The following is a 57671-nucleotide window of genomic DNA, read 5'->3' as shown; positions in this document are numbered from 1 at the left end:
CAGGGCTGACCGCCCACGCCGGAAGCGACCTGACACGCCTTACTGGATGTTGGCGGACGCCTTGCGAACCTGCTCGACTACCGAAGGCGGCAGCGGGATGTAGCCCATGGAGTCAGCGATTTTCTGACCTTCGGTCAGGCTGTACTCAACCATTTCACGCATGGCCTTGGCCTTGGCCGGGTTGCCGTTGTCCTTGCGGAAAATCATCCAGGTGTAGGACGTGATCGGGTAGGACTTGGCGCCGTCCGGGTCCGGCAGCCAGGCCACCAGGCTTTCCGGCATCTTCACCGCGGCCAGTGCTTCTGCACCGCTTTCGGCATTGGGCACAACATACTGGCCGGCCTTGTTCTGCAACTGGGCGAAGTCAACCTTGGCCAGTTTGGCGAAACCGTATTCGATGTAGCCAATCGCGCCTGGCGTCTGGCGTACGGTGGCGGTCACACCGTCGTTCTTGGGCGACTTGATGAACTTGTCGGTGGCCGGCCAGTTGACGGTGTTGCCTTCACCCAATGCCTCTTTGAAGCCAGGGTTGATCGCCGCCAGGTGCTTGGTGAATACCGCGGTGGTGCCACTGGAGTCGGCACGCACCACGACGGTGATAGGCGTAGCCGGCAGCTTCAGGTCCGGGTTGGCGGCAACGATCTTCGGATCGTTCCACTGGGTGATCTTGCCCAGGAAGATATCGGAGTACACGTCGCGCGGCAGCTTCAGACCCTTCGGGTTGCCCGGCAGGTTGTAGGCCAGCACGATTTCGCCGGCGGTCATCGGCAGCAGTTGTACACCTTCGGCAACCTTGGCGATGTCTTCGTCTTTCATCGCGGAGTCACTGGCGGCGAAGTCGACGGTTTTGTTCAGGAAGTCCTGTACCCCCGCCCCGCTGCCCTTGGACTGGTAGTCAACCGTGACGCCCGCACTTTTCTTGCTGAAATCCTTGAACCAGGTGAGGTAGATCGGGGCCGGGAAACTGGCCCCGGAACCGGTCAGGCGGATGCTTTCGGCAGCAAACACCGAAGTGGCGCTCAGAGAAACCGCGACGGCGAGTGCAGCAGACTTCATCAAGCTTTTCATTCAGGAACTCCGTGGTGTAATTTCGGGCTCCCGGGACTGTGCAGCAGCTTTGTTACGATTTTATGAAAAATCCATGGCAGACGTGTTTTTGCCCCCTTTTGCCGGTGCAAACTGGCATTTTGCCGTGATTGATTCGTAACAAATTGCGACTAACAGGCGTATTCGTCCCTTTCGGGCGCGAAACGAGACGAAGACGCCCGCCGGCTTACTTGCCGCCCGTCACGTCAAGGAATGTGCCGGTCACAAACGACGCTTCGGCGCCGGCCAGCCAGAGAATGGCCTGCGCCACTTCCTCCGGTTGGCCGCCGCGCCCCATGGGAATCGAGTCTTTGACGCGATCCACGCGGCCCGGCTCGCCGCCGCTGGCGTGCATCTCGGTGTAGATGTGCCCGGGGCGAACACAGTTGACGCGTATGCCCTCGCGCGCCACTTCCTTGGCAAACCCGATGGTAAATGTCTCCAGGGCGCCCTTTGACGCCGCATAGTCGATGTATTCGTTGGGGCTGCCCAGGCGTGCCGCGCCGGAAGACACATTGATCACCACCCCGCCCGGCCCGTTGTGCCGGTAAGCCATGCGCTTGACCGCCTGCTGGGCACAGAGCATCGGGCCGATGGCATTGACCGCGAAGATACGTTGCATGCGTTCAAAGCCAAGATCCTCCAGGCGCGACTGGGTCTGCAGCACCCCGGCGTTATTGACCAGTACATCAATGCGCCCGAACGTGCGGTCGATGGCCGCGAACAACTGCGCAACCTGTTCGGGGTCTGCGCTGTCGGCCCGCACGGCCAGGGCCCTGCGCCCCACTGCCTGCACATCCGCCACCACCGCCAACGCCGCCGCTTCACTGGCCACGTAGCTGATAGCGACGTCATAACCCTTGGCGGCGGCCAGCCGAGCGGTGGCTGCCCCCACGCCGCGACTGCCTCCGGTGATCAGGATCAAGGGTGCCTGTGTGACCTTTTCCATTTCAATGACCTCCTGTGTTATTGGCTGTATCAGCCGATGATAAGCGTGCCGGCTACGATCACGACACACGCCAGGATCCGGCGCACGGTGAGCGTCTCGCCGAGAAACAGGTAGCCGATCAACAGCGCAAACAGCACGCTGGTTTCGCGCAATGCCGATACCGCGCCCAGGGGCGCTTCGTTCATGGCGTAGATAACGATTGCGTAGGCCAGCAAGGAGACCAGCCCGCCGAGCACAGCGGTCAACAGGCCGGGCCGCACGCAGAACAGGCTGCGGGCATCGCGCAGGCCGATGTACACCACCGGCATCAGCACGCCCCACAAGGCGCACATCCATGCAGTGTAAGCCAGCGGCGCGCCGGAGAGCCTGGCACCGATACCGTCGACGACGCTGTAGGCCGCGATGAAGCAGCCGGTGCCCAGCGCATAGGGCAGGCTGGGAACCGACAGGCTGCGCCCCTTGAACGCCAGCGAAATGATCCCGCCAGAGACCAGCGTGATACCCAGCAACTGGCCGGGCGCGATGCGCTCGCCGGCAAACACGGCGGCACCCAGGGTGATCAGGGCCGGCGACGACCCACGCGAAATCGGATAGATCTGCCCCAGGTCACCGACCCGATAGCTACGCACCAGAAACAGGTTGTAGCCCACATGCAGTAACGCTGAGAGCAGCGCATACCCCCAGCTCTCAGTCGCGGGTATTGGCATGAACGCTGCGGCGACGCTGCAGGTGATGGCGATGGCAATACACATCACCGTCATCGACCACAGCCGGTCGGCACCGCCACGCAGCAGCGCATTCCAGCTGGCGTGCAGGAGCGCGGCGAAAAGAACCAGGCAAACAAGATGGATAGGCATGCGCCATCTTAGGCAGCCCGGCACCGGAACGACAGCGAAGTTTGCTCATTGCGCCATGAACGAATACTCATACCCTAGTGAGCGGCCTGTTGCACTTTCAGCGCCTCGGCCATCAACCACTGTCGCAAGTCGAGGATGTGCGGCTGTGCCTCGACGCCCTTGGGGCAGACGAAATAGTAGGCCAGCGGCGATGGGAACGGCACATCGAACAGCCGTACCAGACGGCCATCGCTGATTTCGTTTTCCACGTGGCCGCTGCGCACCAAGGCTACGCCCTGGCCGAGCAAGGCGGCCTCGACCGTCATATTGCTGTCACCGAACCTGACACTTTCCCTGAGCGGTGAAAACCCCAGCCCCACGGCTTGAAACCAGGCCTCCCATTTCGGCACCAGTTCGGCGCCATCGCGGGTCAGCAGCGGCAAACGCAACAACTCGGCCGGATCGCGCGGTGTTCCGAGGCGCTGCAGCAAGTCGGGGCTGGCCACCGGAAACACCTGCTCGCCGAACAGGAACTGCGAATACAGGCCGGGATAACTGCCCTTGCCCAGCCGAATCGCGACATCGGCCTGGCCCCCCGAGAAGTGGATGATCTTGTCGGTGGTGTCCAGCGACACCAGCAGCTCGGGGTGCTGACGGGCCAGGCTCGGCAAGCGCGGCAGCAGCCATTTGAGTGCGAACGAATAGGTGGTGCTGACGCTGAGTCGAACCCGGCCTTTTTGCTCGCGCAGATCGCCCAGGGTCGCCTCCAGGCTGATGAAGAATTCGCGCACGATGGGCGCCAGCGTAGCCCCCGCTGCCGTGAGGCGTAGCGGTTGACCGCGTTCAAACAGCTGCAGCCCCCACAGCGTTTCCAGATGCTTGAGCTGGTGGCTGACCGCGCTCTGGCTCACATGCAGTTCCTGGGCGGCGGCTGTAAAGGTCGGATGCCGCGTGGCGGCTTCAAACGCGCGCAAGGTGGCGGTCGGCGGCAGGTCTCTCATCGGCAGGGTCTCGGCGAATGGGCAGGAACAGGTTGGGCATGAGCTCAGGCTCATGTTACCCCGGTCGCCGGGTAATTGATTCAAACAGGGATGGGCGACCGACCGATGCGCGCTCCAGGCCGCTGGCTTTACGCGGGAGCCGGCGCAGTACCCGACTGCGCTAATGAATGGGTGGTAGGGTTACGCCAATGCCCACCGATAGAACCGTGCCTGAATATGGAACTGTACATCCGCCCCGCCACACTCGACGACGTGCATGCACTCCTCGCACTGGACGCCTACGCCACGGCCCACGCCAGTCGCCGTGTATTTATCCATGACGCCGTGGTGCGCCAGCAATGCCTGGTCGCCGAGGCAGGCGGCCAGTGCGCTGGCTACCTGCTGCTGACCAATGATTTCTTCCATCACGACTTTGTGGCGCTGGTGGTCGTGGCGCCGATGCACCAACGCCAGGGGGTGGCGCTGGCGCTGCTGGCGGGCGCCGAAAAGCTGTGCAAAACGCCCAAGCTGTTTGCCTCGACCAACCTCTCCAACACCGCTTCCCAGGCGATGCTGGCCAAGGCCGGGTTCATACCGAGCGGTCGAATCGAGAACCTTGATGAAGGCGACCCGGAACAGGTGTACGTCAAATTCGTTCGCTGAACCGGGCCGGTCAGAGCCTACACCGGAAACTGTGCCCTGATCAGCGTGCCACCCTCGTCCAGGTTGCTGGCGGTCATGGCGCCGCCATGGGCCTGGCAGATCGCCCGGGCGATGGACAAGCCTAGCCCGCTGCCGCCCGAGTAACGCGCCCTGGAGCGTTCCGCCCGCCAGAAGCGATCAAATACGCTGTCCAGATGCTGTGCTTCGATGCCCGGGCCACGGTCACCGATTTCAATCACTACCTGGTCTTGAACCTGACACGCCACAATATTCAACTCACCGCCGCCTGCCGCATAACGCAGCAGGTTATCAACCAGAATGTTGATGACCTGGCCCAGGCGATCGCGATCGGCATGCACCCGCAGCCCATCGGTCATACTGACCTGTGTTCGAACGCCGGCCTGATCCAATTGCGGCTCAAACCAGGCCAGCCGTTCGGCCACCAGCGCCATCAGGGGGAAATCGCTGCGCTCGAGCACCAACCGGCCAGCCCTGGCCATCGACAACAGGTGCAAATCATCCACCAGTTTGCTCAGCTGATCGAGCTGACGCTTGACCATGCCCAACTGCGCCGCATCGCTGGGAAACACCTCGTCGAGCATACCCTGCACGCGCCCCATGGCGGCATTCAACGGCGTGCGCAGCTCGTGGGCAATGACCGCGCTGGACTCTCGCACGTCACGCTCATAGCGCTCCAGTTGGGTGCTCATGCTGTTGAAGTCGCTGACCAAGCGTTGCAGCTCGTCGGGTGCAGCGCGGTGGACCGGCAGGCGCGTCAGGAAATCCCCGCCGGCGACGCGCCTGGCGCCCTGGGCAATCGTCGAAAACTGGCTGGACAAGGGCCGCGAAAACCACAGGCCGCAAGCAATGATGATGGGGATGGCGGCCAGCACCAGGCCAACCAGTACCAGCCAGTCGTGATTGGCGATGGCCGGCTGGAAATAGTCCAGGGGGTAGTACTGGGCAACCAATTGACGCAAGCGTGGCTCGTTGAGCCCTGGATCGGCGCGCAGTTGCTGCAACTCTTCGCGCAGCCCCGGCGGCAGATGCTGCACAAAACTCCAATCCGCCAGCGTGATGTTGATCCACATGCACACCGAGATCACCACCACCGCGCCGATCGCCAGCAGGCTCATGCGCATGCCGATCCAGCGCCACAGTGGTTTGTCGTTGATCTGCGATTTATCCGCAGGGGGTTTATCCAACATGGGGCTCACCTGAACCGATAGCCAATGGAGCGCACCGTCACCAGTACCCCGGCGATGCCATGGGTTTCCAGCTTGCGGCGCAGGTTGTGCACATGGGTATCGACGACACGGGCCAGGGCTTCGCTTTCCGGCAGGCAGATTTCCAGCAGCTCGTCACGGGTGAAGGCCTTGGACGGGGTCTGGAGCAACGTCACCAGCAGCTTGAATTCCGTCGGCGTCAGGTCCAGCCATTGCGGTGGTGCATCGCCCTGCTCGATGGCTGCAGTAAAAGCATCGAGATCCACCCGCAGGTTCTCATGGCGCAACAGGTGTGCCACCGGCTGGTTGCCGGTGGTGCGTCGCAGCACCGCCTGCACCCTCGCCACCACTTCGCGCGGGCTGTAGGGCTTGACCACATAGTCGTCCGCGCCGTAGCGCAAGGCGCCAAGCTTTTCCGGTTCGTCGCCCATGGCCGTGACCATGATCACCGGCGTGTCACTGCTGCGGCGCACGGCGGACAACACCTCGGTGCCACTCAAGCGCGGCAGCATCACGTCGAGCAATATCAGGTCGGGCTGCCAGCTCTTGTGCAGGTCGAGACCGCGCTGACCGTCTTCGGCCAAGGCCACCTCATAGCCATCGCGGCGCAGATAGGCTTCGAGAATGCTGGCGCTGTCGGCGTCGTCTTCGACAATGAGGATACGTTTTCCTGACACAAAGAAGCCTCTTGATGAAACCTTGATAATTTGCGAACGGTTTATTGAAAGTCCGCTGCCAGGATTGCCCTGTGCCCGACTTTCGCGAACCGATCCTATGCCTACCACCGCACTGCTGTCCAAGCCTATCAACTCGCCTGAACGGCTCCCTGCAAGCGCCAGCTGTTTCATCCCCGGGGCCGAGCGTGGCCCTGTCCGTATGGCTGTCTACGCCGCATGAGGTTGGGCACACGATGATTTCTTTCAAGCACCTCTGCACAATGGCCATGCTGCTCGGCGCGCTGTCGATAAGCATCGACAGTCAAGCCTCCTCCACCCGGCCCGCCGATGCATTCGTCCATCCGGGCCTGCTCCAGACCCAGGCGGACTTCACGCGAATACGCGAAAAACTGGCCAACCAGAACCCGCCATGGCTGGGCGGCTGGCAAAAGCTGATCGCCAACCCACATGCATCATTGGCCTGGCAGTCCAATCCGGTGCCCGTGGTGTATCGCACTTCAGATGGTTTGAATAACGACAGCACGCTGTTCAACGACGCCGCCGCAGCCTATGCACTGGCCCTGCGCTGGCAGATCTCGCAAGACCCCGCCTATGCCGACAAGGCTGTGGGCATTTTGAACCAGTGGTCTTCCACGCTTACCGCGATCAAGGGCGAACGCGGCAAGTCCCTGGTGGCAGGCTTGACCGGTTATCAACTGGCCAACGCGGCCGAACTGCTGCGCAGCTACCCGCAGTGGAAGGCGGCGGACGTTCATCGATTCCAGGGCATGCTGCTCAGCGTGTTCTATCCCATCAGTCATGATTTCCTGATGCGTCACGACGGGAGCCCGCCTGATCGTCATGGGGCCCACTGGGACCTGGCCAGCATGAACTCAATACTGGCCATCGGCGTACTGACGGACCGCCGCGACCTCTACAACGAGGCCGTCGACTACTTCAAGCACGGCACCGGTAACGGCGCCATCGAACACGCGGTCTGGAAGCTCCACGGCAATGGCCTGGGGCAAGTCCAGGAAAGCGGGCGGGATCAGGCATACGCCATGCTCGACATCGCCTTGCTCGGCAGTTTCTGCCAGATGGCCTGGAGCCAGGGCGACGACCTGTTCGGCTACCAGAACAATCGCGTACTGCAGGGCGCCGAGTATGTGGCCCAGTACAACCTGGGCCACGACGTTCCCTTTACCCCTTTGCTCAACCGCAGGTTCAACCAGAGGGTCATCTCGGCCAACCATCGGGGCGAAATCCGTCCGATATGGGAGCTGCTGTACAACCATTACGTCGTGCGCAAAAGCCTCAGCGCGCCGAATGTGAAAGCCATGGCCAATAACGTCCAGGTGGAAGGAGGCGGCGGCGATTATGGCCGCGACAGCGGTGGCTACGACCAATTGGGGTATGGAACATTGCTGTATTCGTTGGGCGAATATGGTGTGTCAGACGCTGAACTGGTGCCGTAAGAGACGCCAGCACCTGCAAGTCGGCGGCACCGGCACCACTGAATCACTGGGCAAGGCCATCGCCGCTGGGGTCTGAAACCGGGAAAAGCGTTTGGAGGAGTCAAGGCGTCGGGGGAAAGAAAGCGGCCCCCGCCAACAGTCAGCGACGCGGGTGCATGGATTGAAGAATCGCCGCCGAAATTTGCTCGAGCGGCAACTCGCGCTCCACCGCGCCGAGCTTGAACGCCTCCCTGGGCATGCCGTACACCACGCACGACTCTTCATTCTGGCCGAGAGTACGCGCACCGCTGTCGTGCATTTCCTTCAGCCCACGGGCGCCATCGTCGCCCATGCCCGTCATGATGATGCCCAGCGCGTTACCGCCGGCACTGCGGGCAACGGAGCGGAACAGCACATCAACAGAGGGCCGGTGCCGGCTCACGGGCGGGCCGTCGACGATTTCCACCTGGTATTGGGCACCGTTACGCTTGAGCACCATGTGCCGCCCGCCCGGGGCGATCAACGCGCAGCCGGGGATGACCCTGTCGCCGTTTTTCGCTTCCCTGACCTCGATGTCACACAACCGATTGAGTCGCTCGGCAAACGCCGCGGTGAAGTGCTCAGGCATATGCTGCACGATCACGATGCCCGGGCATACCCTGGGCAACCCGGTCAACACCAACTCCAGGGCTTGAGTGCCACCGGTGGAGGTGCCGATGGCAACAATGTTTTCGGTGGTGCGCGCCATCGCCTGAGTGCCCGCGGGCAGAATGACATCAGCGTTCAACCTTGGGGCTGAACGTTCGCCGCACGGCACCATCCGTTTCATGTTGGCCCTGGCCGCCGCCTTGACGGCGCCCGCCAACTCATCGGTACTGTCGGTCAGGAACTGGCGCAAGTTCAACTGCGGCTTGGTGACGATACTGACGGCACCGGCGGCCAACGCTTGCATGGTGGTGGCCGCGCCCTTCTCGGTCAAGGTCGAGCAGATGACCACCGGCGTTGGATGTTCAGCCATGAGTTTCTTGAGGAACGTAATGCCGTCCATCCGCGGCATCTCGACGTCCAGCACAATCACATCCGGCCATTGCTTGTTCATTTTATCCATGGCGAATACCGGATCTGCCGCCGCGCCGATCACCTCGATGGCGGGGTCTTGCCCCAGCGTCGCCGTCAATACCTGACGAACCACGGCAGAGTCGTCAATGATCAGTACTTTGATAAGACTCATAGCGCACGCTCTCGTTGAGAACTGCTGAGGGGGCGCTGCAGCGCCAGGTAATTAAGTTGGATATTGCCATTGGCCAGGTCGAATACCACGGTGCGGTACCCCACGCCTTCCACGTGCCAGTTCAAACACCGCAAGTGATGCCCATCGAGCAGGCGCCGGGCTTGCTCGACATTGCGTTGCCCGACGTAATGGTTGTCCGGACGCGCCAGCCCGGGAAACATATTCCCGCCGCCATATACATTGATTCTGAACTCCGTCGCCGGCACCTTGCTCGCGCGCATGGCATCGAGCAGCAGTTGCAGCGCTTCATTACCATAGCGACCGTCCAGGGGCTTCGCGCTCGTCGCAGCACGCTGGGGCAGCAGGTAGTGACACATACCGCCCAACAAGCGCTGCGGATGCCAGAACACCAGGGCCACGCAGGAGCCCAGCACCGTGCGCAGCCGGATCGCGCCGGTGCCGAAAAACCAGTCGCCAGGATTGAGGAACACTTCGCGGCAAGCTTGAGTGTCAGGCATGTGGCCTCCGATAGATCGAAGGCTTGACCAGCTTCAGCTCATCGGTCACGCCGTTGAGGCTTTCCGAGTGGCTGACCAGAAAATAGCCGCCAGGCTTGAGATGGCTGACCAGACGCTTGACCACTTGCACCTTGGTGTCATTGTCGAAATAGATCATCACGTTGCGCAGGAAGATCACGTCGAACAGGCCGACTTTCGGCAGCGGATTGTTCAGATTGATCGCCTGGAAATCGATTTTCGCCGCGAGCGCCGGTTCGACCATGAAGCAACCGTGATTGGCACCGACGCCCTTGAGGCAATATTTGTGCAGCAGCGCTTCTGGGATGCCGCGTATTCCTTCAAGGGGGTAGCGCCCTTGGCGGGCTTTATCCAACACGCGGCTGCTGATATCCGACGCCATGATTTCCCAAGGCCGACCGACCAGGTTGTCGGCCAGGACCATTGCCAGGGTGTAGGGCTCCTCACCGGTGGAGCAGGCGCCACTCCAGACCCGTAACGTGCCGCTGCCGCGCAGTTCCGGCAGGGCCACCTCGCGCAGGAAGTCAAAATGCTTGGGTTCGCGAAAAAAATAGGTTTCGTTGGTGGTCAGCATGTCTACCGCCACCTGCAATTCCGTCGAGTCCTTCATCAATACCTTGTAGTAAGCGCCGTAGGTCGTGAGCTCGAACGCCTGCAGCCGCTTGGCAAGCCGTGTGCTGACCAACTGTTTTTTGGCGTCGGACAGGCTGATGCCGGCGATTTGATGGATAAGGCTGCGAAATTGCTGAAACTCGGTGTCGGAGAGAATCACGTTCATGAGGGCACCCCAAAAAGTTGGATCAAGCGGTGGCAGGCAGCAAGGATTCAAGGTCTGCCGGCACATCGAACGGTTCCAGGGACCACACGCGACCGATATCCAGTAACAGCACAAAACCGCTGTCCAATTTGCCGATGCCCAACAGAAAATCGGCCCTGACCTCGGTGCCGAAACTCAGGGAAGGTTCGATATCGCGCTCGTCGATTTCAAGTACCTCGCTGACCGCATCCACAATGATGCCCACCGGCTTGCGCACGCTACCGGCCTGCACCTCCAAGATCACAAAGCAGGTTCTTGATGTCTGCAGCGTCCGTTCGCCGCGAAAGCGAACGCCGAGGTCGAGTATCGGAACCGCGGCGCCTCGCAGATTGATCACGCCGCGCAGGCTGGCGGGCAGCAATGGCACGTGGGTGATCGGCCCATATTCGATGATCTCGCGCACGTTAAGCGTACCGACGGCGAACATCTCATCCCCCAACTCGAAGGTGAGGTATTGGCCCGGGCTCGAGCTCGCGGCATTGCCTGGACTGTCAATGGATAACGCCATGATTCACCTCGGATCAGTTGCTTTTCGCCCGCACCTGCAAGCACGGTCGTACACCTCAAGCCCGCAACAAGCCGGCTATCTCATCGACGCACAACACCTGCTCGACTTCCAGCAGGGTGACAAACGCACCTCGCACCTTGGTCATCCCCCTGATGAAGTCGGTACGGATAGGGTTGCCGAAGGCCGGCGCGGGCTTGATATCGACATCGGATATCTCGATCACCTCACTGACCGAGTCCACCACCACCCCCAGCACCTGGGACTCGCCTTCCTTGGCGGCCTCAAGAATGACGATGCACGTGCGACTGCCGAGGTCCGTCACGCCCTTGCCGAACCGCGCCTTGAGGTCCACCACCGGCACCACCGAACCCCGAAGATTGATCACCCCTCGCAGGAACTCCGGCATCATCGGCACGCTGGTGACCTGGCTGTATTCGATGATTTCTCGAACGCTCAGTGTGTTGACCGCATACATCTCCTGGGCAGCCGAGAAGGTCAGGTACTGCAAGGGCTCATCGACGTGCAGCGAAGAGGCTGATGTACCCGGCACAACGGCTGAGGCACTCATGGGTCAACTCCCGAAGCGGACGAAACCGCTCTCCACTGCGCGACTTTCATGATCCGCCGTGGACGCCATACGACTGAATCCAGGCACGGCGGCGGCCCGTCCGGTACGCTTGCCTTGCACGGTGAAGAAGCCCATCAACTCCTGCAACTGCTCAGCCTGACCACTCATTTCCTCGGCAGTCGCGGCCAACTCTTCAGAAGCCGATGCGTTTTGCTGAGTCAGTTGGCTCATCTGCGACATCGCGGTATTGATTTGCTCGGAGCCGATGGATTGTTCTTCCGAAGCGGCCGCGATTTCCTGCACAAGGTCAGAGGTCTTGGCAATCGAAGGCACAATCTCATCCAGCAGGTTGCCCGCGCGTTCAGCCAGGGCCACGCTGTTCTTGGCCACTTCACTGATTTCCTGGGCCGCTATCTGGCTGCGCTCGGCCAGTTTGCGCACTTCCGCCGCCACCACCGCAAAGCCTTTACCGTGCTCGCCGGCCCGCGCCGCTTCGATCGCCGCGTTGAGCGCCAACAGGTTGGTCTGGTACGCGATGGAATCGACGATGCCGATTTTTTCAGCGATGGTTTTCATCGCGGCCACCGTATCCTTCACGGCGCGACCGCCTTCGCAGGCTTCTTTGTTGGCCTTGCCCGCCATGCCATCGGTGACCTTCGCGTTTTCAGTGTTTTGGGCGATGGACGCTGACATTTCTTCCATCGAAGCGGAGGTCTGCTCCACCGACGCCGCCTGTTCGGACGCCGATTGCGCCATGCTCTGGGCGGTGGCGGAGATTTCCTCGGAGGCACTGGACAGCGAATCGGCCGACCCGCGCACTTCGCCGATGATCTCCGAGAGTTTTTCCACAGTGCCGTTGACCGAGTTTTTCAGCTCCAGGAACTTGCCTTGATAGTCGCCGACGATGGTTCGAGTCAGATCGCCATTGGAGATCGACGCCAGCACGTCCATGGCTTCGGTGATCGGTACGATGATCGCATCCAGCGAGCCGTTGATCCCAAGGATAATGCGGCGGAAATCCCCTTGATGACGCGAGGCGTCAGGCCGGGTGTCGAGCTTGCCGATCATGGCGCTGTCGCTGATCTGGCGGGTGTCTTCGACCAGGGCCAGGATGTTGGCGCGCAATTGCTCGATATTCTCGTTGATAAAGGCTTTTTTGCCCGGGAACTGCTCCAGGGGCGCGGCCAGATCGCCTTCGCCGAACGCGCGAATGCAGGCCATGGCCTTTTTCTTGACACTGATATGGCCGCTGACCATGTCATTGATGCCCTGACCGATTTCACGGTACGAACCGCTGAAGCGCTCGACATCGATCATCACGTCTATGTCACCTTTCTCGTGCTCGCTGGACATGTGCTGCATTTGATTGATCAGCGCCAGGATATTGCTACGCAGCAGCTCGATATTTTCATTGATAAAGGCTTTTTTACCGGGGAACTGTTCCAGCTGCGCCGATAGATCACCTTCACCAAAGGCACGGATACACGCCATGGCTTTTTTCTTCACCGCGATATGGCCGTTGACCATGTCGTTGATGCCTTGGGCCATCGAACGGTAGCTTCCGTGAAAGCGACCGGCATCAATCTGTGCGTCGATCTCTCCCCTGTCATGCTCGCTGGACATCGTGTTTGTCTGCGTGATCAGCGCCTGCAGGTTCGCGCCCAGCTGCTGCATGCCAGCCATCAAGCTTGTGGTGTCCCCCGCCTTGAGCGTGGCTTTTGCTTCCAGCTCCCCGGCTGACAAGCGCGCGGCAAACGCACGAACGCTCGCAGGTTCACCGCCCAGCTGACGCATGAGGTTGCGTGCCAGCAGCACGCCCATCAACCCAGTGGCCAGCAGTGTGAGCGCGCCGATCAGCAGGATGATGTAGCGGGCATTCTGCTCAGTGGTGGTAGCCAGCAGTTGTGCCTTGCGCTCCTGCTCCAGGTTGTATTGGCGCACTTCGGCGATTGCCGTCTGGATCGTCGTTTGCAGAGGCTGGCTCACTTCGAGCAACGCGCGGGCAGCGGCGATATCGCCTGTTTCAACCAGCGTGTCGAATCGCCCCTGCAAGGTTGAAAACTCGTCAAACCGGGTGCGCAACTGGCTCAACAACGCCGCATCATGCGCGTCGGTAACCAGTTGGGTCCGGTAGTGCTCCAAGGTGGTGTCGATAACGCTCAAATGCTGCGCGACCACTGCGGAGTAAGGTGCAAGCGTGCTCTTGCCCGGTTCACTCAGGTGTTCCCATTGCAAGGCGTGGAGGCTGGCGAAGGCCTCGGCGGCTCGATCGATCTCAAGCAAGCTGGGTACCGTGTTGACGCTGGCAAAGCTGGCGCTGGAATTGACTTCACGGGTCAGATAGACACTGGTGCCACCCAACACGAAGACGCCCAGCATTGCTGTGAGAACCAACAGCGCAATATTTTTGATAACGGTCATGGCGAGGAACTCCTGATGACGCTTTATTGAGTCGATAAAGGACGTGGGATCGAACGGTGGGTGGCTTCCTTGGCGACGAGTCCCAACAAATTGGGAATATCCAGGATCAGGGCCACGGCCCCGCTCCCGAGGATAGTGAAGCCGCCCAATCCATGGGCCTCTCCAAAGACTTTGCCCAAGGGCTTGATCACGGTTTGAAACTCCCCCTGCAAGCGATCGACCACCAGGCCGGCACGCAGGCCGGCGTAGTGCACGACAACGACGTTTTCTCGGTTACCACCCGGTTCTTGCACGGCAAACATGTCCCGCAGCCGCAGGATCGGCAGCACATCGCCGCGCAGGTCCAGGAAGCCGGATTCGGCGCCCTGTCCAGGCGCCAGCTCGATACACTCCTCCACCATGTTCAGCGGGATGACATAAGAGGCCTTGCCGACGCCGATCAGAAAACCGTCGATAATGGCCAGGGTCAGCGGCAAACGAATACGGACCGTGGTGCCCTGCCCCTCTTCGCTCTCAAGGCTCACGCTGCCGCGCAATGCGGTGATATTGCGCTTGACCACGTCCATGCCGACGCCGCGCCCGGACAGGTTGCTGACCTGGTCGGCGGTGGAGAAACCGGGTTCGAAGATCAGGTTCAGGATGTCTTTGTCGGCCGGTACCTGGCCCTCCGCGACCAGGCCACGCTCGCGGGCCTTGGCGAGGATTTTGTGCTTGGCCAGGCCACCGCCGTCGTCCGACACCTCGATCACGATGCTGCCGGATTCATGGTAGGCATTCAGGCGTACCGTGCCCTGGGCCGGTTTACCGCGTTGCAGGCGCGTCGACACCGCCTCGATGCCGTGGTCCATGGCGTTGCGCACCAAGTGCGTCAACGGGTCGCCAATGCGCTCGACGACTGTTTTGTCCAGTTCGGTTTCACCACCGCCGATGCGCAGCACGATGTCCTTGCCCAACTCTTTGGACACATCCCGGACCACCCGCTGGAAGCGCGTGAAGGTCGCGCCGATCTGCACCATGCGCAAGGTCAGCGCCGAATCACGCACCTCCTCCACCAGCCGCGACAACAGGCTGGTAGCCTCGATCATCTCGCCAATCCCGCTGCGCACCGCCACCAGATTGGCGCCGGCACCGGCGATGATCAGCTCACCGACCAGATTGATCAGTTGATCCAACTTGGCGGCATCTACGCGGATCAGGTTGCCTTCGTTGTTCGCCGCGACTTTACCGGCCTTGGGCGCCGAGGCCTGCGAGTCCTGCACGACTTCAAGCGCGCCGGCGGGTGTTGGCGCTCCCTCTTGAATAACGCGTGCGACCTGCGCCTCAGTCAAGCTGGCGCAGCGTACCAACAGCTCCAGCAGCACCGCATTGTCTTCCGGTAGCGCGTCGATGTGCGCGCGATACGCCTGGACATCGGCCTGCGGCGCCAGGATCAGCACCAAGGCGTCATCCCGGACAAAATCAAAAGCGCCGTCGATGACTTCCCGGGAGGCATCGCTGACCAGCGCAACTTCAAAGCCCAGGTAGTTGGTTTCCGGGTCCATCGACAGCAAAGACGGTAATGCGTCGAACACAGTGACGATATGCGCCAACTGGCCAAGGGTGCCCAGGTAACGCAGGAACGCGAGGGGGTCCATGCCATTGCGCAACACGTCCGGACCAAAGCGCAATGAAAGGTGCCAGTGACCCGTCCCCACGCCTCCGGCAGCCGCCGACGGCGCGTCTTGAGGCACGGTTGCAGGCGTGGCGAGAGGTGCCTCGAGATACATCGAGAGACGCTCGGCCAAGCGCTCGCCCTGAATCCGCAACGGTTCACCCAGGCGCTCAAGGTGGCCATCCTCGGCCAGCAGATCGATCAGTTGGCCGATGTGGTCGCGGGCGTCGAGAAACAGCGCGCTCAAGGCCTCGTCGACCCTCACCTCCAGACTGCGTACGCGATCCAGGACGCTCTCGGCGACGTGGGTGAACTCAACGATCGGCATCAGGCCGAACAGGCCGGCCGAACCTTTGATGGTGTGGGCCACACGGAACAGGCCGTTGATGGTGTCCAGGTCGTGCGGCGACTGCTCGATCTGCAACAGCGCATCTTCCATTTGCAGCAGAAGCTCGCGACTCTCGGCAATGAACGTCTGCAGCACGTCATCCATATTCATGGGCTGAGCCATAGGGTCATGCTCCAGCCGATACAGGGAAACAGGGATTGGCGAAGTAATCGTCAAGGCCGCTCAGGCGCAGGGCCTCGATCACCGCCGCGCTGGGGTTGCTCAGCACCAGCTGCGAGCCGTCCTTGAACGATTCGCGCTTGATCAGGATCAACAACTGCAGGCCGGCGCTGTCCAGTTCGTCGACATTGGACAGGTCCAACTCGACCTCATGGGCCAGGGGAAACAACGACAACAACACGTCTTTTTGCTCGCTGGCCGTGTAGATCGTCAGGGGGCCTTCCATGACCTGGATTCGGCGCAGCATCGGCACGCTACTTTTCATGCAAACCTCCTGGCCAGCGCTCGCTGGTCATCGCTATGGCAGGATCAACTTGGAGACGGCGGTGAGCATTTGTGCAGGCTGAAAAGGCTTGACCATCCACGCCTTGGCCCCGCTGGCCTGGCCTTGCTGCTTCATCGCATCACTGGCTTCAGTGGTGAGCATGATGACCGGGGTGAATTTGTAGGCCGGCAACAGCTTGGCGGCCTTGACGAAGCTCAAGCCGTCCATGTTGGGCATGTTCACATCACTGACAATCAGGTGGATCTTGCGGCCGTCCAGCTTGCTCAGCGCATCACGTCCATCGCAGCCTTCGATCACGTCGTAACCCGCGCCCTTGAGGGTGATGCTCACTACTTGCCGGATGGAGGCCGAGTCGTCGACGATCAGAATGGTTTTGCTCATTGGAAAAGCTCCACTAGAAAAAAGTGATTTCGCTGGCTTGCGCCTTGTCGTGCGATTTACCGCCATGAATGGCGTGCTGCTCCGGCATGGTGTAGGCGGTTGAAAGCTCGTGCAGCCAGCGATCACTGAGCATCGGTGCGAGGGCAAGACCGCTGAGGCTGGCCTCATGGCGCTCGCTCAGCTGTTGCTGCAATTTTTGCAGGTCGCCGGTAATCAGCGTCAGCATCTGGCTGACGCGATCCTGGAATTGCAGGGCGACCAGCACCTGGGCAATTTCGCCGACGACATTGGCGTTCTGTTGCTGCAAGTCATGGCTGTTGCCCACGATGCTCTGGGCGGTACTGCGAAAATGTTCGATGACCTGCGACACCACACGCTCCGAATCCGCGAGGGTCAGGGTGTCTTGTTCGGCGTGGTGACGGGACATTTGCACCGTACGGGCAATGGCCGCGTTGACGGTGCTGACGGTTTCACTGATCTTGCGCCCGGTCTCGCCGGACATACTTGAGAGTTTGCGCACTTCATCGGCCACCACCGCGAACCCTCGCCCGGCCTCGCCTGCACGTGCCGCTTCGATGGCAGCGTTGAGCGCCAGCAGGTTGGTTTGACTGGCAATGTCTGCGACAAACTTGGCCATCTGCTGGAGCTGCTCAGTGAACCCGGACAGTTGCAGGACTTCCTTGAGTTCGTTTTCTTTGTTGGACAGCGCGGCACGCAGCGCCACCACAATGGAGTTGAGGTCACGCTGGCCAACTTCGAGCAAGTCGACCAGTCGCTGGGAAGCGTCTTGCCCGCCCTGGCTGGACACACTGTGGCTGATGTCTGATGACAGCGTGCCGAAGCGTTCGCTGAGTTTGAGGATCGAGGTTTCGCTGATCTCACGGGCCGCTTGGATTTGCCTGGACCAGATGGGCAAGACGTGGGCGCAGACGTCTGCCAGGCCGTCATCGACGGCCACCGCCGACGAGGCGGTGGCCGGCGATTGAAGCTGTCGGCACAGGCGTTCACAGTGTGCCCGGTGACGCCTGGCCGCCAGCCAACCCAGGCCAGTGCACAGCGCGAACAGGGCCATTCCCGCAATCAACGCCCAGGCACTGAAACCATCACCGTACGCAAGCGCAATGCCGCCGAGCAGGCCGGCAATCATCACGGGCACCCAGGTCAAGGCAACTGCAGGGGATGGGGTCTGTTCACTCACGGTGTGTCTCCCAGTCGAAGCCTGTCATCGCCGGTGAATCGGCAGTTCGACGGCCTGGGAGCAATGATGGCGCAATGATAGCAAGGCAACCATCGGACCATCCCTATTCTGGGGTAGGGATACTGGGAAACCGGCTAGGAAAATCCCTACATGATTGCGCGATTCAAGAGATGCCCAAGGTCATGGCAAAGCGCACAATATCTGCCGTAGAGCTGAACCCCATCTTTTCCATCAAGCGCGTCTTGTGGGTACTGACCGTCTTGTTGCTGATGACCAACTGTTCGGCAATCCGATTGACACTCAGGCCGTGGGCCAGCAGGCGCAGAATCTGGAATTCGCGATCGGACAAGCTTTCGACGTAGGTCTGCTGCTTCAAACCGCTGCTTTGCAGGGCAATCTGCTCAGCCAGGCCCGCGTCCAGGTAACGTTGCCCACTGACCACCCGCCGCATGGCGGCCAACAAGGTCTCGGGGTCGCGATCCTTGGTGAGATACCCGAGTGCTCCAGCACGCAAGGCGCGTTGGGCGATGTGGATTTCGTTATGCATGCTCAATACCAGGATCGGCAGACTCGGGTACTGGGCATGCAGACGGGCGATCAGGATCTCGCCGCTGATGCCCGGCATATTCATGTCCAGCAGCAGCAGGTCGATCTCGACCCGGCGCAACAGTTCGATCAATTGCGTTCCACTCTCGGCTTCGGCCACCACCTGCACATCGGCCACCAGGCTGAACAGCTGCTTGAGCCCTTCGCGCATGATGGTGTGGTCATCGGCGATCAGCATGCGAATCATCAATACGTATCCTTGTGCATCGGAATAAATGCCTGGACCGTGGTGCCCTGCCCGGGATGACTGAAAATGATGACTTTGCCGCCCAGCATCAGGCCGCGCTCACGCATGCCGACCAGGCCCAGGGTCTGGCGCGTAAGCGCCTCCGGCTCGAAGCCCATGCCGTTGTCCTGCACCTCCAGCAGCCAATGGGTTTCCTGCGGGGTCAGGGTGACGCTGACCTGCGTCGCTGCGGCGTATCGCGCAATGTTGGTCAGCGATTCCTGGACGATGCGAAATGCGGCGGTAATGTGCGTATCAGGCAGGATCAGGGGAATCGAAGGCAGGTGCAGCACACACGGAACCTGGGTCAAGGTGGAGAATTCGGTGGTCAGCCATTCCAGTCCAGAGACCAGCCCCAGGTTCAAGGCGGACGGTCGCAGGCTGGTGGACACATTACGCACGACCTGAATCGTCTTGTCGGTCAGCGCCATCAACCGCTCCACCTGAGGCACGAGTTCCGGCGTGGTGGCGCCGAACTGATACCGCAATAACGAGATACCCATGCGCAGTGCGGTGAGGTGCTGGCCCAACTCGTCGTGGACTTCCCTGGCAATCAGTTTGCGCTCCTCTTCCCGTGCGGTTTCGCGGCGGGTCGACAGGTCGCGCAACTGCGCATTGGAATTGGCCAGGCGCCGCTCCGCCGCCCGCAGCTTGGAAATATCCCGGCCCACCGCCAATACGCTGACCACGCGCTCGCCGTCCACCTCCGGAACAAAGTGGATCAGCACCACTTTGGGAGCAGTCTTCAAGACTGAGAGTCGAAACTCTTGCTCGGTTGCCTGGTTTTCACGAATCACCTGGGCAACCAATTCACGGAACAGCTGGGACTGGTGATTCAGGGGCGCCACCGCGTCCAACGGCATGCCGATCAGGGTCGGCCAGGCGTCACCTACCCAGGTTTTTAACCGCGCATTGACGTAGAGCACGTCACCTTGGGCACTCAACCGAGCGACGGCATCCGGACTGTTTTCTACCAGCGTGTTGATGTCGTGCTGGCGTTCCAGCTCTTTCTGCCGGGCCCGGGTCAGCAAGGTGGTGTCGCGACTGATCACCAGTATGCGTGAGCCCGCAGGTCCGGAACCTGCCACCGGCACCAGGGCGAAGTGCAGGTTACGAACCTCGTTGAGCAGCAGCATGCTTTCATCTGACTCGAGCATGCGCCCGGCCACCCTGCACTGCTCGCAAAGCGCCTGGAGTTTCTGCGCGCTCAACCGGCCGAATAGCGACACCAGCGTCGCGCCGATGAGCGCCTCATGGGGTTTGCCCAGCGCGCGTAACAACGCCGGGTTGGCTTCGACACAATATAAATCGCCGGCCGGTGTCACCTCCAACAGCAGAAGCATGTCCAGGTTATGGTCGAAAATATCCCGATATCGGCGCTCGCGCTCGCGCAGCAACGACTCCGATTGCCAACGCTCAATTGCGATCGCGGCAATGTGACAGGTCTGCCGGACGGGCTGAATATCGCTGTCGTCCTTCCCGGAGCTGCAAGAGCGGGACAGTTCGAAAGCCCCCAGCAGCTTGCCTTGCTTGTCCATGATCGGTTCGGACCAGCATGAGTCGTCGGCACATGCAGACGCAGGCACCCGGTATTTCGCCAGGCCGGTGCCAAGCGGCTCTACCAGCTGTACGCGACAGGTCCGATGGGGCAAGGCCAATTGCAGATACCCCACGAGCAATGCCAGCGTTTGCTCGAGGGAGGCACCCGTCGCCATTTTTTCGAAAATGCCCAGACGCGCATCTTCCAACAATTGTTGCCTGCGCAGCTCGGTAATGTCGTGGGCCAACGAGAGCACACCGACCACCTCGCCGGTGTTGCTGCGTTCGGCCATCAGGCTGACTGCACAACTCACGTAACCGGGACTGTGTGCGACGGTCCAACTGTCGACAAACTGTGCCGTCTCGCCCGTTGCCAGGACGCGTTGCAATTGGTTGAGGTAGTCACTGGCGTCCTCATCCGGGCTGACGCCTATCGCCTCCTCGCAAGACTTGCCGGTCAAGCGCAGATAGGTCGGATTGACGTAGGTGCGTAACAGGTTGCGGTCGTAACGGACAATGATATTGGGGGAGTTTTCCGCCAGGGTGAGGAACTTGAGCTCGCTGCCCATCAATGTTTCGCGCAGCTGCCAATTCTCGGTGATGTCTTCCAGCTGAGAAACGAAACAGGCCGGTTGCCCCTGGTCATCACGCACCAGACCCACCGTCAAGCGCACCCATAGCACCCGCCCGTCGCGATGAATATAGCGCTTGTGCAATGTCGCTCCCGCCCTTGCACCTCCCCTCAACTCTTCGATCAGTTGTTTGCCGACCTGCATGTCGTCCGGGTGGGTCAGCGCCATGAACGTAGTGCGTTGCAACTGTGCTTCGCTGTAGCCCAGCATCGTACAGATAACACCGTTGGCACGCAGCCAGCGACCCTCGAGTGACACCAGTGCCAAGCCAGTGCCGGAGGCGTCGAAAATCGACCTGAGCGGGATTTGCGCGTAACTGTCGGTCGTGGGGGGCGGCGTCGCTGAGGCCTGACGGGCAATCACCTCAACGATAAAATAATCGTCGCGCCACAGCGTCAGGGTGACATCCAGCACGCCCTGCCCTTCGCTCGCGGCTGCAAAAAATGCGCGATTATTTGCGCGCGCTTTCTCCAGTGCGAGGTAAAAAAGCCAATGGTCCTCGGCACGCAGGAGTGAGACAAACTCGCAGCCGCCGGCAAAACACACGCCGTTTTTAACCAGCAGGCTTGAAAACGCAGGGTTGCCCGTTACCACCCGCGCGGCTCGATCCAACGCCGCAACCGCGCCTGAAAGGCAACCGAGCACACTCTCGAGGGTGCGCACCTTTTCATCGTCAGCCATTACCTGTGCGTGGGGACTCATGTTCCCAATACCTCGGAGGTGCAAACACTTGGCAATAGCGGGATGGGTTTCAGGACAGTTAAACGTCTTGAAAACCTATGAATAGCGCAACGAATCGAAAGGTTAATCGCCCCACACAAGAATGGGTGAGCACGTCAGGCCATTGAGTCAGGCAACTCTAATTACACCCTGCACGCGCTCAGCGTGTTGATACAGATCAATCGCTGTGCATTAAGCCTGCAATAACGCGCAGAGCCTGGTGTCAGCACCTGGCGGATCATTTCAATGCGGCCTGGAACTCACGTTCACTTATGCAAAATCGCCCGATGAATATCCTCCAGCGCCATGATGCGCTGGGCGGCGTTGAGCTTGATCGCCTCCTTGGGCATGCCGAACACCACGCAACTGGCCTCGTCCTGGGCCACCGTGGCGGCGCCGGCGTCCAGCATCTCCTTGAGCCCGCGTGCGCCATCGTCGCCCATACCGGTCATGATGATGCCCGTGGCGTTCCTGCCGGCGAACCTGGCCACCGAGCGAAACAGCACATCCACTGAAGGCCGGTGCCGGTTGACCAGCGGCCCATCGATGACCTGAGCGTGATAATAGGCGCCGCTGCGGGTGACCATCAGGTGCTTGCCGCCAGGGGCGATCAGGGCCAGGCCGGGCAGGATACGGTCATTGTTGCGCGCTTCGCGCACCTCGATTTCGCAAACGCTGTTGAGACGCTCGGCAAACGAGGCGGTGAATTTCTCCGGCATGTGCTGCACGATCACCATGCCCGGGCACACCCGCGGCAGGGCCGTCAGCACCGCCTCCAGCGCTTGGGTGCCGCCGGTGGAGGTGCCGATGGCGACAATACGTTCGGTGGTGTGCGCCATGGCCTGGCCATTGGCGGCGGGCAGGATCGCATCCGCACTGAGCTTGCCGGCCGGCGCCGGTGCCGGGCTGACGCTGCGCCTTCCCAGGTTCCTGACGTTGGAGTTGGCCGCGGCGCGGATCGCCGTCACCAACTCGGCCGCCGATTCGATCAGGAAATTCTTCAAGCCGCTCGTGGGCTTGGTAATGATCTCCACAGCACCCGCCGCCAGCGCCTGCAGGGAGGTTTCCGCGCCTTTCTGGGTCAGCGACGAGCAGATCACCACGGGTGTCGGCCGCTCGCTCATGATTTTCTTGAGAAAGGTGATGCCGTCCATGCGCGGCATTTCTACATCCAGCACGATCACATCCGGCCATTCCCGGGCAAGTTTGTCCATGGCGAAAATCGGGTCGGAGGCGGCCCCCATCACATGGATATCCGGCGTGTCAGCAAAAATCGCCAGCAGTACCTGACGCACGACGGCCGAGTCATCGACCAGCAGCACACTGATTTTTTTGGTAGGCATCTTGTTGAAGTGTTCCCATAGGTTGGTGCCGGACCCAGACGTTGCCGTTCCACAGGTCGAACATGATCGTGCGGTAACCGGTACTGCCCATGTCCTGGGCCGTCAGGTGCAATTGATAGCGCTCGGCCAGGGCCAGCGCCGCGCGAATATTCAGGCTGGCCACGTCGTGGGTCGGCAGGCGGCGCTGGTGATCGGGAAACATCTCGCCGCCGCCGAACAACTTGACCTGGTAATCCTGTGCACCCGTGCCATTGGCCTGGGCGTGGCGCAGCAGCAGTTCCATGGCTTCGTCACCATATCGGCCGTCCAGGGGCTGATGATTGCGCGCTCGCCCCGGCAGCATGAAGTGACACATGCCGCCGATCCGCCGTTGCGGGTGCCAAAAGGTGATCGCCACGCAGGAACCGAGCAAGGTGCGCAGGCGCGTCGGCCGCGTCGCAAAGCTGACCTGGCCAGGCGCCAACACCACTTCCCCCGCATCGGCTGGTTTTTTCATGGCTTGCGGTAAATCGACGGCGCCACCAGCTTCAAGGTGTCGTTGACACCGTTGAGGCTTTCCGAGTGGCTGATGATGAAATAACCGCCGGGCTTGAGCAGCGGCAACAGACGCGCGACCACCTGGCTCTTGGTCTGCTGGTCGAAATAGATCATCACGTTGCGCAGGAAGATCACCTCGAACTCGCCCAGGGCCGGCAGCGCTTCGTTAAGGTTGACCTGCACAAAACTGACGCGGTTGCGCAAGGTCTTGTCGATCAGGAAGGTACCCTCCTGGTGGCCAATGCCCTTGAGGCAGTACTTGGTCAGCAGCGGCTGGGGCAGCGTCCCGGCGCGCTCCATGGCGTAGTGGCCGTTGCGCGCCTTGGCCAGCACCTGGGTGCTGATATCCGAGCCGATCACTTCCCAAGGCGTGGTGCCCAGGCTCTCGGCCAGGGTCATCGCCAGGCTGTAGGGTTCTTCGCCCGAGGAGCTGGCCGCGCTCCACACGCGAAATACCTTGCCCGGTGCGGCCCGAGGCAGCACCTGCTGGCGCAGGAAGTCGAAGTGCTTGGGCTCGCGAAAAAAATAGGTTTCGTTGGTGGTCAGCAAATCCAGCGCAACCTGCAGTTCGCCCTTGCGCTGGTCATTCATGATCAGCTTGAAGTATTCGCCGTAGCTGTGCAGCTCGTAGTGCTTGAGGCGCTTGAACAGGCGCCCGGCCACCAGGGCTTTCTTGGCCGGCGACAGGTTGATGCCGGCCGCGCGGTACAGCCAGCTCTGGAACTGGCCGAATTCACGATCGTCGATGGAGGCGGTATCTGGCATGGTCGGGACTCAACGCGGGTCGAGGTCGAGGGCCGCCGCCTGGCCGCCCTCGGCGAGGCTGGACATCTCATCGATGGACAGCACCTTGTCCACCTCCAGCACAATCACGAATTTGCCGTCGACCTTGGCCATGCCGCCGATGAAATCGGCGCGAATCCGCGCCCCGAAGCTGGGCGGTGGCTCAATCTGCGCGGCCGGGATCTCCTGCACGGCCGACACGGTGTCGACCAGCAACCCGATGTCCTGAGGCCGGCCATCGTCGGTATTCGCCTCGATGATGATCACGCAGGAGCGCCGGGTGATCGTCGAGTTGGCCCGACCAAAGCGCGCCGACAAGTCCACCACCGGCACCACCGCGCCGCGCAGGTTGATCACCCCGCGCACGAACGCCGGCATCATCGGCACCACGGTCAGGCTGCCGTATTCGATAATTTCCTTGATACCCAGAATGCCGATGGCGAACATTTCGCCGCCCAGCATGAAGGTCAGGTATTGCGCGTCCTCATCCACCGCAACCGCGGTATGCCGAGTCGTCATCACTGCGCCCATGTCACTCTCCTTGTAGGCCCGTATCGATCGTGGGATCAGAAACGGGTGAAGTCCGATTCGTCAGGTGCGCTGGCCATGTTGTAGGCGAAGGCCTTGCGCGGTGCCTGTGGTTTCGGGCGCGGCGGCTGACGGCTGGGCTTGCTGCCGGGGCTGTCGACGCTGCTGCTTTGAGCCGCGGCCTTTGGGGTTGAATCCAGTACGAAGAAGCTCATGGCTTGTTGCAGTTGCTCGGCCTGGCTGCTCATTTCTTCGGCGGTGGCCGCCAGTTCCTCGCTGCTCGACGCATTTTGCTGGGTCACCTGGTTGAGCTGGGTCATCGCCGTGTTGATCTGCCCGACACCGGCGGCCTGTTCCTCGGAGGCGGCGCTGATTTCCTGCACAAGGTCGGAGGTTTTGTTGATGGACGGCACCATTTCGTCAAGCAGCTTGCCGGCCTTCTCAGCCATGTCCACGCTGCTGGACGACAGCTCGCCGATTTCCTGGGCCGCGACCTGGCTGCGCTCGGCCAGCTTGCGCACTTCGGCGGCCACCACGGCGAAGCCCTTGCCGTGCTCCCCGGCCCGAGCGGCCTCGATGGCGGCGTTGAGGGCGAGCAGATTGGTCTGGTAGGCGATGTCATCGATGATGCTGATGCGTTGGGCGATTTTCTTCATCGCCACCACGGTCTGCTGTACCGATTCGCCGCCTTCGGTGGCTTCCTTGGCGGCCTTGCTGGCCATGCCATCGGTGACCTTGGCATTCTCGGTGTTCTGGTTGATGCTGGCGCTCATCTGTTCCACCGAGGCGCTGGTTTCCTCGACACTGGCGGCCTGTTCACTGGTGGCCTGGCTCATCGATTGCGCGGTGGCGCTGACCTGTTCGGAGGCGCTGGCAAGGTTATCGGCAGCGTTACGCACTTCGCCGATGATATGCGCCAGCTTGCCGACCATGTTGCGCATGGCGTTGAGCACCATGCCGGTTTCATCGTTGGCACCCGGCTCGATGTGGGCGTTGAGGTTGCCTTCGGCCAATTGTTCGGCGGCGGTTGCGGCCTGCCTCAGTGGGCGGGAAATAATCCGAGCGATGAATACCGCCAGGCCCAGGCCGATCAACAAGGCCGCGACCAGTACCGCGATGATCGACAGGCGTGCGTTTTCATACAGCGCCAAGCCCTTGTCACCCGCGACCGTCGCACCGGCATCATTGAGCTCGACCATTTTCTGCAGGCGGCTGGTCACCTCATCGAAATGCCCCTTGGACTCTCCCCTGAGCAAACCGCGCGCCTGGACTTCCTGGTTCTGCCGGGAAAACTCGAGCACTTGCTTGCTGCTGGCCAGGTACGCGTCCCATGCGCTTTTCACGCTGGCCAGCAGTTGGCGATCTTCATCGTTGGACAGCAACTGTTCATAGGTGCCCATGCGGGTTTCGAACTGTTGGCGCGCCTCGGCGGCTTCACGTTCGGCCTGGGCCTTTTCTTCGGCGATCTCGGTCGCGAGGTGACGGTTTTCTTTCAAGCGATAGTTGGCGGCAAAAAAACGCATGCCGGCCGCTGCGCGCATGGAAGGCATCCAATTGCCCTTGATGTCCTGGGCCGCATGGTTGACGGCGCCGAGCTGGAGGATGGCGAAGCCGCCCATGGCCGCAGTGAGCGCCAGGACCACCAGGAACGAGCTGATCAACTTGGTGGAAATTTTAAGATCGTAGAACCATTTCATCGGGGAACCTCCATGGAATTGCAAAGACGTCAGCGAGCGACGACCGGCGACGATTGAGGCGCCTGGGGCGTGCGGGCTTCCAGTTGTACGAGTTGGTTGAGCAGTGCCGGTACATCCAGGATCAGGGCCACCGCGCCGCTGCCCAATATGGTCGAACCGCTGATGCCGCGCAGCGCGCCGAACAGCTTGCCCAACGGTTTAATCACGGTCTGGAACTCACCGAGCAGGTCATCCACCACCAGCCCGGCCTTGTGCTCGGCGTAGCGCACCACCACCACGTTCTGGCGCCGTGCAGCCGGGCCTTCGTGGCTGAAGTGTTCGCGCAGGTCCACCAGCGGCAAGACCTCGCCACGCAGGTCCAGGTAGCCGTCGTCGCGGCTGGACTGGCGCTGGCGTTCACCCAACTCGATGCATTCCTGGACCATGTCCAGGGGAATCACATAGGTGGATTGGTCGATGCCGACCAGAAACCCATTGATGATCGCCAGGGTCAGCGGCAAGCGGATGCGCACCACCGTGCCCTCGCCGGGGCGGCTGTCCAGGTCGACGGTGCCGCGTAACAAGGTGATATTGCGCTTGACCACATCCATGCCGACGCCGCGCCCGGACAGGTTGGTCACCGCCTCGGCGGTGGAGAACCCCGCTTCGAAGATCAAGTTGTAGATCTCCTGGTCGGTGAGCACCGCGCCGCTGGCCACCAGCCCGCGTTCCTGGGCCTTTTGCAGGATGCGTTCGCGGTTGAGCCCGGCGCCGTCGTCGGCGATTTCAATGACAATGCTCCCGGAGTCGTGGTAGGCATTGAGGCTCAAATGGCCCTTGGTCGGCTTGCCGGCCGCCTGTCGCGCATCAGCGCTTTCGATACCGTGGTCCATGGCGTTGCGCAGCAGGTGCATCAGCGGGTCGCCGATTTTCTCGACCACGGTCTTGTCCAGCTCGGTGTCCGCACCGCTGATGTTCAGCTCGATGTCCTTGCCCAGTTCCTGGCTGATATCGCGCACCACACGACGAAAACGGTTGAACGTGTCACCAATGGGGATCATGCGCAGGTGCAGCGCGCCATCGAGGATCTCTTCCACCAGCCCCGATACCGTCGAGGTCGCCTCTTGCAAAGGGTCGTTGTTACAGGAGCGGGCCAGCAGGCTTGAGCCGGCACTGGCGATCACCAGTTCGCCGACCAGATTGATCAGTTCGTCGAGCTTGTCGGCGTTGACGCGCACGTAATTGCCGTCGCGGGGTTTCGCCTCGCTGGCTGGCGCAGAACGCTGCGGTGTCGCCGCCACAAGGCCTTGCTCTGCCTGGGTGACCTGGTCGCCAGCGACGACCGCAGTGCTGTCGGGCGCTTCCTCGACGGCACTGATGTGCACTTCACAGTCGTCACGCACAAAGTCGAACACGTCGTTGAGGGCGGCGTGGCTGGCCGTCGAGCGCAGGTCGATCTCGAAACCCAGGTAGCAGCTTTCCGGGTCCCAGCTGTCCATTGGCGGGATGCTGTCGGTCAGGGTGATGACCTGCATCACCTGCCCCAAGGTCTCCAGATAACGCAGAAATGACAGCGGGTCCATGCCATTGCGGAACACGTCCACGCCGAAGCGCAGGGAGATGTGCCAGAGCACGTCGACCGCCGCGTCGTCGGCCACTTCAGCGGTTTGGACGCTGGCAATGGCGGTTCGCATCGGCTGATAGGCACTCAGCGCCTCGCGCAATGCTTCACCACGCTCCAGAGCGGCAGGCGTCGGCACCTCACCGCGGTTGGCGACCACTTCGACCAGTTCGAGCATGTGGTCGCCGCACTTGAGCAGCAGCGCGATCAATGCGCCGTCCACCGCCACATCGCCTTCGCGCAGGCGGTCAAGCACGTCTTCGACGATATGCGTGAACCCCACGATCGACGCCAGGCCGAAAAGGCCCGCCGAACCCTTGATGGTGTGCGCGGCGCGGAAAATCGCGCCGATGGCATCCTGGTCGCCCGGCTCGCTTTCCAGTTGCAGCAGGGATTGCTCCATGGCCTGCAACAGCTCGCGTGCCTCAACGATGAATGTCTGCTGTGCCTGATCGAGATTGATGCTCACCTGGACTGTCCTTGTCGATCAAAAAAACATGGGAAGTGCTGACTACAAGCCTGCGCTACGGCACAGTTGCAGTGCATGCATGACCGCCTGGCTCTGGCCGGTCACACTCAAGGCGGTACCGGCAACGCCCGCCTCACGCTGGATCACTGCAAGCAACTGCAAACCGGCGCCATCCATCTCCGTGACCTGCGACAGATCCAGCTCCAGGCGGGGAGTCGCGCCGATCTGGGGCAGCAGCGCAGCCGCCAGTTCCGCTACCGTGTAGATCGTCAGTTCGCCGTCAATGCGCACGCAGGCGCTGGCGCCGAGTGTTTCAGTGCTGATTGGCATGGCAGTCTCCCTGGCGCCGGAGAGTCAAGGCAGGATCAGCTTGGATACGGCTGCCAGCATTTGCGCCGGCTGGAACGGCTTGACCACCCACGCCTTGGCGCCGGCGGCCTGGCCCTCGGCCTTCTTCGATTCCTGGGACTCGGTGGTCAGCATGATGATCGGGGTGAACTTGTAATTGGCCAGCTTCTTCACCTCCTTGACGAAGGTGATGCCGTCCATGTTGGGCATGTTCACGTCGCTGATGATCAAGTGCACTTTCTGCCCGGTCAGCTTGCTCAGGGCATCCTTGCCGTCGCTGGCCTCGATGACGTCGTAGCCGGCGCTTTTCAAGGCGATGCCGACCACTTGCCGCACGCTGCTCGAGTCGTCGACCACTAATACATTCTTTGCCATGGTGTGCTCCTAAAAGAAGGTGATGTCTTGAGAGTTCTGCTGCGCGGGCGCCACTCCGTGATGCAGGCGCCGTTGCTCGTCGGTGGCGTAGGTGGCTTCCATCCGCGCGAGCCACTGCCGGGCATCGACGCCCACCGCCTGGCCCGGCGCCTGGCTGGCTTGCAGGAGGTGGTCATGCAAGGCCTGCATGTTGTCTCGCACGTGGCTGAGGATCTGGCTGACCCGGTCCTGGAATTGCAGGCTGACCAGCACTTCGGTCATCTCATCACGGATGCCGTAGCTTTCCTGCTTGAGCAGGTCGGCAGATTCGGCCAGGCGCCCGGTGATGTTCTGGAAGCGCTCGAGCACGCGTTGAATGCTGTTTTCGGACTCGGCCACCGAGTGGCTGTCCTGGTCGGCACTGCTGGACGCGGCCTGCACCAATTGCGTGATGGCGTTATTGATGATGTCGACCTTGGCCGACATCTGCTGGCCGGTTTCACTGGATTTGTTCGACAGGCTGCGCACCGCATCGGCCACCACCGCAAAGCCGCGCCCTGCCTCACCGGCCCGCGCCGCCTCGATGGCGGCGTTGAGGGCCAGCAGGTTGGTCTGCGCGGCAATCGCCGCCACGTCGGCGGCCATGGCACGCAGTTCCTTGGTATAGGCGGTGAGGCTGCGGACCTGGGCCAGGGTCTGGTCACGGCTGGTCTGAGTGGCCTTGAGCGAGTTGATCACCTGGCTCAGTTCGCTGTCACTGCGCGCCAGCACCTCAAGCGCGCCATCGGCGGACTGCCCATCCAGTTCACCGGCAGCCTGCTGCGATGCCTGTACCGTTTCCTGCAATCGTGCGGCGATCCCGGTGAAACGGTTGGCCAGGCTCACAATCGCTTCTTCGGTCTGATGCCGCGAGCTTTCCACCTGCTTGGCCCAGATCGGCATGGCGCCCAGCAACACTTCATCGAGCTGTGCGCGAGAAGCCGCGCCGTTGTGCGCCGCGTCCACAGTTGACTGATCCGCCTGCGCCCGCGACATCGCGCGCAACACAGCCTTGCGCTGTGAATTTGTGCTCCAGGCACAGGCCCCCAGACCAAGCAACACCAGTACCGCACACGCCACCAGGTTGGCCGTGGAGGCTGATTGCAACAGCAACCACACAACGCCAGGCACTACCGGGATAAGAGCAAACCAGCAAAAACGCGGATGACCAGGAAGGGGAATGCGGACGGATTGACGCTGGGTCATGAGTTCGATCCTTGAACAGTGTTGCGGATATAGGCGACATAGGGGTTATCTGCCCAGCGCCTCGCAACTTTAGAATCCTGATATGCCTTCCGTCTGTTTTATGACCATTGGATGACCTGCCTGGGTGTCCGAGCCCCTGTGCACTGAACAAAGAGGGAATCTGGCGTGGGCGCAGAATGGAACGAAACATGAAGCCTGCCGCTCACTACAGTGTGGCCGCTTCGCGTTCATCAGCCGACGCAGCATGAGGAGATACCGTGTCCACTTCCAAACTGACCTCGCGTGTTCTCACTACCCCCCGCCATACCACGCACTATGTAGAGATGGGGCCGGTCGATGGGCCATTGATGGTGTTCCTGCACGGTTGGCCGCAGCTCAGCCTGATCTGGCGCGCACAGATACAAGCATTCGCTGCACAAGGTTGGCACTGCGTTGCACCAGACATGCGCGGTTATGGTAGTTCTTCTGCACCCGCGCCCACTGATGCGTACACCATCGAAAACATCGTGGCCGACATGGCAGAGCTTCATGACCATCTCGGTGGCATGCCCGCCATTTGGGTGGGCCACGATTGGGGCAGCGTGGTGGCGGGTGAACTGGTCGCGCATGAACCTCAGCGCAGCCGCGGTGTTGTGTTGGTTTCGGTGCCGTACTTCCCCACCACTAACGCCTTGCCGACGCTCGTGCCGCTCGTTGACCGCTCGATCTATCCGGCGGACAAATATCCGGACGGTCAATGGGATTATTACCGCTACTACACCACGCACTTTACGTGCGCTGTCGCTGATCTGGATGCGGATAAAGCCGCATCGCTGGCGTCGATTTATCGACGAGGCGACCCGGCGAGTATCGGCAAGATTGCAGCCAATGCCGAAGTGACCCGCAAAGGCGGGCGGTTTGGCCAAGCGCACCGGGCTCCCCTCACCCAGCCAGACCTTGCGCTCTGGCCGCAGGCAGACTTCGCTGAATGGGTGCGCAATTTCCAGGCGCATGGTTTCCGCGCGCCCTGCGCGTGGTATTTAAACGACGATGCCAACATTGCGTATGCCCACCGGGCGTGCAACGGCGGCCTTTTGTCATTGCCAGTCCTGTTTGTGAACGGTGATTACGATCAGATGAACACCATCAACGGTAATCAACTGGGCGATCCAATGCGAGCGGCCTGCACAGATCTCAGCGTGACAAGCCTGCCCGGCGGGCATTGGTTACCGGTGGAGTGCAAGATAGAACTCGTTGAAGCCATAAGCACCTGGCTATGCAAGCTCGACTTGGCCAACCAGGGTGCTCCTACGACGCACCGATCACCGGCCGGCGCAACCTGTAATCGCTGAACGCAAGGGCTTGGTCCCAGGATGCCGGTGGCAGGTCACGGCGGGTGAAAACTATATTTTCTTTCGACGTCCCAGCTGTGCAACCAGATAGGCGACGGAGTCGGCGTTGTTAAGTACCGTCAGGATGCGTTTAAGCGGATCAGTACGGAAAACGCGCCGCGCATCGCCGAGGGTTTGGGTGCCTGTGACAGTGAGCAGCCTGTCGAGTACAGGCTGTGTTGACGTGCCCGTGGCAGGGTCTGTTTTGAGGCCGGTGGCAATATCGACAACCTGGAACAACTCCTGAGTCGGGGTGTTGAGCGACAGTCTTGAAAGCTGGCGGTTTTCCAGGGCCGCTTTAGTGTGACTGCCCGTAGCGGTCTGGGGATCAATCAGGTCATGAAAGGGATGGGTGGACTGCACGTAAGCCAAGTCCAACGTCGCACATACATGATGAGTGATTTCGTGAATGAGGGTGGTCGCACGGGCATGGACGTTGACGTAGAACGGCTTTATCAACAGGTGACTGTATTTCAGACCCGGATTGAAAAATGCTTCGGTCAAGTACAGCAATTGAAGCGGGTCGGGGACAACCGTAAAGGCCAACACCTTGTAGGCGCCCGTCTGGGCCGGCATGCGGGAGTACCCGATGACAAAACGCGTTGAGTCCGGCGAGGCCAGGGAAGGTTCCATCAGCGCGCTGCACACCTTGTCGACAATCTCCTGAATTTTTTCAAGGTGTTCGACCTCAAGCGTCTGCAAACCAAAAAACGTTTTGATCTGTTTGGCCAGTTCAGGTGCAGCAAGGGGGGTGTGTGCGAGCAGGCGCAAATTTTCCTGGGCGTTCGTTGCATAGAATGTTGCCAAGGCGAGTGCCTCGGTGATCATCAACGACTCCTGCGTGTAAAGCGCTCGAATCTCGCGCATGCCGCTGGCCACTATATTCATACTGGGGCGCGCAAATGGCTCGGAGTAGAAGCGATTGGTCAGTCGCGCAATGGCTCGTCGCCCCGTCAGCAATGGGTCAGTGCTACTGAGCATCCATTGTTGTGCGTTGCTGTGCACCACCGGACCGACTTCCCCACTGCCGGTGATGCGCCAACCCAGGCCATGCTTGATGACTTGGAAGACTTTCCCTGCCACCGCCGCGTAGTAGTGGTTGGAGGCTGATCGGTAGAGATTGAGTGAGGTGTCTTTGATCAGGCTGGCCAGGCTCGGCTCAAGGACTTCGAAACGCTGGAGCCGGGTGCGTGGCGCAGCGGTAATGTCCAGCGCGGGCCAGGACACCACAGAGGTCACGGGTGTGGCAGGCGGCGGCATGGGCTCGGGTGCCGAGGATGGGCCGCCCTCTGAAACAAGCGGCATGGAATCGCGCAAACCGACCAGCAAGGCGACCCCGCCGATGAAATGACCCAGCGCTTCATGCCATTGGTGTCCCTGCAGTTCTTCGGCAGAAGCCTTGAACAGTTTATAGCTCTGCCAGACCACCACGGGGTAAGCCAGTTTACCGGCAAAAAACACAATGGCCTGCTGCACCCCCTCGGAGAATACGGCCTTGGCGGTGTCCCAGGCAGCGTCTGCATCAGCCGTTTTCTGGCAGCCCAGCAGCGTTGTCAGCAGCTCGACATTGTCGTTGAACAACTGTTTGAACAAAGGCGCGTTGATGGGGTTGCATGCCAGCTGAAGGGTGTTACTGGCTTGGGGATGCTCCAGTGCGCTTGTCAGTGCTGTGTGGTCAACGGCCGGGACCACCAGCCGAACCCAACGCTGTAAGGCGCCGGAGGCTGTCAACTCAGCACGCAGGGCGGCCTCACCGGTATATTCCTTGAGGGTGTAGCCTGGACTATAAGGGGCATAAAGGACTTGAGGCCCCTCGTCACCCGAGGCGCAACCGATCAAATAAGCCCCGGGAATCCTGATGGTTTTCTTCCCGGCATCGACCAACAGTTCCAGCGGGCGGATCATGGCGTTGGCGTTCACCACTGTCGCACGGGCGATCGCATCGGGCATGTCCATGATCTGTTGAATGAGCCCGAAGGCCGCCGGTGAAAGCTGGCCTTGTAACGTCATGCCGTGAGCGTATTGCATCAGTTGCCACGGCATCTGCTTGGCAAATCGCGTAGAGCGTCGCTCAACGTCCGGGCTGGCCGGGCCCAGTACGGATTGGATGTACGTTTGGTAAGCCGCGTTGATGTTCAGCGCCCGTATCCGCGTTTTCAGCGTCTGCGCAGCCAGGGTGGGTGGCAACGGCGTTGTACCGATGCTGGCGAACAGAGGCACCTCATCGTTCCAATACGACTGATGACTCAAGGCATAGCCCAGCAGCGACTGGTTGCGCGCAGGCGTACTGCCCTGCGCCGGCAGCCCGACTTCGATTTCATCCGGTGTGACGCTGTCCTGATCGTCAAGGTCCTTCAGTAAGGTGCTGAGCTTCTTGCGCGTGAACAGAGCCAGTGAGTCGATCCCGTGCAGGTAATCCTGATTGTCGGTGACATTATTTCGATACTGCTCCAACAATTCGGCATGGAGCTGTTGATCCACAGCACTGGCATTGCCTAACCCTTGCAAACCCTGTTGCACGATCATCGACTGGACCATGTCCCTGGCACGCCGCACGTTAGTGGGCGCCAGGTTTTGTGTGGCTTGAACCTGCCAGAGCTTACGCAACTGGTCGACCGACAGGTTCATGGACAGGATTTGCGCCAGTTCACGGTCTTTTTGTTGAGCACAGGTACGTTGCAAGTGCTCGACGAGGTTGTCTTCGATCAGTTCCAGGGAACTGAGTGCATAACTCGGCTGTGAATCCCAGTCCGGTTGCGCCAGGTTCGCCAGGAACACCTGTCGTTCATCCGGGAGCGCCAGGCGTCGATCCATTTCTGCTTTGAAGTGATTCAATGAGTAGAAACTTTCCAGGCCCAACGCGGGCGTCCATAGCAGCGAGCGACCGCAGTATTGAGGGTCAAGCCCGCCACGCTCGGTCAGCACGAAACAGTTATTGAGTAGCAGCGAGGTGTCCTGCCCGGCAGGTGCGACCCGCAAAAAAAACGCATCAGGACGGAACCCGTTGACACTCAGGCGCAAGTCCCTGGCGTAAATCCCCAGAGTGCTCAAGAGCACGGCGTAGTCGAGGGGTAATAACGCCTTGTTCCAAAGCCTGCATTGCATTTCCCCTGTCAAGCCCATCTCCATTGCTCTTCTCAGCAAGAGCTCCATGTTGGGGTAGACACTGTGGGTTCTGCGCAGATACTGCTTGAAACCGCCGACCGCGCTGTCGATCAGCGTATTGAACGCAGTGATGTCCATGCCTGAGATCCTGGTGGCGGGTTTGTCAGGAACGGTTGAGTAGACGTGGGTGTTCAGCGGATCGATGAGTGGACCCATTTCGCCACATAAGCGCGCCAGGAAATAGTCGACCATGCTGCTGGATGACAGCAGTTGAGGTTTGTCAGTATCACTTGAAGGGTTGCTGTAGTGGCGTACCGAGAGGCACGCGGCCTGCAGGTGCGCCTGTTTGATAGCGTGCAGCTTGGTGTTGAGATAAGTGGTGGCAGAACGCTCCAGCGAGGGCCGCAACGCTACGTGTTGTTCGAGGTCGGCGCTGACGTTTTCAAGTAGATGCGCAGTGGTGCGCAACGCAGCAAGCGTTGGCGGAACGCTGGGTTCGGTCGCCGTTGCAGTCCAGGTGTCGGCCAGCTGGGTACTCCAGCGGCCCATGGGTTCGAAGGTGCGTAAGTGGGGGGCAATCATGCCACGCACATCCAGCACATGATCGACCAGGGCGTTGAGGTCCATCGTGCCCCGGCTCAGGCGATACTGATCAAGGGCGTATTCCAGGTTGCGACCTTGTTTTTCGATGATGCCCTCCATGATGCGTTGGAAAATAACCCCGGTGATCGGGGCTGTGGTGACGTCGCAGGCCAGCAGGTCGACTTCGTTATAGCGCTCCGGCCTGGACAGATGATTTCTCCAGGCATCGGCATGCTGGCGGGGGTTGAGATCATCAAGAAGTTGGGTTTTGAGTGCACCCAGGTCGGTAAACGATTGCAGGCCTTGGTGAGGGGTATAGAGCAGCCAGGGCGAGCCATCGTCGCTCTTGTTACTGCTGATGATGAGTGTGCCCGCCAGCTCGGCGGCGGACTGTCCAGGCTCGCTCAGCAGCGCCTTTTCAACATCAAGCGCGGGAGCAAGCGTTGTCGCGGGCAGTGCAGCCTTGAGCGGCAAGGCCTGCAGTTGCAGGCGCTGGTCAACCGTTATGGTAGTTTGCTGTTGTTGCTCCAGCGCCACCGTGAAGAAGGCATTGGCCATGGCACTGGTAAACAGTTGTAGCCGCGACGACCCGGTGGCAGCCGGCAGCGTCCAGAATGTCTTGGGCTGTTGCTTCATATGCGCTTTCAAGCCCCGGGCCAATCCTTGCACTGATACGTCCCAACGCAACTGATCATCAGCCGCCTGAGTGGGCTGCTGGGTGGCAGGAACGCGTTGGGGATTGTAGTAGCGCCGGGTTTCACCGGCAGGCCAGCCATTGGCGACGAAATACCTGAGGACGGTTTCGCTCAGGGTGCGGGTGGTGGTGTGTCGGGCCGTTGGCGTATCAAAGTTAGCTGATTCGCTGGATGCGTCGATGACCTCACTCTGCACGTGGATTTGACGCTGGTCGACACCCGCAAAAGACTGCGCCAATTCAGCGCAAATGTACTCATCCAGCAGAGAAGTGAAACTGGGCAGCAGGAGCAGCTCCTCACGCATCAAACGAGCATTTTCGCGCAGGTTGTTGGAGAAAGTCGTATGTTGTGCCTCGAAGACAGCGCCGGCCACGGTATGTGTGGTAATCGTCAGGGCCGCAGTGGGCGTCAGGGTCACCTGCTGGGAGATGGAAAGGTAGTCAAGCAACGCTTGGCGCTGCGACGCGTCTTTGAGCCATGCACCTAGTTGCGTCTTGAGGGCTTCGTGGCTTCCCAGCTTTTCCAGACCCCGGGCGGGTGTATAGAGAACAACCCCGCCTTCTGGGGCGGGGCTCATGACGAATGCACCCGCCAATTCAATAGCCGGGTGAGCGTGCAGGTTCAGTTGCAGGGTCTGGACGTGCATCGGCGCTTGTTGTGCCCGGCGCAAAGCATCGGTGGCCAGATAAATGCAATCGAACCAGTCAAGGTCCTTGAGGGTAAAATTGCGTGTGCGTTGGCGCTCGCTCAGTTGCGTGCGATCGGTTTGGGTTTCGCTGAAAAAATAAGGTGGGTGGTCAGTGGCCATTGAATGCTCTCCATGCCGCATTGGCTGCCGAGGTGAGCAGCGGTGAGTGATCTGAAAAGATCACTCTGGCGTTTCAAGTGTCAGCCGTGGCGCTATATATGCAGGAGCGATTCAGGCTCCGGTGGAATGCTCGACACATCGCTCGCCTTCACCCCGAAAAAGCGCAAGCGAGCTCAACAACGTACGGGTATCGCCCTCGGTGATGAACAGGTCACGGAAAGCTTTACCGGTCTCTGAGTTGAATAGGCCGTCACGCTCAAACCGCTCAAAAGCTTGGCGGGCCAGAACACCGGACCATTTGTAGGAATACAGTTTGGCCCCATAGCTGCCCATCGGCTGTTCGAAGCTGTTGATCGGACGGGCGCCATCAGGCCACTGCAATTGCCCGACTTCAACGTTGGCCTGGGTGAATACTTCATGAGGTGTGCGCCCGTCGCCATAGGTACGGTGCAAATCGAAATCGACCAGGCCCGTGAGCAAAATACTGGCGGTTTCCTGACTGGTCTGGGTGTGAACGAATCGGCTCATTTGAGTCGCCATTTTGTCAGGCAAGGGTTCTCCCGTGTGCAAATGGCCGGATAGATAGATCAGGAACGACGGAGTAAAGCAGAACTGCTCCAGCACTTGGCCGAAGAATTCCGTCGCATCATGGCTTAATTGGGCCATACCCGAAATCGCCCGGTAGGGGGCGGCGGTCAACAGGTGCTGCAGGCAGTGGCCGAACTCATGCAATAAGACCCTCAATTGCAGATGATCGAGCAAGCAGGGCTCGGTCCCAGTCGGTCGTGGCAACTGGCTGCGTAGCACGGCTATGGGCCGTTGTGGGCGCCCCTCGGCAGTCATTCGGTGATTGCGCAAACCCATGGCGGCGCCAACCTCGCCGCCCACCACGCGCCGATAACAGTCAATAAACAAATGTCCAATCGGCGCCGAGTACTCCCTGAGTTCAAATACCCGCACATCCGGGTGCCAGGTTTCTACAGTGGTCTGTTCAATCAGCTCAACGCCGAACAGCGTTTTGGTGAACGTGCACAAGCGTTGCAGCACCGTGTCCAACGGGAAGTAATTGCGCACTTCATTCTGGGAGACGCCAGCCACGTCCTGGCGAATTTTTTCCGCAAAATAGCTGAGGTCCCAGGGTTCCAGAGCATCGACTCCCCGCTGCGCGGCATAACGTTGCAGTTGTTGCGCCTCATGGGCAAATGTCGGGCGTGCCTGATCAACCTGGTGGTGCAAAAATGCAATGACCTCATCGGTCGTCTCCGCCATTTGTTCAACCAGCGCCAGTTCGGCGAAGTTGGCATAGCCCAGCAATTGTGCTTTCTGGTGACGACTGTCGAGCAACACTGTCAGAATCGGTTCATTGTCGGTGGCAATGGCGTCAGGGCCGGTGTCCACGGCACGGCTGTAATAAGCCACCATCATGTCCTGGCGCAAGGCTCGATGCTCGGCGTAGCTCATCACATCCCGAAAGGATTGCTCGGAAAGGGTTAATAACCAGCCATCCAGACCTGCGTCCCGAGCCGCGACCTCCATGCGTGCCAGGGTGGCGTCAGGCAGTCCGCTCAGCAGCGTCTTGTCTTGAATGTGCTTGCGCCATGCGTCGCCGGAGTCACTCACACGGCGCAGGAATTCCTGACTGAACTCATCGATTTGCCGGTTCAACGCTTTCAGAAGCAGCTGTTTCTCAGGAGAAAGATCAAGACCCGCCACGTGGTACTTGCGCAAGATTTTACGCAACGTACTGTGGCGTTGTTCATTGAAGAGGGCCGCGATCGGGCTGTCGGCAAGTTGCCGGTGAAGCTGATACAGATCGTTGTTCCCGGCCAACTCGGCTTTGTACTGCATTGCCAGCTCATAACTGCGGTGTGATGCCTGCTTCCAAGTCGCCTCTTGGGGAATAGAGTCAAGCAGTTCAATAACTTTGAGAACGCCATCCAGGCGAGCCTCCAACGCCTCCACCGCCTGCACCAGATCGTCCCAGGTGGGGAATGGCGCCTGGCTGGCAATGATCGTGGAGGTGGTGCTGCGGCTTTCAGTGATGATCTGCTCAATGGCAGGCACCAAGTGTTCAGCCCGGATGGCTGAGAACGGGGGCAAGTCGTAGGGCAGTAGCAGTGGATTGCTTTCAGACATGAAGTCACTCTTCAAAGGTAGCTGTTGAAGCCGCCAGCCTAGGCAATGAATGATCGTTGGAGGAATAGATAGATATGAGCAACGCCATAGCGCGGGGTAGCGGATACCGCGTGATGCTCAAGCACGTCGCGCAGGGCGTCACATGTCCTTGGACGCTCACAAGCCATCTATCCCATCGAATACATTTGAATTCCAAGAACATAAATGTGTTCGATGGACAGCGTTGCGCAGTGCTTGCAGGCACGCCCTTGTCACTGTGCTCACCGGTGCAAGGAGCAAGTCAGCATAACGGGGCCGCTGCTACAGTCAGGCTATAAAGATGAACACTTGCGCCGCCCTTTATGATTGACCACTCTCGCCCGCCAATGCGGTCTGCTCACAGGCTCCAACCTGTGGCACCAGCTGGATATCCACACGCCGGTTAGCGGTACGCCCAGCCTCGGTCGCATTGCTGGCGATCGGCTGATTGTCCGCCAAGCCCTGCACCGCGAAACAACTGTCGGCGATGTCGCCCATCTGCTGCATCCAGTCGCGCACGGCTGAGGCGCGGGCGTGGGACAGGGCCAGGTTTTGCTCCATAACTCCAGTCGCATCGGTGTGCCCGGCGATCACGATCAGCCAGCCCGGTTGGGCTTTGATACCGACCAGGGCATTGATCAGTACTTTGGTCGAGCCAGGCTTCAGGGTTGCGCTGCCGGCATCGAACAGCGACAGGCTGTCCAATCGCACGGGTTCGGGCATGAGGGGTGGAGGGGCTTGATGTGTCAGCCATGTCCGCCAACCGAGTCCCGCGAGCAAGGCGATAATCAGCGTCCCGGCAAATAGCCATAAAGCCAGGCGCCGCCTGCGTGGCTCCACGTCAGGGGGCGGCAGGATCACCACAGGTGTCACCCCTGTCGGCGTTATCGCCCTAACGGGAGCCAGCACCCTTTCGCCCGATGCATAGCTTTGTTCAAGGCGCTGGATCAGGCTGCCCACCTGGTGGCGCAGAGCCTGCAATGTCAGCAGAGGATTAGCGCCCTGAGGAAGTAAACGCGCATGCAAACGTGCCAGTTCGGTGTCCAGTTGAACCAGCGCGGGCACACTGTGGGCGGTCATCGCCACGCTGCGCATCAGCAGTTGCAGTTGATCGAACAGCCACCCCAACAGGTCCAGGCGCACTGACGCCATCGACGGCCACAGGCGTGCCCACTCGCGGCTCAGGGCTTCGAGCAACACCACGCCTTGGGTGATGCCCTCCAGCCCATGACGCTGACCGCGTGCCAAGGTGTAAAAACACGCGGTCTGAAGGTCGGCGCCATTGTGTTGGAACAGCGCCAGGCAGCTTTGCTCCACCTTGGCCCAGTCCACATCCGGGCAGGCAGGATGACTGAGCTTGGCCAGCTCATCGCGCACTACTGTAAATTCACTGAAGCCGCGCGGATCACCGCCGACTCGAATACGCATCTCAAACAACGCCGTCATCAGGCTTCCCTTCCGTTATAGGTTCAAGGCTTGGTCAGGTACTGCTGTCGCTTCAAGTGGCGGACCAGCACTTTGCCCTCGGGCGCCAGGGTGGTGCCGAAGCTCACGTGCTGCCCATCCTTGAGTTGCGCGTCCAGGGCGTACTCCAAGTGCCCCGGCAGCGTCTGGGGCTGCAGGGCGATGGCGACCGCCGCCAGACGCGGTTCGTACTTGAGCAAGGTGGCGGTCATGGTGCCGATCAAACCATGGGCGGTGGCGGGCAACCCCTGCAGGATCAAGCCCATGTCCGGCAGCCCGTAATCGGGCAGATGGCTGAGCGCACCGGCGCGGCTATTGAGGATGCGCTGCAGGTTGTCCAGCACCGACAGGGCGTGCTGGTCCTCCTCGCTGATGCGATGCAAGTCCAACTCACCGTCGAAATTTTGCAGCAGCCTTTCGTACAGCGAGGGGTTGTACTCGGTCATGGTTCAGTCCTTTACCAAGGGCCGCAGGGTCAAGCGGTTATCCCCCAGCTCGATAACCCGCGCCCGGTCCGGGTCCAGGTCATCGCGGGTCAACGTCAGGCGCCAGGTGTTCAATTGGGTATCGGGGCTGCGAAACAACGCCACCACCGTGACGAACTGAGCTTCCTTGTCCATCGGTACGTTCAACTGGGCGCCCTCCTCGGGTTTTACCACCACCGAGCGTTTGTCCAACAAGGCGCTCGCCAGAAGTTGATTGTCATCGCCCAACAGCCCGTCGTAGGTTGCCTGCTCTACCGCTTTGCTGTCGCGCAGTTGGTACACCCGCACCAGGGTCGGCACCGACAAGGCGCTCATGTCCGTGGCGGCGGTGTTGAGCGCCGTGCGTGCACTGAAATCCAGGTGCAGGGTTTTCACCTGCTTGTAGAAGATCGCCTTGGCGGTGGATGCCGTGCCATCCGCGACGGTCTGGGCCAGACCACACCCGCCGAGCGCCGCGAACATCACCAGACTAAAAATGGTACGCAACATGCTGTGTTTCTCTGTTGTGGGGATTAATCGAAAGGCCTTGGTAGCGGCCCAGGTTGATCGTGAGCGTGTCGTGTTCCGCCACCTGCCAGGCATCGCTTCCCAAACCCAGCACCCCGGTCATGCCGAGCCGAATAGGTGCTTGCCCCAACACCGGTGCGGGCAGGCTGTGCACTGGCAATGACAACTGCAGTTTCGCCGTGCAGCGCCACCCGAGGTACACGCGTAGCAGCACCAGCAGGTCGCTGTACAACTCACCACCGGGCAACCAGCCGCTGGCTTCCTGCGTGTCTTCGGTGTAGAGCGTCAGCCGCAGTTGGCTGTTGGCATCCAAGCCGACGCTGCCCAACGGTGTCCCCTGGGACAAACTGACTGGCCGTTGGCGGGAAAGGCTGGCCGGCTGTTCCAGCGCAATTCTCAGTGGCCAATGCGGGGTCACCTGCGCCTGGGTGTTGGGCGCCAGCAACTTGACCAGCGCGGTGATGCCCTCAGCATTGCGCGTGGGCAGGCGCATCACACTGAGCAGGGCCAGAAAGCGCGAGACCGGCGTGGCGATCTGCTGGGCGGTGCCCGGAATGCCCAGGCCGATCAGGCCCAACAGGCATTGCGAGGTGGCATCAGTGCCGCCTGCTTCGAACGTCGCCGGGTAGGAATACTTGCGCCAGATCCGGTAGAACTGAGTGAAGATCCGGTGGTTGAAAATATCCAGGAAGGCTTCCAACGCTTCATGCCCTTCCCGGCGCTGCGCGATGTCATCCAGAAACACCGTCGGCATCGGCGAGTCGACCCCGTACAACCCGAGCAGACGCGTGCGTATGGTTGCCGGGCGCTCCGGGTGAGCGTCATCGGTTTCAATCGCCTTCAACTCGCTGGCCGGAAAGCCCATGCCCGGATCGGGCCGAAAGCGCACGGCGTCATCGGCCGGGTGCGCGGTGCTGCCCAAGGGCGGGTGATCGGGCAAAGCCTGTTCCAGCAACTGGCAAAAGCGGTACAGGTTAGCCTCAGCCACTTGGTCCTGCAGGGCGTCGAGCAGACCGTCGGCTTTCAGCCGGGAATACGCTGACTGTGGTTCTCGTTCCATCGCAGGCACTTTCCAGTAGGTTGCAGGATCAGCGTGAGCTGGGTGTACAGATGAATGTCGGCATATAAGGAGAAGAAGCGATTGAGCATCTCGCCGAACAGGCTGATGTCGCCCTCCCCTGAAAAGCCATTGGCATCCAGGGTGATTTCGATATCCACCCCGCGCAGCAGAAAGCCTTTCTCGAAACGCTGCACCAAATGATGCTTGACCTCGACAATCGCCGCCAGACGACGGCGATTGAGCTCGCTGCCGGTCCAGTCGTACAGCGCCAGGGTGCCGCGCAGCACCTCGGCGTTGTCGAGCATCGGCAGGAAGTTCGAGCCCAAGTGACTGAGCACCCGCCAGTGAAAGCGGTCGCGGTTCGGTGGGTAGCACGGCAAGGTCGGCGCACACAGGTTGCGCACGCGCAAACCGGACTGGGTGGACTGCACCACCGTATCGAGCAAAGTGCTTTGCAGCGCCTTGCGCGGCAACTGGCCGTGGGTGCCGGTCAAGCGCAACGACAGGCTTTCGCGCTCGCACAGGCGGTCCTTGTCAAAGCCCTCGCCGCCCAGAATCAGCCAAGTGTCATGCAGGCCATTCGCTGCGCGCTTCAGGCGTGTATGAAAGTAGCGTTCCGGGGCATCAAAGCGCAGCATGCCGCCCTTGTGGCGAAAGCTGGTGAACGGCACATAGTCTTGCCGTTCGGCGTTCCTCGACGCGGTGACCCGGTCCACCGAATAGATCTCCGTATGGCCGTCCTGCAGGCGCATCGGACGCAGGAGATAGTCGGTTTGCAAGGGCGCCAGGGTCAACGGGTCGGCCTCCAGCGCAAACAAATTAATCACCGGTACCGCGTGCAAGCGGATGTGTTCGCTGTTCAAGTCGAAGTTGGCCGGCCAAGGTTCGCGCAACACCACTTCAAGCTCGAACCAGGCGGTACCGGGTGCAATCTTCAACTGCTCCAAGCCACACAAGGTCACGAACATGAATTTTTCACGAAAGCTGAAATATTCCAACAACAGCTGGTAACCGCTGAAGGCGCTGTCACCCTTGGGCCACAGCCGGTCTTCATCGGCAAATCCCTTGGGTGCAAAATGCGCGGTCAGTGGCTGGCGTTCGGTCTGGCCGGGCCAGCGCACATACAGCGCTTGCGCATTCAGGGTCAGCGCCTGATGCAACGCACTGGCCAGCGGCGCATCGGCATTCAGGTACAGCGGCAAACGGCTGAGATCGATCAGGCTCCAGTCCGTCAACGCCCCACAGGCAAAGCGCAGGCGCAACACCGAGCGACCATCCATTTCATGACCGCGCCCCACCGACTCCAACGCCAGCGGTCGCAGGGTCACGTCCTGGGTGGTGGTGTAACGGCAACGGGTGCGTTGTGGCCCGATGGGTTGCGACAGCACCTCAAAGCCCTGAGCGATCAACTCGCTGCGCTTCATCTGCGCCAGTTCAGGCGCCAATTCGACCACCGACAGGGATGGAATGGTGCGCAAGTAATGCGGCCACAACAGGCTGACCAGCCCCTCGGTCAACTCCGGCAGGTCATCGTCGAGCTTTTCCCGCAGACGACCCATCAAGAATGCGAAGCCCTCGAACAGGCGCTCCACATAGGGATCCTGTGCGCCCGGTTTGTCCAGGTTGAGCTGCGCGGCCCGGTCCGGGAACGCGTCCGCGAACTCCTTGCCGGCCTCGCGCAGGTAGCGCATTTCGGCATCGAAATAGCGCAGTGTCAGATTGTCCATGCTCACAGAAAGAATCCTGATGTAGGAGGGTTAGCCGCAAAGCACTGCGGCGCGTACCGGATCGATGGCTACCAACGCCGCCAGCAAAGCTTCCATGCGCCGCGCCAGGGTGGGTTTGTCGGCGTCATTGCGCTGGGCTTTGACCCGCAGCAGCTTGAGCAGGCGCGCCTTGACCTCGAAACTCAGCTCCGGCTCCCACTCGGCCAAGGCCTGGCGTTGCGCCGTGGCGTCCAGTTCGGCCAACAGATGGATGGCCAGATCGCTCTTGCTGTACTGCTCGGCTACCCGCGCCATCAACAGGCGCAACAACCAGCGTTGGCGCCCGGTGTGGATACCAGGGCGTGCGGCCAGCCAGGCCAGTGCCTGATCCACGCCGTCGCTGTCAGCCTGGGCCACGGCCTCGCCTTCCAGGGACAGGATGTCGGTATCGCCAGTGGCCGGTGCCGCCGAGGGTACGGGTAACCATGGCTGGGGCTGGTTGCCGCTGACGTGCTGGGCAATCCACTCGCGGGTGGTTTCGTCGGCAAACGGGCTGCCGTCGCTCCAGCACAGCACGTCCAGACCCGGCAGGCGCTCAAGGAACATGCCCAGGTCACGCTTGGCGATATCGGCCCAGCGATCCTGCGGCGCGGGTTGTTTGCTCAGCGCCTGATACAGGTACCACTGCAAGTCCAGCCAGAAATGGTTCACGCCCTCGGAATAGATCCGCTCGACCTGCTCGATCAACTCCGCCCAGTTCTGTTGCAGGTACAAACGTTTGAGCAGCGCCCGATAGTCTCCACGCGGTGGTGTCAGGCGCGTGTTGTTGTTCGTATCCTGCGGTGGGGCCTGATGCACCGTGTCCCAACGCAAGCTTTTCATCAGGCGGTGAGCCGCCAGCCAGCCCAAAGGTTGGTCACGCAGGTACCCCGCCAAGGCCCGGCCGCTGTCCAACAGGTCGCGCCCGGACTTGATCTGCGGCGCTGGCGCCTGTGCAGTCGCATCATGGCTGGCAGTATTCTGCGGCACCAAGGCGTCCATGCCACCGGACTGCGCCAACCTCGCGGACAGGGCGGCATACAGGGGCTCCAAATGTGGACGCTGCTCCTGCGGCCACGCACCCAGCCCGCGCTCCAGCCAGGCGAGTGCTGCGGCAGTGCGCTCGGCCTCGGCCTTGACCACTTCCGGGTACAGCGACAGCGTGTCCAGCATCTTGGCGCCGGCCAACCATTCCAGGGCCATCTTGCGGCTGTTGGGGCGGATGGGCAGCACTGCGTCGGCAAAGCGTTCCACCAGCGCTGCCAGCAGGCTCAGGCCGTCGGCCAGACCGACTTCACCGTCCTTGTGTAAGCGTGCCCACAGGTAATAGGTGGCAACGCGCAGGTCCTTGCAGCTGTGGATCAGCAGCTTCTGCGCCAGTTGGGCCACCTGCTCGGCATCGGCGCCCGAGAGCTTGTTGACCTCTTCACGCATGCGCAGGAAGTCATCGTCGTAGCCGGGGTCTTCGCCGACAGGGGAGTCGGTGCTGATGGGTTGCAGCCAGGGTTGCCAGTGGGCGGCTTGCTCGCGGGCGACGGACAATGCGTCGCGTTCGCCGAGGCAGCGGGCGATCACAGTGCGCAGGCTCATGGGAAACTCCCGTTTTGCGCATAGGGCATATCAACGGTGTTCTCGCTGAGAAATATCTGAGCGGGCAACTTGAAGCTCCTCAACTTGAGCAATGCCAGCGGCCCCGCATCCAGCTCGGTGCGCAGGTGCCAGACCAGGCTCAAACCATCGGGCGCCTTGAGCACCATGCGGTAGCGGCTGTCACCGTCGTCCAACGGCGTGACCTGGGCTTTTTCCAACAGGCGGATCAGGCCCCAGGTACCGGAATAATCACCGAACAGCCGCTCGCCGGTATGTACGCTGGTCCAACTGAGGCTCACGCCGGGATAGTCACTACGCCCCGGCCAGTTGAAACGCTGCCAGCTCTCCTTCTGGTTGAAGTACTGGTGCTTGTCGCCGTTGAGGATGAAGGTGGTTTGCACCACATCGCGTACCGGTTTGCCTTGCAGCTCAAAGCTCAACCCCATACCGCCATCGGTGTAGAGCACATCGGCCAGGTCGCTGAGCTGGTTGATGGCAGTCAGGAACTGCGGGTTGAAGCGCAGCCCTTGGCTGTGGCGCGGATCAGCCATCCACCGGCTACCCTCCTTGCGCAACACGCCGCTCAATTGCCGCTGCAAAAACTGCTCGATGCGGCCGGAGTCTGCGCGGATCATCTGGCCCAGCATCGGTAAGGACGCATCGCTGGCAGTGGCTGTAAACGGGTAGCGGCTGGCGAAAGCATCGTCCCAATGGCTGACGATCGAGCGTTGCCACTGGCTGTTGATCCCAGCGGCAGACGGTTGCAGGACGCGTTGCCAGGCGTGTTCCAGTGGTTGCACGAACAGCGTCTGCGCCGCCCCGCCCCACTCGGCCCCCAGGCTGGCGGCCATCAGGCTGCCGTAGGATTGAGTGTCGGTCAGGTCGATGCTCTTGCCTTGAAACACGGTTTGCGCCAGTGCCTGGGTCATTTCCAGCGGATCGGCCGCCGTGCTGACCTGCTGCAACTTGAGGCGGACCCGTGTTACCCGTGTGAGGAATGCCTGGAGGCTCAAGCCATCGGCGCCACTCTTGCCTTCGGGGCCTTTGCCCAGCAGCGCCAGCAACGGGCCGAAGGTTGCGTCCAAGGGGCTGCTGGGCAAGTGGCCAAGCTGGTCGATCACCGGGGCCTTGTCACGCCCGATCAGCTTTTGCGCGGACGTCACCAGTGAATCGGCCAGGGCTTGAGTTCGGGCACCGGCCTGCCCTTGGTAGGCCAACGTGTTCATCAGCGCGATCAGCGGCGACTGGCGCACATCACTCATCAGCGTCAATTGGTCAATCACTTCGGCGAGGCTCCCGGCCTGCTGCCAGCGCAGACTGTTGAGCAGATCCAGCCAGGCACTGGCGTAGTCCTGGAAGTACCGTTCGGTGAGCCGCTCGCGGAGCTGGTCCGGGCTCAAGCGAGTGTCGATGTCGGTGGGCTTGTCGCTGAGTACCCAGTCGATTTCCTCGCGGCGGGCTTCGGCGATCTCGTCGATGGCTTGGCGCACCTGGCCCTCCCAGGCCTGTCGGGTGAATACGCCCGGCACGCTGGCATCGGTGGAGAACAGGGCCAGGGCATCGGTGTCACCCACCAGTTGGTGAAGGCCTAGCTCCGGGTAGTGATTGGCGGCGTCATTGAGCAACTGTTGATACAGGCTGGCCTCGGCGTTGCGTTGGCCCAACTGGCCGAGCAGTACTTGGCGGACTTGCGCGACCAACCTGGGGTCGGTCTCGATGCGCCAGGCCGGATTTGCGGTCAGGTGTTCGCCATAGAACCGCCACAGGTTGGGCGCCAGGCTTTGCCATAGCCCAGGTGATACGCCTGTGCGTGTAGGCTCAACGTCGCTCAGGGTTGTAACCAGGAGACTGGCATCGGCTTTTTCCGGGCGCGCCATCATCAAATAGGCTTTGAGCTGGGCGTAGGCCTCTTGGGCACGTTCAGCACGCTCGGGGTTGTCCGGGGCCAGCTTGACCAGCGCGTTGAGCTGTTGGCGCAGCGTGGCGGCGGCCGGGTCGCGGATCAGGCGGTTGTTGGCCTCGACATAACGTGGCCACAGGGTTTCAAGCAGTGCTGGATTGTGGTTCAAGCCGAAGCGTTGATACCACGGAGCGCCACCCTGGACGCGATCATCCAGGCGCGCCAGTTCGCGGACCAACTCATTGAGGGCCTGGAGTTGTTCGTCACCTTGCGAGGAGTGTTGCAGGGCCGCAAGTGAGGTGTGTATCTGGGCGATCTGCGCGCGGTTGCTGACGAAAGACAGCAACAGTCCAGCTCCCCACAGCACGGCCAATCCCAATGCCAGCGCATAGGTGATGCGGGGTGCGCCCCAACCCAATCGACGGCCACTGGCCGCTTTATCGTTGAGAACGCCTTGCCAGGCCGTATTCACCGGCCAAAAGTGTTCAAGCGTGCTCTCAACAGGCACCACCGGCAGACTGAACCATAGGCCGCGCAAGGGTACACCACGGGAAAACTCGCCCAATAGCGGCGTCAATACCTGGCGCCAACGGGCAATGCCGTCGGCCTGTAAATCGCGGGACAATCGCAGGAGGAAGTCGTGGGTCATGGCATCGTGCATTTGCGCCAAGCCCGCGCGGCGCAAGGGGTCGAGTAAACTGTCCAGGCTGTTTTCTAGAATCAGGGGGGTGACACGTGATGGCAGCAGGCAGCCCACAGGCTGGCTATCGCGATCGTTCTGAGACCATGCACTGCCGCCCACCTGCCACAGGTGCAACGGCAACTGCCAACGCAACGCACGGGCCAGGGTTTGCAAGCGACGGGCACCGGTGCTCATGGCGGCGGCATCGGTGCATTGGTCTTTGCTCAATGCCCAGACCACCCCATTGAGCGCACGCCTGCGGCACAGGCCACGCCACTGCAAGAGCAACGCTTCTTGCGGTTCGCCTTGGAGGCTGCCGGCCCACAGCAGCACGGTGCTCTGCCCTTCCAGCCAACGCTGCTCGCTCAACCCCGGGGCAATCGCCTCGATCTGCTCAGGTTCACCGACCACCAACAAGAGGCGAACTTTGCGCCGCCAGAAGACACCATAGCGTTCTCGAAGATAAGCACCATTGGGAACGGCACTTTGCGCAACCTGAGCAACGTGAGGTTTAGGACGGGCCGCTTGGGGGAAATCCTTCGCGTCTTGCTTACGATAGGCCGAACGCCCCAGTTCGCGGCCCAGCAAATGGTAACCCAGTAGAAACAGCACCACGATCAACGTGGTCGCAGCGATCGCCAGCAGCCAAAAGGTCTGGCGTTCGCTACCAGGCTGAATACCCAGCCAGTCCGGGTAGCGCCACACCACCACTCCCAGCAGCGTGCCGGCCAACAACAGCGTGCCAGCCAGAACCCAGAAGCCTACAAAGCGTCGAAACTGCATTCGAGATCCCTATTTCGAAAGCGGCAGCACAGGCGTCATCGCTGTGCTCCAGAGCCCTGCATCAGTGCAGCCGCTCCCGCTGAAAATAAACTGCGGCCCAGCGCCGCCCTGCATGGTGTGTGTTGCAGCGGCAATGGCCAGCCACGGTGCGGCTTTGCCTGAGTGCCCCAGTGATATATCCAAGTTCTGGATTCCTTGGTCACGCGTCACCGACATGGGCACCTCACCCAGTACGTTGTTGATCGCCGCGTGACGTTGCGCCTCTATTCCTGCCCGCCAGACATGCCGCACTGAAGTCGCATCCACCGGCCCCCAGTTCAAAGCTTGCGTCACGGCGTAGTGCAACGCTTCAATCGATGATTGCTGTTCAAGCTCCGGGCGATGCAGAACAGCCACGGGAGGCAAAGTCGTTTGCGTCAAACGGTTGCCAAGCAGCAACCCCACAACCACCTCCCCTGTTGCCTCGGGCTGCGTCGGTGCGAAGTGCACTGCAATCACCAGCAGCAGTGCCTGATCGTCGCTACGCTCATCGAGCCACTGGTCCAGCGCGGGCAAACCACACCCCTCCAAGGCGACGAGCGTTTGACGGATACCCGACTTACGCAAAGCCTGTTGCCATACACGGTCCCATGCGCGATCCAGCAAGCCGGTCTCGACCTCCAGCAATATTGCCAGCGGCGTTTCATCAGGCAACTGCTTCAATGACGGCGCCAGTTCGATAAACAACTGCCCCAACGTGCGCAACAATGCGGGCTCGGGGTCTTCATTTACATCGCCAGTCAAACGGCTATGACGTAGCGTTACGCTGTCCCGCCGGGCGGGTTGCGCCTTTAGGGCTTTGGTCCCCCCAAGCAACGCAACCAGTTGTGCTGTGGAGCTTTCGTCCGGATTGCGCAAGGCGGTATGCAGACTTACGCTCAATACCTCCAGAGCGCGTCGCCCTTGATGGACTCTCTGCATCAAATCGTGCTCACGGGCCTCATCCCAACCATCCGCCGCGTGTTGCTGGCCGAGATACAGCAGCACCCTTGCGAAACTCAGCACACACCAGCCCAGAAACGGGATGCCTAGGGCGAAACCCCAAAACATGAGCGGCTGCTGGCTTGCCGGTGCAGTACTGAACAGCAACGCCCCCCCTCCCCCCAACAACAAGAAGAGCACCAGCAGGCCAAGCCACCGCCAAATACGAGGACGGGCCGGCCGTGTCGCCAGGGCTGGTACCTGGTTCATCCTGACCGGCATGATTAGCTGGCACCTGCAACAGGCAGCGATGAAATCAACGTACAACCACAGGCACAGGCGTGCCCTTCAAAGGCAATCGGGATGCCGTTGTCACGAAAGACCGGGTGGCCCTCGGAGATTTCAGTACGACCATGGCCTGGGATCGGGCAGTACACCGGGTCGCCTTCGCGGGCGACTCCGATACAGCCGAACTTCATGGTGGTGGAACCGGAGAGGACTTCGCCTTCGCTGGTTGTTTTGTCGCCTATGCGGATGATGCCTTTCATGCCATACACCTCTTTTAAAAGACCAACAAAATAAGTAACTTATCACGCAATTTTTAGACTCAATAAACCCACAAAATTAAAAAACAAACTCCCACTTAACGTCACCCTTTCCCACGAACTTATACACCCCCACGCTTAAATACCGAATCGATTTGTTACACACACCCCAAAGCATCGTCAACATCACACTCCAAGTGGGGAATCACTTCCTCAAGATCGTCTACATATATCTTTTCACATGACACTTGTACAGCCGAACCTTTAGATGTATCAGAAACCACTACTCCTGCACTTCTCGCCACCCCTCCAACATCTTCACCATCGTAGTTACTATAAAGACCATACACATAAGAGCCGATGTAGAATTTAATTACTTTGTAATCAACCTGATAGCGAACAAAGTGGTTCGACTTGAAAGCATCAAAAGCAAAGCCCGCTTCAGGAAAAACAAGCTCTATATTTTTTTCTCGACCAAAGCGGTACTGAACTCCAGCCAACGCCCCATCAATATAGCTTGGGCAAAGGGCCAGATCTCTTCCCCCACCAACTTTACACTGGAATAATGCGACCCCTTCATCACAAATTTTTTCCGGCATTGCCCATATTGGGCCAGTCCAGAGCACTGCATAAAAACAGACCAAGACCTTAACAAATAAATTACAAACCTTTAAGCGCATTATAGTTATCCCTCATCTTCCGATCATACCCTTTTTGACCTGGGCCATTATATTTAAGAGCAAACTTTAACCAATCTTTTTTTACAATCGCCGAAGACAGAATTGCATCGAACTTTATAAAACTTACGAACGCCTTTAAATGATTTTTCTCAGAACGATTAAGGTCTCGTACAAAGTCTTCAACAGAGGAATATCCAGCGTTTGAAAAATATCTCCCCATAATTTGAAAACGCCCCCATGACGCGGATTTCAAAGCCTCACTAGCACTCAACTGATAGGCCCTAACCATTTTTCCGTATTGTGCTGAGTGAAGGCCATAACCACCACTTACAGGGGATGATATATCCGGATCCGAATCATCAAACCGACCACCCGTTAACTGATGAAAGTAATGCCGCTCAAACAATATAGTTGCAACCTTATCGTCCTCCGCCTTCGTAAAATAACTACCTAAAGAGCCTGTCTCTGTAATTGCGACTGCCTTTATTGCCTCGACTTCACAACCAAGCGTAGCTGCCGCCAAAGCAAAATCACTTTCTTCAATCACTGAGCCGTCATACAAGTCCAAGAACCTCAGCTCTGTTTTTACGCCATTTATAAAAATTTCCGGATGCTTCTTTACGTTACTAAACCACCCCGCCAACCCCACTGGGTGAAAGTGATGGACCTTCCCATCAGTCGGCAAACCGACCTTGTCGGCTACGGCATCCCACCAACTTAGCTGTATAATACGCTCCTTCTCCGCCAACCAATTAATATGCGGAGTCGAGCCGCCATGACCAAACATTTCATCTAGCTCATCCCATTTTTTCGGTTTGTAGCACCACTCGCTTTCGCAACAGATAATTAACTGCGAGATCGACTGGGCGTGGGCAGGCACTCGAATTGCCGCTTGGATTTCCTCAGCGGTAATTTTGTTATCTCGATCACGATCGATAATTTCATACAAACGCTTCTTTATTGGCCCTCCATCCCCTGCATCGGCTAATGGACCATAGCGTTGGAGTTGTTGATCTGTGAAACGTTTAAGTGATCTAAGGAACGACGCCATAAACTCAGGAGCAGCTGTATAGTCCGTAATGACTTTGTAGCCTTCCCACGCCCACGGACTGACCCATGGGGTAACGCCCACTTCCTCGCGCACCCAGCCATCCAATAGCGTGTTGTTGGCATCGTTGAGAAGCTGATGAAGGCGATACCAGTTGCAAGCCTTGCGCCCTTCCGCCGCAGGCACCGTAATTTTTTCTGCGGCAGGCAAACTATCAAGCAAACTTTTGGGGACCAGTAGATCGGCACCGATTATTGCGTCAGCCGCACTGAAGGTGGGCAGTCGTTTGGCGTTGAAATGATCTTGATGGGCCACGACGGCAGTGCCCTTGACGAGCTTCAGCCAAGTTTTGCTCGTGGTGGGCAGATTCAGCTCCCACTCGCGGCACTTCTTTATGAATTTCTCCACATCATCGTCGCTGAACACCTCTAGGTGCAGCTTCTTTTCCGAACGGTCGGCGGCGTAGTCCTGGTAATCCCCAATGTGACCTATCAACTCTCCAGCCTTGATAGGAATAGGCTCATCAATCACAGATATATCATCAAGCTTCAGCGGTTTGCGCACACGATGCAGCGATTTAAAATGGATATATTGGTTGACGCGCTCCAGCTTGCGAAAATCGCCCTCTCCGCTGACTACTACTTGCGATCCAATTGGAAGTTTCAGGCCAATTATTTTACTGCGCGCACTTGCTTCGACATAGACGCCAAGATCTTTCTCAACACGATATTCACCATTCCCAATAGCCTTCAAGTGATCAGCACGAACGTAACCAAGTAGTGATCCTTGTGCATTTGGATCTTGCAGGTAACGTGGTCCTGGAGTGCTCTCAAGCTTGCGGTATTCACCGTCACCACTGATCGTGATTTCCGCCCCTCGCGGCAGCAATTCAAACACTTTGCCTTGACGGGGTAGATTCCGCACGTTCAGTCCGCGCTGTTCAGAGGATGCGGGATATTTATCCTCTGCTGTGTCAGGAACTAAGTAAACCTCACTTTCTGGCCAGAAAGCTGGCCGGGCAATGGCTGAAGCCTTTTGGTAGTACGTCCAATTTTGCAAGTGCATATACAGGCTGTAGAAGAACAAGCGGGGAGGAATTTCCGATTGACCTTCAATTTTCGGTGCCTCCAGAACATGACGCACCAACACGAAGTTACGCGAGAAGGTTTTCTTTACCGCCAGTTTGTTGACTTGATAGGTCGTCATCGGTGCGTGGCTGTCGACTCGGTAAGCCACCACCTCACCATCGGCGATACAGTGCACACTGGCCTTATCTAAATTGCTCGACGTGCCGCTGTCAAAATGCACTCCGCCATGCCAAAGGCCGCCTACTCCCAGCGGATATGAACCCGCTGCGGCACTAGCTAACTGGGTCAATTGCAACAACGGGTTGTTTTTATCCTTGAGCGGATGCCCCCAATTTTTGATCGGTGACAGTCCCTTTACCTGGATCACATCATGGTTGCTGATCGGTTTTCCATCGGGAGTAGGATAGAAAGGCTCCTGCGAGTTCGTCGTTTGCGAGTCACTTGGGCTAAATATATTGGCAAGCCGTTTGAAAACACCATCAGCCATGGTGCGCTCCCTCCTGGTCACGAAAAGATGTCATCCCGAGAAAACCGTCGAACTCAAAGAGTCAGCGTCATACTCAGTCACCGGGGGAAGTTGTGGCATCTGCGCTACTTGTTTGGCAGCCCCCACCACGTACTCGTAGCTCGCTGACTTGACGATGTAGTCGCCTTCAGTGCCCGACTCGATGCTGAACGGATCCAAGGTGATGTAGCTGCCGCCGGCATTGAGGATGATTTTCTTCTTGGCCGTAATGCGGATCTCGTCCTCTGTGCTGCTGATCTCCAGCCCATGGCGTGCCATCAACTCCAGTTTGTCGTTCTGCGCCTGGATGCTTACCGGCCCTTGGTTAGCGATCAGCTTGATGCCCAACTTGCGTACGAACACGCTCAGCCCCTGCCCCACGCCCATGAACAGGCGCTTGACCACACTGATATCGGCCTGGCCGCCAGCGTTGAGCATCAGGTTGTGCTCAGCGGCCAGTTGCAGATGCCGGCCGCTGGTCAATGCAATGCCCTGTGGGGCGCTCAGCAGCAGTACCGCCGACTTGAGCTGTTCCAGGTCTTTCTGCAGCAGGTTGAGTTGCGCCTGCACATCCGCCGGATCAGCCTGGCTGGCTTCGGCATCCACGGAGAGGGCCTGCAGCTGCTCGCCGGCCTGCTGCAACCGACCCACGGCGGCGGTCATCTCCAGCATCGGCCCCTGCGCGCGGCGCTGGGCGTCGGCACTGATAAACAGGCCTTTGCCGCCACGAATCGCGGCATGCCCATCGGTGCGCAGTTCCGCACCCTCTCCGCGCGGTTGGCGCTCGGCATCCACCAGATGGCCAAGGTTGAGCTGACTCTTGCCACTGTGCTCTGTACTGAGTTTGATGTGCTCCTGCCCGCGGGTATCATCCATGCGCAGTTTATTGTTGGCCGGGGTGCGCAGTACGTTGCGCCTGTCGTTGCGCAGGGTCACGTGGTCCACATGCTGGCTGTCGTGCAAGGCATGGGCGATGTAGGGCCGGTCCGGGTCGCCCTGTTCGAAGGCCACGGCCACTTCGGTGCCGGCAATCAGCGGTAAATGCAGGCCGTGGGTGTCGCCGGCGTAGGGTCGGGCCAGGCGTAGCCAGACGCTTTCTTCACCGGCCTTCCAGCTGTCGCGATCGAACAGGAAATTCACCCGATAGCGCCCTTCCAGGTCGATATGGGCGTAGGGGTCGTTGGCCTGTGGGCTGGTGACGCGGGCCGGGACGGTGCCGGCGATCTGCGGCTTGGGTGGCACCGTTGGACGGAAGCACACCGTTTCTGAATAGGGTATCGCCTGAAAGGTGGCCTCAAAGCTTTGGTCGCGGGCAGCCTTGGTGGCCAGGCCGGTGATCACTGCGCCCGGCGTATAGGCCTGGGGGGCACCGCCGGAGACCTTGAGCACCTGGCCCGGCGCCAAGGTGGCGCTGCTGCTGGTGCCGCTGAGCTGTGTCTGCCCGTTCAGGTAGCGTTCGTGGCGCAGGCGCGCATAGCAGTAGCCGCTTTCGCTTTGCAGATCCTCGTCTTGATCCAGCCGGTCGCCGAGAGCAGTGTAAGGTTCGGCGTAGTGATAGGCCTCGCCGTAGGTGGTAGCCGCGCCTCGGCTCTGGTCGACTTCACCGCTCAGGTGGGCGCCGGCATCGCGGTGGTGGTAAGCCCGGAAATGCACCTGCTGCTCGACCACGGCGTGGCTCGATTGCAGTTGCCACACCGCATCCTGACCGCTGCTGCCCAGCCCGGATTGCGGGCGAAGCGGCAGCTCGATGTCGAACTGGTAGAGGCGTTGATCATCGCAGAACTCGACCACATCGATGCCCAGGCGCTCGTCGCTGGTGAAGCGGTACCAGATGCCCACCTCGGCGAGCAGCCGGGCGATAAAGTCCAGGTCGCTCTCGCCGTATTGCATGACCTGGTCGCGTTTGGGGTAGTCGCGTTTGACGCTGAACAGAAAGTCCTGGCCTTCCAAACCGTGGCGGCCGCGCAGAATGCTTTCGACGATTTCCGGCACTGATTGGTGCTGGTAGATACGGAACTGCCGGCCACGACCGAGCAGGGCCAAGCGCGGCTGCAAGGTGATCTCATAAGTAGCCTGGTCGTTGGAGCCGGACTGGCGCTTGAAACCGGTGACCACGCCATGCAGGGTGCGCAACGGTTCGACCTGTGGTGCGCCGACACCTACAACCGGCAGTTTTTGCGGCGCGGCGTGCAGGCTGAAACTGGCGTCCTGGCCGAGCAGCGCTTCCGCAGCCAGATCACGTTCGGTGCTGGTGAACTCCACGCGATAGGTGAAGGGTTGGCTCAGGTTTTCTTGGCCTTCAAAGGCCAGGACATCGAGCCGGGCCTCAACGTTGCGCACACTCAGGCTGTGCCGACTGTGGTCGAAGAAATTTTGCAATCCGCTGGACATGCTCACATCTCCAGGGCGACGGGCTGCGCCGTGTCTTGAACATCGGTGAAGTGCAGGCTGATGCCTTCATCGTCGCAGTAGCCGAGGCGCACGCCGTGGGTGCGTCGCTGCGCCGCGCGGCGCTCCAACAGCTGTTGACTGAGTACGGGCAGGATTTGCTCGTTGAGCAGGCTGTCGATATTGCGTGCACCGGAATCGGGCAGCAGGCAGGCGGCAACCAGCGCGTCAGTCAGGGCGTCTTCAATCTGGCACTCCAGGCCGTAATGGCGCTCCAGGCGCTTGGCGACCTGGGCCAGTTTGATCGCCACGATGCGCTTGAGTGCATCGGCTTGCAGTGGGCGATAGATCAGGGTTTGAAAGCGTGCCAGCAACGCAGGTTGGAAGTGTTCACGCAGGATGGGACGCAGCAATTCATGCAGCACGCTGTCCGGTGCATCCGGTTGTTCCTGCACACAGGTTTGCAGCAGGTCACTGCCGAGGTTGGAGGTCATGAGAATGACGGTGTTGCGAAAGTCGATCTCGCGCCCTTCACCATCGCGCATAAAGCCGCGATCAAAGACTTGGTAGAACAGATTCAGTACGTCGCGATGGGCCTTTTCCACCTCGTCGAGCAGCACGACGCTGTAAGGCCGTTGGCGCACGGCTTCAGTGAGCACACCGCCCTGGCCGTAACCGACGTAGCCGGGTGGCGAGCCTTTGAGTTGGCTGACGGTGTGGGCTTCCTGGTACTCGGAAAAGTTGAGGGTGATCAGCGATTTTTCGCCACCGAACAGGCTGTCGGCCAGGGCCAGGGCGGTTTCGGTCTTGCCCACGCCGCTGGTGCCGACCAACAGGAACACGCCCAGCGGCGCCTTGTCATCGGTGAGGCCTGTCTTGGCCGCC

General features: G+C 60.2%; 44 protein-coding genes and 2 pseudogenes (1 of these 46 only partly in view). 3 read left to right on the top strand and 43 right to left on the bottom strand.

Translation table 11 applies throughout. The features are described 5' to 3' along the window. Window positions 1-39: 39 nt before the first annotated feature. The 4 genes from pstS to PspCFBP13528_RS15590 all read right to left on the bottom strand — a co-directional run bounded on the left by pstS (window position 40) and on the right by PspCFBP13528_RS15590 (window position 3872). Complete coding sequence (gene pstS, locus PspCFBP13528_RS15605; protein WP_057725519.1) at window positions 40-1068, bottom strand: phosphate ABC transporter substrate-binding protein PstS; 1029 nt, start codon at window positions 1066-1068, stop codon at window positions 40-42. 205 nt (window positions 1069-1273) lie between these two features. Further along, window positions 1274-2035, bottom strand: coding sequence for an SDR family oxidoreductase (locus PspCFBP13528_RS15600; protein WP_065952844.1), 762 nt, complete (start codon window positions 2033-2035; stop codon window positions 1274-1276). 29 nt (window positions 2036-2064) lie between these two features. Beyond that, window positions 2065-2892 (bottom strand): DMT family transporter, encoded by an 828-nt coding sequence (locus PspCFBP13528_RS15595; protein WP_065952845.1) that lies wholly within the window; start codon window positions 2890-2892, stop codon window positions 2065-2067. 74 nt (window positions 2893-2966) lie between these two features. Further along, window positions 2967-3872 (bottom strand): LysR substrate-binding domain-containing protein, encoded by a 906-nt coding sequence (locus PspCFBP13528_RS15590; RefSeq protein WP_101220993.1) that lies wholly within the window; start codon window positions 3870-3872, stop codon window positions 2967-2969. A gap of 216 nt (window positions 3873-4088) precedes the next feature. On the opposite strand from PspCFBP13528_RS15590, the gene PspCFBP13528_RS15585 reads away from it, so the two are divergent. Then, window positions 4089-4514 carry a GNAT family N-acetyltransferase gene (locus PspCFBP13528_RS15585; RefSeq protein ID WP_137200564.1) on the top strand — a complete coding sequence of 142 codons (426 nt, stop codon included), beginning with the start codon at window positions 4089-4091 and terminating at the stop codon, window positions 4512-4514. 17 nt (window positions 4515-4531) lie between these two features. Here the strand turns inward: PspCFBP13528_RS15585 and PspCFBP13528_RS15580 are convergent, their stop codons facing one another. Next, window positions 4532-5722, bottom strand: a complete 1191-nt coding sequence (locus tag PspCFBP13528_RS15580; protein ID WP_137200562.1) for an ATP-binding protein — start codon at window positions 5720-5722, stop codon at window positions 4532-4534. Between the two features lie 5 nt (window positions 5723-5727). Next, a complete protein-coding gene (locus tag PspCFBP13528_RS15575) occupies window positions 5728-6417 on the bottom strand; it encodes a response regulator (RefSeq protein ID WP_137200560.1) in 690 nt (229 codons plus the stop codon). Window positions 6418-6650: 233 nt separating this feature from the next. On the opposite strand from PspCFBP13528_RS15575, the gene PspCFBP13528_RS15570 reads away from it, so the two are divergent. Continuing rightward, window positions 6651-7871: an alginate lyase family protein gene (locus PspCFBP13528_RS15570; RefSeq protein WP_137200558.1), complete on the top strand. Its 1221-nt coding sequence runs from the start codon at window positions 6651-6653 to the stop codon at window positions 7869-7871. Window positions 7872-8010: 139 nt separating this feature from the next. Here PspCFBP13528_RS15570 and PspCFBP13528_RS15565 read toward each other — a convergent pair whose 3' ends face one another. The 22 genes and pseudogenes from PspCFBP13528_RS15565 to PspCFBP13528_RS15460 form a co-directional block, all read right to left on the bottom strand. Beyond that, on the bottom strand, window positions 8011-9081 hold the full coding sequence (locus tag PspCFBP13528_RS15565; RefSeq protein ID WP_101220989.1) for a chemotaxis response regulator protein-glutamate methylesterase: 1071 nt from the start codon (window positions 9079-9081) through the stop codon (window positions 8011-8013). Beyond that, entirely contained in the window at window positions 9078-9599 is a 522-nt protein-coding gene (locus tag PspCFBP13528_RS15560; protein ID WP_137200556.1) for a chemotaxis protein CheD, read from the bottom strand. The genes PspCFBP13528_RS15565 and PspCFBP13528_RS15560 overlap by 4 nt, the downstream gene beginning before the upstream one ends. Further along, window positions 9592-10395: a protein-glutamate O-methyltransferase CheR gene (locus tag PspCFBP13528_RS15555; RefSeq protein WP_101220987.1), complete on the bottom strand. Its 804-nt coding sequence runs from the start codon at window positions 10393-10395 to the stop codon at window positions 9592-9594. Before PspCFBP13528_RS15555 ends, PspCFBP13528_RS15560 begins: the two co-directional genes overlap by 8 nt. A gap of 22 nt (window positions 10396-10417) precedes the next feature. After that, on the bottom strand, window positions 10418-10942 hold the full coding sequence (locus PspCFBP13528_RS15550; RefSeq protein ID WP_137200555.1) for a chemotaxis protein CheW: 525 nt from the start codon (window positions 10940-10942) through the stop codon (window positions 10418-10420). Window positions 10943-10997: 55 nt separating this feature from the next. Further along, window positions 10998-11510, bottom strand: a complete 513-nt coding sequence (locus PspCFBP13528_RS15545) for a chemotaxis protein CheW (RefSeq protein ID WP_101220985.1) — start codon at window positions 11508-11510, stop codon at window positions 10998-11000. A 123-nt stretch (window positions 11511-11633) separates the two neighbouring features. Beyond that, window positions 11634-12578: pseudogene (locus PspCFBP13528_RS27870) on the bottom strand (methyl-accepting chemotaxis protein); the annotation flags it as partial. A 54-nt stretch (window positions 12579-12632) separates the two neighbouring features. After that, window positions 12633-13931 (bottom strand): annotated as a pseudogene (locus tag PspCFBP13528_RS27865) (MCP four helix bundle domain-containing protein); the annotation flags it as partial. 23 nt (window positions 13932-13954) lie between these two features. Next, window positions 13955-16093 (bottom strand): chemotaxis protein CheA, encoded by a 2139-nt coding sequence (locus tag PspCFBP13528_RS15535; RefSeq protein WP_241669096.1) that lies wholly within the window; start codon window positions 16091-16093, stop codon window positions 13955-13957. Between the two features lie 4 nt (window positions 16094-16097). Then, window positions 16098-16415, bottom strand: a complete 318-nt coding sequence (locus tag PspCFBP13528_RS15530) for an STAS domain-containing protein (protein ID WP_137200551.1) — start codon at window positions 16413-16415, stop codon at window positions 16098-16100. A 33-nt stretch (window positions 16416-16448) separates the two neighbouring features. Beyond that, window positions 16449-16817 (bottom strand): response regulator, encoded by a 369-nt coding sequence (locus PspCFBP13528_RS15525; RefSeq protein ID WP_010563050.1) that lies wholly within the window; start codon window positions 16815-16817, stop codon window positions 16449-16451. 13 nt (window positions 16818-16830) lie between these two features. Further along, window positions 16831-18015, bottom strand: coding sequence for a methyl-accepting chemotaxis protein (locus PspCFBP13528_RS15520; protein WP_241669095.1), 1185 nt, complete (start codon window positions 18013-18015; stop codon window positions 16831-16833). Window positions 18016-18178: 163 nt separating this feature from the next. After that, window positions 18179-18808: a response regulator transcription factor gene (locus tag PspCFBP13528_RS15515; RefSeq protein ID WP_101220982.1), complete on the bottom strand. Its 630-nt coding sequence runs from the start codon at window positions 18806-18808 to the stop codon at window positions 18179-18181. After that, the gene (locus tag PspCFBP13528_RS15510) at window positions 18808-21720 is read right to left on the bottom strand and encodes a PAS domain S-box protein (protein ID WP_137200549.1); all 2913 of its coding nucleotides are present in this window, start codon (window positions 21718-21720) and stop codon (window positions 18808-18810) included. Before PspCFBP13528_RS15510 ends, PspCFBP13528_RS15515 begins: the two co-directional genes overlap by 1 nt. 284 nt (window positions 21721-22004) lie before the next feature. After that, on the bottom strand, window positions 22005-23081 hold the full coding sequence (locus PspCFBP13528_RS15500) for a chemotaxis response regulator protein-glutamate methylesterase (RefSeq protein ID WP_065952848.1): 1077 nt from the start codon (window positions 23079-23081) through the stop codon (window positions 22005-22007). Beyond that, entirely contained in the window at window positions 23044-23577 is a 534-nt protein-coding gene (gene cheD, locus PspCFBP13528_RS15495; RefSeq protein ID WP_065952849.1) for a chemoreceptor glutamine deamidase CheD, read from the bottom strand. Before cheD ends, PspCFBP13528_RS15500 begins: the two co-directional genes overlap by 38 nt. Then, the gene (locus tag PspCFBP13528_RS15490) at window positions 23574-24383 is read right to left on the bottom strand and encodes a CheR family methyltransferase (RefSeq protein WP_101220978.1); all 810 of its coding nucleotides are present in this window, start codon (window positions 24381-24383) and stop codon (window positions 23574-23576) included. Before PspCFBP13528_RS15490 ends, cheD begins: the two co-directional genes overlap by 4 nt. Before the next feature lie 9 nt (window positions 24384-24392). After that, a complete protein-coding gene (locus tag PspCFBP13528_RS15485; protein ID WP_065952851.1) occupies window positions 24393-24932 on the bottom strand; it encodes a chemotaxis protein CheW in 540 nt (179 codons plus the stop codon). A 35-nt stretch (window positions 24933-24967) separates the two neighbouring features. Further along, the gene (locus PspCFBP13528_RS15480; RefSeq protein ID WP_137200547.1) at window positions 24968-26626 is read right to left on the bottom strand and encodes a methyl-accepting chemotaxis protein; all 1659 of its coding nucleotides are present in this window, start codon (window positions 26624-26626) and stop codon (window positions 24968-24970) included. Between the two features lie 29 nt (window positions 26627-26655). Then, window positions 26656-28695: a chemotaxis protein CheA gene (locus PspCFBP13528_RS15475; RefSeq protein WP_137200545.1), complete on the bottom strand. Its 2040-nt coding sequence runs from the start codon at window positions 28693-28695 to the stop codon at window positions 26656-26658. Between the two features lie 42 nt (window positions 28696-28737). Beyond that, window positions 28738-29025 carry an STAS domain-containing protein gene (locus PspCFBP13528_RS15470; protein ID WP_065952854.1) on the bottom strand — a complete coding sequence of 96 codons (288 nt, stop codon included), beginning with the start codon at window positions 29023-29025 and terminating at the stop codon, window positions 28738-28740. 24 nt (window positions 29026-29049) lie between these two features. Next, window positions 29050-29418, bottom strand: a complete 369-nt coding sequence (locus PspCFBP13528_RS15465) for a response regulator (RefSeq protein ID WP_010446480.1) — start codon at window positions 29416-29418, stop codon at window positions 29050-29052. Between the two features lie 9 nt (window positions 29419-29427). Further along, window positions 29428-30642: a methyl-accepting chemotaxis protein gene (locus PspCFBP13528_RS15460; RefSeq protein WP_065952855.1), complete on the bottom strand. Its 1215-nt coding sequence runs from the start codon at window positions 30640-30642 to the stop codon at window positions 29428-29430. 257 nt (window positions 30643-30899) lie between these two features. Here PspCFBP13528_RS15460 and PspCFBP13528_RS15455 point away from each other — a divergent pair, with 257 nt between their 5' ends. Then, window positions 30900-31973: an alpha/beta hydrolase gene (locus tag PspCFBP13528_RS15455; RefSeq protein ID WP_137200543.1), complete on the top strand. Its 1074-nt coding sequence runs from the start codon at window positions 30900-30902 to the stop codon at window positions 31971-31973. A 51-nt stretch (window positions 31974-32024) separates the two neighbouring features. Here the strand turns inward: PspCFBP13528_RS15455 and PspCFBP13528_RS15450 are convergent, their stop codons facing one another. The 15 genes from PspCFBP13528_RS15450 to tssH all read right to left on the bottom strand — a co-directional run. Continuing rightward, window positions 32025-37202, bottom strand: coding sequence for a DUF6543 domain-containing protein (locus tag PspCFBP13528_RS15450; protein WP_137200541.1), 5178 nt, complete (start codon window positions 37200-37202; stop codon window positions 32025-32027). Between the two features lie 111 nt (window positions 37203-37313). Beyond that, window positions 37314-39338, bottom strand: a complete 2025-nt coding sequence (locus PspCFBP13528_RS15445; protein ID WP_137200540.1) for a M3 family metallopeptidase — start codon at window positions 39336-39338, stop codon at window positions 37314-37316. A gap of 339 nt (window positions 39339-39677) precedes the next feature. Next, the gene (locus PspCFBP13528_RS15440; protein ID WP_137200537.1) at window positions 39678-40802 is read right to left on the bottom strand and encodes a type VI secretion system ImpA family N-terminal domain-containing protein; all 1125 of its coding nucleotides are present in this window, start codon (window positions 40800-40802) and stop codon (window positions 39678-39680) included. Between the two features lie 23 nt (window positions 40803-40825). Then, the gene (gene tssE, locus PspCFBP13528_RS15435; protein WP_065952860.1) at window positions 40826-41266 is read right to left on the bottom strand and encodes a type VI secretion system baseplate subunit TssE; all 441 of its coding nucleotides are present in this window, start codon (window positions 41264-41266) and stop codon (window positions 40826-40828) included. A gap of 3 nt (window positions 41267-41269) precedes the next feature. Then, window positions 41270-41794: a type VI secretion system lipoprotein TssJ gene (gene tssJ / locus PspCFBP13528_RS15430; protein WP_137200535.1), complete on the bottom strand. Its 525-nt coding sequence runs from the start codon at window positions 41792-41794 to the stop codon at window positions 41270-41272. Next, window positions 41775-42872: a type VI secretion system baseplate subunit TssG gene (gene tssG / locus PspCFBP13528_RS15425; RefSeq protein ID WP_065952862.1), complete on the bottom strand. Its 1098-nt coding sequence runs from the start codon at window positions 42870-42872 to the stop codon at window positions 41775-41777. The genes tssJ and tssG overlap by 20 nt, the downstream gene beginning before the upstream one ends. After that, window positions 42836-44605 (bottom strand): type VI secretion system baseplate subunit TssF, encoded by a 1770-nt coding sequence (gene tssF, locus PspCFBP13528_RS15420; protein ID WP_065952863.1) that lies wholly within the window; start codon window positions 44603-44605, stop codon window positions 42836-42838. The genes tssG and tssF overlap by 37 nt, the downstream gene beginning before the upstream one ends. A 24-nt stretch (window positions 44606-44629) precedes the next feature. Continuing rightward, window positions 44630-46207: a type VI secretion system protein TssA gene (tssA, locus tag PspCFBP13528_RS15415; protein ID WP_101220968.1), complete on the bottom strand. Its 1578-nt coding sequence runs from the start codon at window positions 46205-46207 to the stop codon at window positions 44630-44632. Then, window positions 46204-49572 carry an ImcF-related family protein gene (locus PspCFBP13528_RS15410; RefSeq protein WP_137200533.1) on the bottom strand — a complete coding sequence of 1123 codons (3369 nt, stop codon included), beginning with the start codon at window positions 49570-49572 and terminating at the stop codon, window positions 46204-46206. The genes tssA and PspCFBP13528_RS15410 overlap by 4 nt, the downstream gene beginning before the upstream one ends. A 9-nt stretch (window positions 49573-49581) precedes the next feature. Continuing rightward, on the bottom strand, window positions 49582-50814 hold the full coding sequence (locus PspCFBP13528_RS15405) for a hypothetical protein (RefSeq protein WP_101220869.1): 1233 nt from the start codon (window positions 50812-50814) through the stop codon (window positions 49582-49584). Between the two features lie 2 nt (window positions 50815-50816). Then, window positions 50817-51080 carry a PAAR domain-containing protein gene (locus tag PspCFBP13528_RS15400; RefSeq protein WP_101220868.1) on the bottom strand — a complete coding sequence of 88 codons (264 nt, stop codon included), beginning with the start codon at window positions 51078-51080 and terminating at the stop codon, window positions 50817-50819. Between the two features lie 155 nt (window positions 51081-51235). Next, window positions 51236-51757, bottom strand: a complete 522-nt coding sequence (locus PspCFBP13528_RS15395; RefSeq protein WP_137200531.1) for a hypothetical protein — start codon at window positions 51755-51757, stop codon at window positions 51236-51238. After that, window positions 51738-54380, bottom strand: coding sequence for an N-acetylmuramidase family protein (locus PspCFBP13528_RS15390; RefSeq protein WP_101220867.1), 2643 nt, complete (start codon window positions 54378-54380; stop codon window positions 51738-51740). The genes PspCFBP13528_RS15395 and PspCFBP13528_RS15390 overlap by 20 nt, the downstream gene beginning before the upstream one ends. A 30-nt stretch (window positions 54381-54410) precedes the next feature. After that, window positions 54411-56789: a type VI secretion system Vgr family protein gene (vgrG, locus tag PspCFBP13528_RS15385; protein ID WP_101220866.1), complete on the bottom strand. Its 2379-nt coding sequence runs from the start codon at window positions 56787-56789 to the stop codon at window positions 54411-54413. Between the two features lie 2 nt (window positions 56790-56791). Then, window positions 56792-57671, bottom strand: partial view of a type VI secretion system ATPase TssH gene (tssH, locus tag PspCFBP13528_RS15380; protein ID WP_101220865.1) — the end only. 1790 nt of this gene lie beyond the right edge of the window; the window shows 880 of its 2670 coding nt (coding positions 1791-2670); its start codon lies beyond the right edge, outside the window — the gene reads right to left on this strand; its stop codon occupies window positions 56792-56794.

This window comes from Pseudomonas sp. CFBP13528, from assembly GCF_005233615.1.
In the GTDB taxonomy this organism is placed as follows: domain Bacteria; phylum Pseudomonadota; class Gammaproteobacteria; order Pseudomonadales; family Pseudomonadaceae; genus Aquipseudomonas; species Aquipseudomonas fluorescens_AM.
This window is presented reverse-complemented; position numbering and strand designations above follow the sequence as displayed.

Excerpts from the sequence above, each read along its gene's own strand:
- PspCFBP13528_RS15595 (WP_065952845.1), bottom strand. The coding sequence starts at position 2,892 with ATGCCTATCCATCTTGTTTGCCTGGTTCTTTTCGCCGCGCTCCTGCAC.
- PspCFBP13528_RS15525 (WP_010563050.1), bottom strand. The coding sequence starts at position 16,817 with ATGAGCAAAACCATTCTGATCGTCGACGACTCGGCCTCCATCCGGCAA.
- PspCFBP13528_RS15405 (WP_101220869.1), bottom strand. The coding sequence starts at position 50,814 with ATGCCGGTCAGGATGAACCAGGTACCAGCCCTGGCGACACGGCCGGCC.
- PspCFBP13528_RS15445 (WP_137200540.1), bottom strand. The coding sequence starts at position 39,338 with ATGTCTGAAAGCAATCCACTGCTACTGCCCTACGACTTGCCCCCGTTC.
- PspCFBP13528_RS15390 (WP_101220867.1), bottom strand. The coding sequence starts at position 54,380 with ATGGCTGATGGTGTTTTCAAACGGCTTGCCAATATATTTAGCCCAAGT.
- tssG (WP_065952862.1), bottom strand. The coding sequence starts at position 42,872 with ATGGAACGAGAACCACAGTCAGCGTATTCCCGGCTGAAAGCCGACGGT.
- PspCFBP13528_RS15590 (WP_101220993.1), bottom strand. The coding sequence starts at position 3,872 with ATGAGAGACCTGCCGCCGACCGCCACCTTGCGCGCGTTTGAAGCCGCC.
- PspCFBP13528_RS15570 (WP_137200558.1), top strand. The coding sequence starts at position 6,651 with ATGATTTCTTTCAAGCACCTCTGCACAATGGCCATGCTGCTCGGCGCG.
- pstS (WP_057725519.1), bottom strand. The coding sequence starts at position 1,068 with ATGAAAAGCTTGATGAAGTCTGCTGCACTCGCCGTCGCGGTTTCTCTG.
- PspCFBP13528_RS15560 (WP_137200556.1), bottom strand. The coding sequence starts at position 9,599 with ATGCCTGACACTCAAGCTTGCCGCGAAGTGTTCCTCAATCCTGGCGAC.
- tssJ (WP_137200535.1), bottom strand. The coding sequence starts at position 41,794 with ATGTTGCGTACCATTTTTAGTCTGGTGATGTTCGCGGCGCTCGGCGGG.
- PspCFBP13528_RS15585 (WP_137200564.1), top strand. The coding sequence starts at position 4,089 with ATGGAACTGTACATCCGCCCCGCCACACTCGACGACGTGCATGCACTC.
- PspCFBP13528_RS15485 (WP_065952851.1), bottom strand. The coding sequence starts at position 24,932 with ATGGGCGCAGTGATGACGACTCGGCATACCGCGGTTGCGGTGGATGAG.
- PspCFBP13528_RS15470 (WP_065952854.1), bottom strand. The coding sequence starts at position 29,025 with ATGCCAATCAGCACTGAAACACTCGGCGCCAGCGCCTGCGTGCGCATT.
- PspCFBP13528_RS15515 (WP_101220982.1), bottom strand. The coding sequence starts at position 18,808 with ATGATTCGCATGCTGATCGCCGATGACCACACCATCATGCGCGAAGGG.
- vgrG (WP_101220866.1), bottom strand. The coding sequence starts at position 56,789 with ATGTCCAGCGGATTGCAAAATTTCTTCGACCACAGTCGGCACAGCCTG.
- cheD (WP_065952849.1), bottom strand. The coding sequence starts at position 23,577 with ATGAAAAAACCAGCCGATGCGGGGGAAGTGGTGTTGGCGCCTGGCCAG.
- PspCFBP13528_RS15480 (WP_137200547.1), bottom strand. The coding sequence starts at position 26,626 with ATGAAATGGTTCTACGATCTTAAAATTTCCACCAAGTTGATCAGCTCG.
- PspCFBP13528_RS15465 (WP_010446480.1), bottom strand. The coding sequence starts at position 29,418 with ATGGCAAAGAATGTATTAGTGGTCGACGACTCGAGCAGCGTGCGGCAA.
- PspCFBP13528_RS15550 (WP_137200555.1), bottom strand. The coding sequence starts at position 10,942 with ATGGCGTTATCCATTGACAGTCCAGGCAATGCCGCGAGCTCGAGCCCG.
- PspCFBP13528_RS15490 (WP_101220978.1), bottom strand. The coding sequence starts at position 24,383 with ATGCCAGATACCGCCTCCATCGACGATCGTGAATTCGGCCAGTTCCAG.
- PspCFBP13528_RS15410 (WP_137200533.1), bottom strand. The coding sequence starts at position 49,572 with ATGCAGTTTCGACGCTTTGTAGGCTTCTGGGTTCTGGCTGGCACGCTG.
- PspCFBP13528_RS15450 (WP_137200541.1), bottom strand. The coding sequence starts at position 37,202 with ATGGCCACTGACCACCCACCTTATTTTTTCAGCGAAACCCAAACCGAT.
- PspCFBP13528_RS15510 (WP_137200549.1), bottom strand. The coding sequence starts at position 21,720 with ATGAGTCCCCACGCACAGGTAATGGCTGACGATGAAAAGGTGCGCACC.
- PspCFBP13528_RS15580 (WP_137200562.1), bottom strand. The coding sequence starts at position 5,722 with ATGTTGGATAAACCCCCTGCGGATAAATCGCAGATCAACGACAAACCA.
- PspCFBP13528_RS15395 (WP_137200531.1), bottom strand. The coding sequence starts at position 51,757 with ATGCGCTTAAAGGTTTGTAATTTATTTGTTAAGGTCTTGGTCTGTTTT.
- PspCFBP13528_RS15565 (WP_101220989.1), bottom strand. The coding sequence starts at position 9,081 with ATGAGTCTTATCAAAGTACTGATCATTGACGACTCTGCCGTGGTTCGT.
- PspCFBP13528_RS15600 (WP_065952844.1), bottom strand. The coding sequence starts at position 2,035 with ATGGAAAAGGTCACACAGGCACCCTTGATCCTGATCACCGGAGGCAGT.
- tssA (WP_101220968.1), bottom strand. The coding sequence starts at position 46,207 with ATGAGCCTGCGCACTGTGATCGCCCGCTGCCTCGGCGAACGCGACGCA.
- tssE (WP_065952860.1), bottom strand. The coding sequence starts at position 41,266 with ATGACCGAGTACAACCCCTCGCTGTACGAAAGGCTGCTGCAAAATTTC.
- PspCFBP13528_RS15500 (WP_065952848.1), bottom strand. The coding sequence starts at position 23,081 with ATGCCTACCAAAAAAATCAGTGTGCTGCTGGTCGATGACTCGGCCGTC.
- PspCFBP13528_RS15535 (WP_241669096.1), bottom strand. The coding sequence starts at position 16,093 with ATGGCTCAGCCCATGAATATGGATGACGTGCTGCAGACGTTCATTGCC.
- PspCFBP13528_RS15400 (WP_101220868.1), bottom strand. The coding sequence starts at position 51,080 with ATGAAAGGCATCATCCGCATAGGCGACAAAACAACCAGCGAAGGCGAA.
- PspCFBP13528_RS15440 (WP_137200537.1), bottom strand. The coding sequence starts at position 40,802 with ATGACGGCGTTGTTTGAGATGCGTATTCGAGTCGGCGGTGATCCGCGC.
- PspCFBP13528_RS15555 (WP_101220987.1), bottom strand. The coding sequence starts at position 10,395 with ATGAACGTGATTCTCTCCGACACCGAGTTTCAGCAATTTCGCAGCCTT.
- PspCFBP13528_RS15545 (WP_101220985.1), bottom strand. The coding sequence starts at position 11,510 with ATGAGTGCCTCAGCCGTTGTGCCGGGTACATCAGCCTCTTCGCTGCAC.
- PspCFBP13528_RS15530 (WP_137200551.1), bottom strand. The coding sequence starts at position 16,415 with ATGAAAAGTAGCGTGCCGATGCTGCGCCGAATCCAGGTCATGGAAGGC.
- PspCFBP13528_RS15460 (WP_065952855.1), bottom strand. The coding sequence starts at position 30,642 with ATGACCCAGCGTCAATCCGTCCGCATTCCCCTTCCTGGTCATCCGCGT.